Origin of the sequence: Nitrosomonas sp., assembly GCF_019752095.1 — a bacterium.
Classification (GTDB): Bacteria; Pseudomonadota; Gammaproteobacteria; order Burkholderiales; family Nitrosomonadaceae; genus Nitrosomonas.
Map to the genome: position 1 here is coordinate 1 of NZ_JAIEMO010000027.1, position 50,798 is coordinate 50,798.

At 42.8% G+C, this 50,798-nt stretch carries 53 protein-coding genes, 1 other RNA gene, 1 pseudogene and 2 riboswitches; of the genes and pseudogenes, 24 read left to right on the plus strand and 31 right to left on the minus strand.

Annotated elements, in window-relative coordinates:
* The 10 genes from ssrA to K2Q13_RS08675 form a co-directional block, all read left to right on the plus strand.
* Positions 1 to 220: a transfer-messenger RNA gene (gene ssrA / locus K2Q13_RS08630) on the plus strand; the annotation flags it as partial.
* 137 nt (positions 221 to 357) lie between these two features.
* Positions 358 to 2,046: a replication endonuclease gene (locus K2Q13_RS08635; RefSeq protein ID WP_292920658.1), complete on the plus strand. Its 1,689-nt coding sequence runs from the start codon at positions 358 to 360 to the stop codon at positions 2,044 to 2,046.
* 22 nt (positions 2,047 to 2,068) lie between these two features.
* Positions 2,069 to 2,293, plus strand: a complete 225-nt coding sequence (locus K2Q13_RS08640) for a hypothetical protein (RefSeq protein WP_292920659.1) — start codon at positions 2,069 to 2,071, stop codon at positions 2,291 to 2,293.
* Between the two features lie 80 nt (positions 2,294 to 2,373).
* Positions 2,374 to 2,793, plus strand: a complete 420-nt coding sequence (locus K2Q13_RS08645; protein ID WP_292920660.1) for a hypothetical protein — start codon at positions 2,374 to 2,376, stop codon at positions 2,791 to 2,793.
* Positions 2,790 to 2,984 (plus strand): MerR family transcriptional regulator, encoded by a 195-nt coding sequence (locus K2Q13_RS08650; RefSeq protein WP_292920661.1) that lies wholly within the window; start codon positions 2,790 to 2,792, stop codon positions 2,982 to 2,984. The genes K2Q13_RS08645 and K2Q13_RS08650 overlap by 4 nt, the downstream gene beginning before the upstream one ends.
* A complete protein-coding gene (locus tag K2Q13_RS08655; RefSeq protein ID WP_292920662.1) occupies positions 2,960 to 4,045 on the plus strand; it encodes a tyrosine-type recombinase/integrase in 1,086 nt (361 codons plus the stop codon). Before K2Q13_RS08650 ends, K2Q13_RS08655 begins: the two co-directional genes overlap by 25 nt.
* A gap of 27 nt (positions 4,046 to 4,072) precedes the next feature.
* Positions 4,073 to 4,384 (plus strand): type II toxin-antitoxin system HigB family toxin, encoded by a 312-nt coding sequence (locus K2Q13_RS08660; RefSeq protein WP_365725642.1) that lies wholly within the window; start codon positions 4,073 to 4,075, stop codon positions 4,382 to 4,384.
* Positions 4,385 to 4,402: 18 nt separating this feature from the next.
* Positions 4,403 to 4,777: a transcriptional regulator gene (locus tag K2Q13_RS08665; protein ID WP_292920664.1), complete on the plus strand. Its 375-nt coding sequence runs from the start codon at positions 4,403 to 4,405 to the stop codon at positions 4,775 to 4,777.
* A gap of 205 nt (positions 4,778 to 4,982) precedes the next feature.
* The gene (locus K2Q13_RS08670) at positions 4,983 to 5,720 is read left to right on the plus strand and encodes a hypothetical protein (RefSeq protein WP_292920665.1); all 738 of its coding nucleotides are present in this window, start codon (positions 4,983 to 4,985) and stop codon (positions 5,718 to 5,720) included.
* Between the two features lie 187 nt (positions 5,721 to 5,907).
* On the plus strand, positions 5,908 to 7,122 hold the full coding sequence (locus K2Q13_RS08675; RefSeq protein ID WP_292920666.1) for a hypothetical protein: 1,215 nt from the start codon (positions 5,908 to 5,910) through the stop codon (positions 7,120 to 7,122).
* A gap of 558 nt (positions 7,123 to 7,680) precedes the next feature.
* Here K2Q13_RS08675 and K2Q13_RS08680 read toward each other — a convergent pair.
* The 3 genes from K2Q13_RS08680 to K2Q13_RS08690 form a co-directional block, all read right to left on the minus strand.
* The gene (locus K2Q13_RS08680; protein WP_292920667.1) at positions 7,681 to 7,884 is read right to left on the minus strand and encodes a YjfB family protein; all 204 of its coding nucleotides are present in this window, start codon (positions 7,882 to 7,884) and stop codon (positions 7,681 to 7,683) included.
* A gap of 132 nt (positions 7,885 to 8,016) precedes the next feature.
* Positions 8,017 to 8,580: a hypothetical protein gene (locus tag K2Q13_RS08685; RefSeq protein WP_292920668.1), complete on the minus strand. Its 564-nt coding sequence runs from the start codon at positions 8,578 to 8,580 to the stop codon at positions 8,017 to 8,019.
* Between the two features lie 122 nt (positions 8,581 to 8,702).
* Entirely contained in the window at positions 8,703 to 9,302 is a 600-nt protein-coding gene (locus K2Q13_RS08690) for a DUF4202 domain-containing protein (RefSeq protein ID WP_292920669.1), read from the minus strand.
* A gap of 198 nt (positions 9,303 to 9,500) precedes the next feature.
* On the opposite strand from K2Q13_RS08690, the gene msrB reads away from it, so the two are divergent.
* Together msrB and K2Q13_RS08700 are read left to right on the plus strand one after the other, a co-directional pair.
* On the plus strand, positions 9,501 to 10,022 hold the full coding sequence (gene msrB / locus K2Q13_RS08695; protein WP_292920670.1) for a peptide-methionine (R)-S-oxide reductase MsrB: 522 nt from the start codon (positions 9,501 to 9,503) through the stop codon (positions 10,020 to 10,022).
* Positions 10,023 to 10,071: 49 nt separating this feature from the next.
* On the plus strand, positions 10,072 to 11,259 hold the full coding sequence (locus K2Q13_RS08700) for a hypothetical protein (RefSeq protein ID WP_292920671.1): 1,188 nt from the start codon (positions 10,072 to 10,074) through the stop codon (positions 11,257 to 11,259).
* A 134-nt stretch (positions 11,260 to 11,393) separates the two neighbouring features.
* Here the strand turns inward: K2Q13_RS08700 and rnk are convergent, their stop codons facing one another.
* The 14 genes from rnk to K2Q13_RS08770 form a co-directional block, all read right to left on the minus strand.
* Positions 11,394 to 11,804 carry a nucleoside diphosphate kinase regulator gene (gene rnk / locus K2Q13_RS08705; protein ID WP_292920672.1) on the minus strand — a complete coding sequence of 137 codons (411 nt, stop codon included), beginning with the start codon at positions 11,802 to 11,804 and terminating at the stop codon, positions 11,394 to 11,396.
* A gap of 454 nt (positions 11,805 to 12,258) precedes the next feature.
* Positions 12,259 to 13,713, minus strand: coding sequence for a ribonuclease G (gene rng / locus K2Q13_RS08710; protein ID WP_292920673.1), 1,455 nt, complete (start codon positions 13,711 to 13,713; stop codon positions 12,259 to 12,261).
* A 257-nt stretch (positions 13,714 to 13,970) separates the two neighbouring features.
* On the minus strand, positions 13,971 to 14,588 hold the full coding sequence (locus K2Q13_RS08715; protein ID WP_292920674.1) for a Maf family protein: 618 nt from the start codon (positions 14,586 to 14,588) through the stop codon (positions 13,971 to 13,973).
* A gap of 109 nt (positions 14,589 to 14,697) precedes the next feature.
* The gene (gene rlmH, locus K2Q13_RS08720) at positions 14,698 to 15,168 is read right to left on the minus strand and encodes a 23S rRNA (pseudouridine(1915)-N(3))-methyltransferase RlmH (protein WP_292920675.1); all 471 of its coding nucleotides are present in this window, start codon (positions 15,166 to 15,168) and stop codon (positions 14,698 to 14,700) included.
* Between the two features lie 33 nt (positions 15,169 to 15,201).
* Positions 15,202 to 15,528 (minus strand): ribosome silencing factor, encoded by a 327-nt coding sequence (rsfS, locus tag K2Q13_RS08725; RefSeq protein ID WP_292920676.1) that lies wholly within the window; start codon positions 15,526 to 15,528, stop codon positions 15,202 to 15,204.
* Positions 15,525 to 16,202, minus strand: a complete 678-nt coding sequence (nadD, locus tag K2Q13_RS08730; protein WP_292920677.1) for a nicotinate-nucleotide adenylyltransferase — start codon at positions 16,200 to 16,202, stop codon at positions 15,525 to 15,527. The genes rsfS and nadD overlap by 4 nt, the downstream gene beginning before the upstream one ends.
* 30 nt (positions 16,203 to 16,232) lie before the next feature.
* The gene (gene aceF, locus K2Q13_RS08735) at positions 16,233 to 17,576 is read right to left on the minus strand and encodes a dihydrolipoyllysine-residue acetyltransferase (protein WP_292920678.1); all 1,344 of its coding nucleotides are present in this window, start codon (positions 17,574 to 17,576) and stop codon (positions 16,233 to 16,235) included.
* A 91-nt stretch (positions 17,577 to 17,667) separates the two neighbouring features.
* Positions 17,668 to 20,328 (minus strand): pyruvate dehydrogenase (acetyl-transferring), homodimeric type, encoded by a 2,661-nt coding sequence (gene aceE, locus K2Q13_RS08740; RefSeq protein ID WP_292920679.1) that lies wholly within the window; start codon positions 20,326 to 20,328, stop codon positions 17,668 to 17,670.
* 37 nt (positions 20,329 to 20,365) lie between these two features.
* Complete coding sequence (gene folD / locus K2Q13_RS08745; protein ID WP_292920680.1) at positions 20,366 to 21,226, minus strand: bifunctional methylenetetrahydrofolate dehydrogenase/methenyltetrahydrofolate cyclohydrolase FolD; 861 nt, start codon at positions 21,224 to 21,226, stop codon at positions 20,366 to 20,368.
* A 93-nt stretch (positions 21,227 to 21,319) separates the two neighbouring features.
* A complete protein-coding gene (locus K2Q13_RS08750) occupies positions 21,320 to 22,009 on the minus strand; it encodes a hypothetical protein (RefSeq protein WP_292920681.1) in 690 nt (229 codons plus the stop codon).
* A 171-nt stretch (positions 22,010 to 22,180) separates the two neighbouring features.
* On the minus strand, positions 22,181 to 23,038 hold the full coding sequence (metF, locus tag K2Q13_RS08755) for a methylenetetrahydrofolate reductase [NAD(P)H] (RefSeq protein ID WP_292920682.1): 858 nt from the start codon (positions 23,036 to 23,038) through the stop codon (positions 22,181 to 22,183).
* A 130-nt stretch (positions 23,039 to 23,168) separates the two neighbouring features.
* The gene (gene ahcY, locus K2Q13_RS08760; protein ID WP_292920683.1) at positions 23,169 to 24,602 is read right to left on the minus strand and encodes an adenosylhomocysteinase; all 1,434 of its coding nucleotides are present in this window, start codon (positions 24,600 to 24,602) and stop codon (positions 23,169 to 23,171) included.
* A 16-nt stretch (positions 24,603 to 24,618) separates the two neighbouring features.
* A riboswitch (S-adenosyl-L-homocysteine riboswitch) is annotated at positions 24,619 to 24,695 on the minus strand.
* A 58-nt stretch (positions 24,696 to 24,753) separates the two neighbouring features.
* Complete coding sequence (gene metK / locus K2Q13_RS08765; RefSeq protein ID WP_292920684.1) at positions 24,754 to 25,917, minus strand: methionine adenosyltransferase; 1,164 nt, start codon at positions 25,915 to 25,917, stop codon at positions 24,754 to 24,756.
* A 273-nt stretch (positions 25,918 to 26,190) separates the two neighbouring features.
* Complete coding sequence (locus K2Q13_RS08770; RefSeq protein WP_292920685.1) at positions 26,191 to 26,904, minus strand: dienelactone hydrolase family protein; 714 nt, start codon at positions 26,902 to 26,904, stop codon at positions 26,191 to 26,193.
* Positions 26,905 to 26,995: 91 nt separating this feature from the next.
* Between K2Q13_RS08770 and K2Q13_RS08775 the strand changes: the two genes are divergently transcribed.
* Complete coding sequence (locus K2Q13_RS08775; protein WP_292920686.1) at positions 26,996 to 28,111, plus strand: transglutaminase domain-containing protein; 1,116 nt, start codon at positions 26,996 to 26,998, stop codon at positions 28,109 to 28,111.
* Between the two features lie 62 nt (positions 28,112 to 28,173).
* Here the strand turns inward: K2Q13_RS08775 and K2Q13_RS08780 are convergent, their stop codons facing one another.
* Both K2Q13_RS08780 and K2Q13_RS08785 read right to left on the minus strand, forming a co-directional pair.
* Positions 28,174 to 29,193 carry a M14 family metallopeptidase gene (locus tag K2Q13_RS08780; RefSeq protein WP_292920687.1) on the minus strand — a complete coding sequence of 340 codons (1,020 nt, stop codon included), beginning with the start codon at positions 29,191 to 29,193 and terminating at the stop codon, positions 28,174 to 28,176.
* 2 nt (positions 29,194 to 29,195) lie between these two features.
* On the minus strand, positions 29,196 to 30,620 hold the full coding sequence (locus K2Q13_RS08785) for a glutamate--cysteine ligase (protein ID WP_292920688.1): 1,425 nt from the start codon (positions 30,618 to 30,620) through the stop codon (positions 29,196 to 29,198).
* 239 nt (positions 30,621 to 30,859) lie between these two features.
* Between K2Q13_RS08785 and K2Q13_RS08790 the strand changes: the two genes are divergently transcribed.
* The 7 genes from K2Q13_RS08790 to cobO all read left to right on the plus strand — a co-directional run bounded on the left by K2Q13_RS08790 (position 30,860) and on the right by cobO (position 35,684).
* A complete protein-coding gene (locus K2Q13_RS08790; RefSeq protein WP_292920689.1) occupies positions 30,860 to 31,132 on the plus strand; it encodes a hypothetical protein in 273 nt (90 codons plus the stop codon).
* 19 nt (positions 31,133 to 31,151) lie between these two features.
* Positions 31,152 to 31,310 (plus strand): hypothetical protein, encoded by a 159-nt coding sequence (locus K2Q13_RS08795; RefSeq protein ID WP_292920690.1) that lies wholly within the window; start codon positions 31,152 to 31,154, stop codon positions 31,308 to 31,310.
* 6 nt (positions 31,311 to 31,316) lie between these two features.
* On the plus strand, positions 31,317 to 31,538 hold the full coding sequence (locus K2Q13_RS08800; protein WP_292920691.1) for a hypothetical protein: 222 nt from the start codon (positions 31,317 to 31,319) through the stop codon (positions 31,536 to 31,538).
* Between the two features lie 35 nt (positions 31,539 to 31,573).
* Positions 31,574 to 32,203, plus strand: a complete 630-nt coding sequence (locus tag K2Q13_RS08805; RefSeq protein WP_292920692.1) for a hypothetical protein — start codon at positions 31,574 to 31,576, stop codon at positions 32,201 to 32,203.
* Positions 32,204 to 32,271: 68 nt separating this feature from the next.
* Positions 32,272 to 32,491: riboswitch (cobalamin riboswitch) on the plus strand.
* A 136-nt stretch (positions 32,492 to 32,627) separates the two neighbouring features.
* The gene (gene btuB / locus K2Q13_RS08810; RefSeq protein ID WP_292920693.1) at positions 32,628 to 34,481 is read left to right on the plus strand and encodes a TonB-dependent vitamin B12 receptor; all 1,854 of its coding nucleotides are present in this window, start codon (positions 32,628 to 32,630) and stop codon (positions 34,479 to 34,481) included.
* A gap of 14 nt (positions 34,482 to 34,495) precedes the next feature.
* Positions 34,496 to 35,074 carry a hypothetical protein gene (locus tag K2Q13_RS08815; RefSeq protein WP_292920694.1) on the plus strand — a complete coding sequence of 193 codons (579 nt, stop codon included), beginning with the start codon at positions 34,496 to 34,498 and terminating at the stop codon, positions 35,072 to 35,074.
* 4 nt (positions 35,075 to 35,078) lie between these two features.
* Entirely contained in the window at positions 35,079 to 35,684 is a 606-nt protein-coding gene (cobO, locus tag K2Q13_RS08820; RefSeq protein ID WP_292920695.1) for a cob(I)yrinic acid a,c-diamide adenosyltransferase, read from the plus strand.
* Between the two features lie 51 nt (positions 35,685 to 35,735).
* Here cobO and K2Q13_RS08825 read toward each other — a convergent pair whose 3' ends face one another.
* The 10 genes from K2Q13_RS08825 to ccmA all read right to left on the minus strand — a co-directional run bounded on the left by K2Q13_RS08825 (position 35,736) and on the right by ccmA (position 43,545).
* Positions 35,736 to 36,206: a peroxiredoxin gene (locus K2Q13_RS08825; RefSeq protein WP_292920696.1), complete on the minus strand. Its 471-nt coding sequence runs from the start codon at positions 36,204 to 36,206 to the stop codon at positions 35,736 to 35,738.
* Positions 36,207 to 36,208: 2 nt separating this feature from the next.
* Positions 36,209 to 37,537, minus strand: a complete 1,329-nt coding sequence (gene ccmI, locus K2Q13_RS08830; protein WP_292920697.1) for a c-type cytochrome biogenesis protein CcmI — start codon at positions 37,535 to 37,537, stop codon at positions 36,209 to 36,211.
* On the minus strand, positions 37,534 to 38,034 hold the full coding sequence (locus K2Q13_RS08835; protein WP_292920698.1) for a cytochrome c-type biogenesis protein: 501 nt from the start codon (positions 38,032 to 38,034) through the stop codon (positions 37,534 to 37,536). Before K2Q13_RS08835 ends, ccmI begins: the two co-directional genes overlap by 4 nt.
* A gap of 34 nt (positions 38,035 to 38,068) precedes the next feature.
* Positions 38,069 to 38,599, minus strand: a complete 531-nt coding sequence (locus tag K2Q13_RS08840) for a DsbE family thiol:disulfide interchange protein (RefSeq protein WP_292920699.1) — start codon at positions 38,597 to 38,599, stop codon at positions 38,069 to 38,071.
* Entirely contained in the window at positions 38,596 to 40,650 is a 2,055-nt protein-coding gene (locus K2Q13_RS08845; RefSeq protein WP_292920700.1) for a heme lyase CcmF/NrfE family subunit, read from the minus strand. The genes K2Q13_RS08840 and K2Q13_RS08845 overlap by 4 nt, the downstream gene beginning before the upstream one ends.
* An 83-nt stretch (positions 40,651 to 40,733) precedes the next feature.
* Positions 40,734 to 41,183 (minus strand): cytochrome c maturation protein CcmE, encoded by a 450-nt coding sequence (ccmE, locus tag K2Q13_RS08850; protein ID WP_292920701.1) that lies wholly within the window; start codon positions 41,181 to 41,183, stop codon positions 40,734 to 40,736.
* On the minus strand, positions 41,167 to 41,331 hold the full coding sequence (gene ccmD, locus K2Q13_RS08855; protein WP_292920710.1) for a heme exporter protein CcmD: 165 nt from the start codon (positions 41,329 to 41,331) through the stop codon (positions 41,167 to 41,169). The genes ccmE and ccmD overlap by 17 nt, the downstream gene beginning before the upstream one ends.
* A gap of 32 nt (positions 41,332 to 41,363) precedes the next feature.
* Positions 41,364 to 42,107, minus strand: a complete 744-nt coding sequence (gene ccmC, locus K2Q13_RS08860; protein ID WP_292920702.1) for a heme ABC transporter permease CcmC — start codon at positions 42,105 to 42,107, stop codon at positions 41,364 to 41,366.
* 162 nt (positions 42,108 to 42,269) lie between these two features.
* Complete coding sequence (gene ccmB / locus K2Q13_RS08865; protein WP_292920703.1) at positions 42,270 to 42,929, minus strand: heme exporter protein CcmB; 660 nt, start codon at positions 42,927 to 42,929, stop codon at positions 42,270 to 42,272.
* Between the two features lies 1 nt (position 42,930).
* Positions 42,931 to 43,545 (minus strand): cytochrome c biogenesis heme-transporting ATPase CcmA, encoded by a 615-nt coding sequence (ccmA, locus tag K2Q13_RS08870; protein ID WP_292920704.1) that lies wholly within the window; start codon positions 43,543 to 43,545, stop codon positions 42,931 to 42,933.
* Positions 43,546 to 43,855: 310 nt separating this feature from the next.
* Here ccmA and K2Q13_RS08875 point away from each other — a divergent pair, with 310 nt between their 5' ends.
* Positions 43,856 to 44,092 (plus strand): DUF465 domain-containing protein, encoded by a 237-nt coding sequence (locus K2Q13_RS08875; RefSeq protein WP_292920705.1) that lies wholly within the window; start codon positions 43,856 to 43,858, stop codon positions 44,090 to 44,092.
* Positions 44,093 to 44,172: 80 nt separating this feature from the next.
* Positions 44,173 to 45,174 carry a zinc-binding dehydrogenase gene (locus K2Q13_RS08880; protein WP_292920706.1) on the plus strand — a complete coding sequence of 334 codons (1,002 nt, stop codon included), beginning with the start codon at positions 44,173 to 44,175 and terminating at the stop codon, positions 45,172 to 45,174.
* A 598-nt stretch (positions 45,175 to 45,772) separates the two neighbouring features.
* Here K2Q13_RS08880 and K2Q13_RS08885 read toward each other — a convergent pair.
* Positions 45,773 to 46,654 carry an alpha/beta hydrolase gene (locus K2Q13_RS08885; RefSeq protein ID WP_292920707.1) on the minus strand — a complete coding sequence of 294 codons (882 nt, stop codon included), beginning with the start codon at positions 46,652 to 46,654 and terminating at the stop codon, positions 45,773 to 45,775.
* A 74-nt stretch (positions 46,655 to 46,728) separates the two neighbouring features.
* A complete protein-coding gene (locus K2Q13_RS08890; protein ID WP_292920708.1) occupies positions 46,729 to 47,124 on the minus strand; it encodes a hypothetical protein in 396 nt (131 codons plus the stop codon).
* A 191-nt stretch (positions 47,125 to 47,315) separates the two neighbouring features.
* On the opposite strand from K2Q13_RS08890, the gene rlmKL reads away from it, so the two are divergent.
* Positions 47,316 to 49,514: a bifunctional 23S rRNA (guanine(2069)-N(7))-methyltransferase RlmK/23S rRNA (guanine(2445)-N(2))-methyltransferase RlmL gene (gene rlmKL, locus K2Q13_RS08895; protein ID WP_292920709.1), complete on the plus strand. Its 2,199-nt coding sequence runs from the start codon at positions 47,316 to 47,318 to the stop codon at positions 49,512 to 49,514.
* A 988-nt stretch (positions 49,515 to 50,502) separates the two neighbouring features.
* Positions 50,503 to 50,798, plus strand: a pseudogene (locus K2Q13_RS08900) (hypothetical protein); the annotation flags it as partial.

The following is a 50,798-nucleotide window of genomic DNA, read 5'->3' on the forward strand; positions in this document are numbered from 1 at the left end:
CCGGTGGGCCTCAACGCCGGGTCTGGCAACAGACAGCAGAGTTACTAACGAGGATCGCGTTCTATAGGGTCACTTTATAAAACGTTAAACGCAAGGTGACTCGCCTGTCATCAGCCTGCCAGTTGGCGGTTGCCAGGTTAAATCAAATAGCATGGCTAAGTATGTAGAACTGTCTGTAGAGGGCTTGCGGACGCGGGTTCGATTCCCGCCGTCTCCACCAATAAGCGGTCTAATCCAGACCACTCAAGACCAACTAAGACCCATATAAAACAGGGTCTTAGTTCCAGTCTTACAAATCTCCCCTTAGTCCCGGTTGGTCTCCATAGGCCTCGGTTGTGGCACAAAAATGACACAAATTTGCCACAAGTCATTTATGCCGACAATCTTACCGCAGCCTATGGAACAGAAAATTGCCGCCGCATCCGGCAACATATTTTCACTGAGCTTTCCCCGATTGCCGGAGATTTGGCGGCTCATTACATCAAAGCTGCTGAACGTTCCAGTTTCGAGCAAGCAAACCATGAACTGCAAGATATTTATAATCAGCTGCGCATTGAGGATCTGAATCTATGCGCTGATCATGAAGAATTGCTCAATGCCTCCAAGCGTTATGCTGAAAAATGCTACCTGGCACGCAACCGCACTAAATCCCCTTCTGACGCGTATCAGGCATGCTTGCGCATTGTCGATCACTATCAAGTCAAGCGGCCATCCATCAAAGGCGATAATCTGGAACCGGCTCTGAATCGCATGTGCTGCCATCACTGGTGGTTTCGTAGAATCCAGATTCTTCGATTGCGCAAGATTGAAACCATTGCCAGAAATATCGAGCTGGTCAACCGCCTACGTGGCACATATGCCAGCGACTACACGATTCATGTTAAGCGCAAACAAAAAGAGAGAAACCGGCTCTATCTGGCTTCTACCTTTGTAAGTAATGAAAATGGTGATCTTTTTTCCCTGCAGAACCTAGCCGATCGTTCGGTATCCAATCCAGCAATTCGCCGTGCTGAATTGATGACACGTATCCGAGGTTTTGAAATGGTTGCCGATCATCTGGGTCATGTGGGTGAGTTCTATACCGTTACCACTCCTTCGCGCATGCATGCCTGTTTGCATCATGGCGCAACCAATCCACGCTATGACGGCACCAGCGTATTACAAGCGCACGAATACCTCACCCATATTTGGTCTTTAATTCGCGCTGAATTGCATCGCCAGGGCATTCAACCTTATGGCTTCCGGGTAGTTGAACCGCACCACGACGGCACACCGCATTGGCATTTACTATTATTCATGCCGGAAAAACACCGTGAAGCGGTGAGGAAAGTCATGCGTCATTATGCACTTTTGGATAATGGCAACGAACCAGGTGCACAAGAGCGCCGTTTCAAAGTGGAAGCAATTGATCCCGCTAAAGGTTCGTCAGTGGGATACATCGCCAAGTACATCTCCAAGAATATCGACGGATTTGCGCTCGATCAAGATTTGTATGGTAATGATGCTGTAAAAGCAGCCGAGCGCATTACCGCTTGGGCAAATACCTGGGGCATTCGTCAATTTCAACAAATCGGCGGCCCGAGCGTCACTGTCTGGCGACAATTGAGAAAACTTGACAAAGCTGACGAACCGGAACTTGAAACCATCCGGAAATCTGCAACCGCCGGTGATTGGGCAGCCTTCATGCTGGCAATGGGCAATCCTGAAACTCCTCACCGTTCACATGCAATCAAACCTTTGTACGATCAAAGCAAGCACCTCAACCCAATGACCAGGGAAGCCTATTCACCGGCTACAGGACGTTATGGCGATTCTGCACCATTGCGCGTATCCGGAATACTTTGGAAAGGCTCAAGCTATAGCACACGCAAACATGTTTGGATGCTTTTCAAAGTCGACAGCGAGGACGTGACATTAAGGAGCGAGGCGCAAGCCGAGCGCACGCAATGTCATGCCGGAGCTGTTTCCCTTGGACTTGTATCAATAACTGTACCAACCCCATTTCATCCTCAAAAGGTTCACCATGAAAACCCAACTCAACACTAAAAAAATTAAAAATTTAAATATTATGAATACATTTAATCTTGAAGAAGCGGTTTCCTTAATCTACCGGCTTGCAGTTCTAAAACAGGATGCGCCTGAACCTGGCGAAAAATACAGCATCACGCAGATCGGCCACATTTGCGGGGTATTGACGCTTAACGATCAAATTGAGATTGTCATCAAATTTCATGACGAGATGCGGCAATTCACCAAAGAAGAATTTCAAAACCAGGTGACTGTTTTAGATTAATAGGACACATATACTATTTACTGTGAAAATAAATAGCGTACTATAGGAATCACTATCTACTCTCATAGTCAATATTTATTATGGAAACCAATCAAAGAAAACTATTTGATCTAAACCTCAGTGAGGAACAAGAGCAAATTATTTTAAAGAATATCAAAGAATTCAGAGGTGTTGGCACGACACTTGAAAGCGCTTTAGGCGCATTGATCATGGGGCAATACTTTGGCTGGCGTGTTCTTAAAATACTTCATAATCCCTTGACCTATCGCCGCTATGAAAAAATTCTAGGCCTTAATTTTCAGGATGTCTGCCCGGAAACAACCGGCTACAGCGAAACCAAAAGCGTAGGTTATGCCATTACGCAAAAAATCGGCAGTTTCTGGGCGGTAGTGATGGGCAAGCGCAAAGTCGAAGATAAAGGCTTAATCGAGAATCAAGGGGAAGTCGAAAAGCACGTGACCAAGCATATTACCGATAATGCTGAGGGGGAGAAAAAATGAGCTGCCTCGATCAAATTCCGGTAACTGTCAAAAAGTTTGCCCAGCATACTGGATTAACTGAGAATGCCATCCGCCAATATATTAAGAAAGGACAATGGAGATACAAAATTCATTGGTTTAAAGCGCCAAACGGCAAAATTACCATAAACGTCAAAGAAGCAATCTCATGGATGCAAGGCAAAGAGGCATAACGATCCGCGGCAATAGTGCACAGATATCGTTCACCTATCAAGGTGTACGTTGCCGCGAATCAATACCCATACCTCCAACTAAAACTGCGCAAAAAGAACTGGCGCTTAAGCTGCAATCCATCAAGTATGAAATCAAGACCGGCACTTTCGATTACAACCGGCATTTTCCGTACAGTAAGAAAGCCAAAGAATTCAGGAAAAACCGTCCTGATCTCTACACGATCAAAGAAGCCCTGATAAGCTGGCTGCAACGCAACCAGGCAAAACTGCAATTAAGCACGTTGCAAGACTATAACAGTGCCATCTATCACCATTTGATTCCCACATTCGGCAATCTCACTATTTCTGAACTGACTGCCAGCAAAGTTAAAGAATGGTTATCTGAACTCCCCTGCTCCAACAAACGCAAAAGCAACATTCTGACCCCGCTTCGTCAAATGTTTGAAGAGCTATACCATGATGAAATCATAGACAAAAACCCACTAACCAGAGTCAAGAACTTACCCAATAGAACCCGCGAGCCCGAACCATTCACGCAAGAAGAAATCACCAAAATTTTAAAAGAGCTGACAGGCCAGGAAAAAAACCTGATCCAATTTGCATTCTACTCAGGATTGAGAACTTCCGAACTCATCGCTTTACGCTGGCAAGATGTTGAGTTTGACCAAAACCGCATATTTATCAAACAAGCTCATGTACGCGGTCAACTGAAAGACACCAAAACAAAATCCGGAAAACGGGAAGTTACGCTACAACCACAAGCCAAAGAAGCCTTGCTCAATCAACAAATATTTACAAAGAAGCAGAACGAAACTGTTTTCCACAATCCACACACCAACCAACCGTGGAGAAACGATCAACCGATCCATAAAAATGTTTGGATTCCGGCACTGAAAAAAGCCAACATCAAATACCGCAATCCTTATCAAACCCGCCACACTTTCGCATCAACATTACTCTCAAGAGGCGAGAAACCGCTGTGGGTTGCCCAGCAAATGGGACACAAAGATTGGAGTATGATCATTAAAGTTTATGGCCGGTGGATTCCTCAATCAAAATAGTTACAAAAGTCCCATAATGGGACTAATATTTCTCACAAGAGAATTATAGCTCTGTCGACGTTGAAAGCATTCTGGGAAAATGATCCATCTCACACCGAGGCTATTCAACCGGCGCTTGCTTGGTACAGACATGTATTAAAGGCTAACTTGGCAACACCCGCTGAAGTGAAAGCAGACTTCAAAAATGCCAGCATCTTGAAAGATGGCAGGGTCGTTTTCAATATTGCCGGCAACAAATATCGGCTGGTGGTATGGATTAGCTATGTATACAATGTTGTATACATCCGTTTCATAGGCACTCATGCGCAATATGAACGGATCGACGTGCAAACGATTTAATATTGGAAACAATCTGACATGAATATCAAACCCATCAAAACCGATGCCGATTATCGCGGAGCGCTCAAGGAAGTTGAATCACTCATGACGGCGGTACAAAACACTCCGGAAGGTGAAAAACTGGATATTTTGGTAACCCTGATAGAAGCTTATGAGCGCAAACATTTTCCGCTTGATTTGCCTGATGCTGTAGAAGCCATCAAATTTGAAATGGAACAGAAAGGTTTAACCGTTAAAGACCTGGAGCCAATGATTGGAAAGAGTAATCGCGTATATGAAATACTCAATCATAAACGTTCTCTGACACTCAAAATGATCTGGAAACTACATCAACAACTTGGTATTCCTGCTGAATCTTTGATTAAACAATCCACGCAGACAAATAATGTTTAAAAAAACGTTTGCTAATAACAATCGACTCTGCCCCTATGATTACTCCTTTCCACTTGATAAAAAATGATAATTCTTCATTCTGGACCTGACACCGATTCGGTTAGGGATGATTGCAGTTAGCAAATTGAACTAACATCAAAATTTCTTCATTTCTTTTCCGAATGTATGGCAAATAAACAGAGCTATATAATTACTTGTTGGTAATATGAAAGGTGATACAGAAGTAGTTGTAATGATCATTCTCTTTTTTGCAGGAGCATTTTTTGCTGCTTTTGCAGAAGATGTATCTTTATTACCTTTTATAAACACTCTCATTGCACCTTTAGCCACTCTTGTAGCAGCATTCTTTGGTGCAAAATATGCATTCAAATTACAGGCACAGCAAAAACAAGAAGAAACTTACAGAACTGAAGTTGAGGCTGGAAATAAAGTAATATTTCAACTTATTCGCTTGCATAATAAATTTGGTGCTATTAGAGAGCAATTCATCGAAAAATATAGAGACAACTCGGGCAGACATTACCTTATACAGCCTATTGCTGGTTTAGATATTAAAGACCCACATATTAACTATGACTCATTAAGCTTTATATTCAACTCTGGTGAGTTAAATATACTCACCGAGCTATCTAGCTTTGAGCAAGAGATTGCCTCAGCTATAGAGGTAATAAGTAGAAGATCTGATCATCACTACAGAATTATTCAGCCAGCGGTAGAACAACTCGAAAAAGAACATGGCAAAGAAATAACTCTAGAGAAAATTGACTCAATATTAGGTAAGCGCGAAGCTCAAATTGCAAAAATGTCTACTGACAATATGATTATGTGCGTCGACAGTATCATGCATTATGATAAGTTAATAATTAAGCTTAGCAACTTAATGAAAGGACTCTATAAAGGACATACAATTATTAGCATGTCTATACATGACAGTCCAAATTAACATGGGCTGTCAGAATCTACGACGCTTCACTCCACGGATTTCACCACCCAGTTTTTGCGGTGTTATGCGGCACAATCGGGATTCTGTGAATCAGTTTTCTGTCGAATAAATACAGATATTTATTTGTTAAGGTGAGAAATTACGGAGTGCGCGCATAATGTGCGTGCTATATTTTTGGTTGCAATCAATGTTGACAATACTTTATCCAAGCCTAATGCCTACTATTCAAAAGATGCCAGGCGGCATTTTGCCCATTTGTTTAGATGATGAAGAGTGCCCAATTTTCATAGTTAAAGCGCCAAAAGAATACATCCTTGCCGCTAAAATTAATGCAAGTTTCAAAATTTACCTAGTGCCCGTAATTATTGATAATCAGCAAACGTTTGGGTTGGTTACAGCATTCTTTGATGATGAAGATGAACCTCTGATTATTAAGACTCCCTTATTTGCAGATGATTTTTCTTTAGCATTATTCGAATCGTTGAAAAATGGACGGATCAATGTTCATTTTTTTGATGAGCTGTCACGTGAGCGTTTGGTCTATCGTGCACAAGCCACGATTCCTGTTGATACACAAAAGAAAATCGACGAAGTAACTCTACTGGGCTTTTCTTTCCCAAACGCCCGTACAATAATAAATGAGATCGAAAGGTGGTTTGGGTTGCGAACCTCTTTTGATGATGCTCGGGCTATTAGTGTTTCTTTGAGCGAGTCTGTCTATGATGAAGACTTTATCATACTCGATGTGCGTCCAGAACCGCATACTTATCATGGTTCGCGTGGATTTAGCCACACCATATTGGAAAGAGAAGAACCAGGAAGCTATCAAGAAGAAGACATAGCTCAGTGTCTATTATTGGTTTTCCCTCCTGAACAAATCTACATCAACCCCAAGCGGGTATACGATAAGGAAGAGATGTGCGATATTCTGGTTATTACTGATACAAAATTACTAATCATTCAAGCGAAGGATAGCCCAAATATTGAACAGATTAGCCGGCAGAAGCTTTCAAGAAAACGCAGCAATGTGTTAAATGCGCTTGAGAAAGCTATTAATCAGATAAAAGGGGCTGTCGGATACTATCGCCGTATCGAAAGTAGATTGGAGTTTCTTATTAATGGTAAGCAATACTCCATTAACACCAAAGAGCTAGAAGTTAAGGCATTGGTAGTGGTCAAAGAGTTGTTCAATGATCAATATGGAGAATACAGTTCACTTCTGCTTGATTTTTTCAGAGACAAGGCAGTTTCATGTATAGCATTGGACTACCCAGAGCTTTACCAATTCTGCTCGCGCCTTCAGAATGAAGATGCCTTTTTCGAAGCCTACAATACCGTGATGACTCATGCTGTTAAGTATGGTGAGTATCCAAGACTCCGACTTGGCTTAGTCGAAGAATAATTAAAGGATTAAAGTCGTGCCGTATAACAATCACACACACGGACAGAAAAAAGTGACGCTCCTTCGTCGCTCTGCTTTTTGCTCCCGGTGATATGAGGCGTTACAGATATATTTATCATCTAGAAATAATCGGCCAACATGCAAACTTGCACGCTCCTCGTTTAAATAACATGGGATGCTACAAATACATAAATTTACAATCTAACAGAAAATTAATACTTTTGCTAAGAATAACCATATGATTAAATATGACATTACTCTTGATAACCTTAGCAATTGAGTTTAGACTTAATCCCATATAATATTTCTCTTTCTTAATCTCAGAAAATGTCTCTAAATGACACAAAATCAGCAGAGGTAATCAACAAATGATTGATATATCAGAAATAGACCAAGGTTCGATTCCCGCCACAGCGGTCTAAGTTACTCTGCTATATAGCCACTTACGATTGAGTTATTTTGTATTCATGATCATGACAACTTGACCATGAGATATTGTTCTTGCGTAATAACCTGAGTTATTTGCAAGTTGTTAGTGATGAACTAATGAATGTGAAATTAGGCGGTCGTATTAATATTTTGCCCAAGATTTGCGGGTAAATTTGAAGCGGTTTGAGTATTATCAGGAATGGCCTCAATTAAAGCGAGAGCACCTGCAGCGTTAATGTCCATGGCCTTTTTAAGGACTGCCATGCCAACCGCTTGTTGGGTATTGAAATTCGCCATTTCTGTTGCAACACTTGCGATACCGGTTACGTCCATAAAATCTCTCCCAATTATTATAATGCTCATTACGGCAGGTATTACCCTATCTTTTAGAGGCAACAAGGTTTTTTCTTATCTGGATTAAAATTGTTTTTGCTCAGTAGTGATACGAGTCATTTCTTGTGGCCATTAATCTTTTCTCAGGAATGTTGAAAAAAGTTTTTTAAATTGATCTTTCCAATCGAGTCCAACTTTTAATGGGACTTTCACTTGAACATTTGCATTTTCAGCATTCTTTCCTTCCAAATACAAAATATATTGTCCGGGTTCATTCAATTTTAAGGCTTGGGTGATGACACCTGATGGATGAGATTGCGCGGCGATGGATAGTATTTCGTATTCTTTATCTTTATTATCAATAGCTTCTACTTTAACTAGGCGTTGCGCTAACAGAAAATTCCGCGCTGATTCTGGATACAGCAAGTCAATCGAGATATTTACCGCTGCCGGTTCGGGTACTTTGCCGCATTGAACAGGAACATGAGGTGACCGCATGGAATTCTCAGGCAATTCATAGCCTGCCGGGAGGTAATATCCTGAATAACCAATAATTAGGTTTTCAGTTTCTATGGTACAGGCACCACCACGAAAACCTTTTGGATAAGTTTCTGCCGCGTCACCTTGCGAACTCACACCATACAGCATGCCGAATGCAAGGAAGGAAAATATGACCCCAGTCAAAATTACGAGCATAAATTTATAGGATGAAAATTTTGAATTGGTGAGCATAGTATCTTTACTGATTAAATGTAATAACGAAAAATTATATTAACCAGTGATTAAGGATAGTAATACAACTGGCTTGTCGCAATAGATTATATTACAGCCTTCCTGATCAACGCAGCGAAAAAATCCGGCAATTTGATGTGTCCATCAAGGGTGAATTGATGGGCTTGAACGGACATCTTTCTCCATATTTTATCCATGATATTAATCCACTTCTCATCATCGTATTCAGGATGTTTGCTTGCAAATTCGAGCAAGTAGTGTTCGAGAAAAACCAATCCGGCGACATCTTCCAATAACTGGGTATTCGGATTGGTCTTCAGCGTTTTTTTGCCGACGGCCTGGGTTACCCGTGCAATGAGTATGTTTTCATACCCAGCCTTTGCGAGCAAATCAGCCACGGTGTCCGCATGAAATTTGGTCAATCCAGTACGCCATTGATGATAGCCCCTGCGATTCATCGGATAATCGCTACGTGGCGATTTCCAGCGCTGGATGTGCTGCGCCCTCACTGCCAGCTTCATCGCATCATCAGCGTCGGGTGCATAGCGCTCGAGCATGTCAGACATGCGATGCGAATAAAGCAGCTCTTTCGGCCAATTTTTACCCTCACTGATTTCCTGGTTCGGGTCTTCGCCATTAGCCGCATCAATCAGTGCTTTTGCTTTGTCAAAACATTGTTGGGTCATATCGAAAGTTGGTTGGTCTAATGATTGACGCTAAAGCGCCTTTGATACCATTATAATTAAAACTTAGGATTCGTTACCATAACGAGCAATTTATATTTGCAGGGTATATGATGGATTTCATTTGTTTAACAAGGTTCAAGCTGATAAGGAACACATAAGTCAGCACACGATCACCTTGGCTGAATTGGAGAGGGTTTTATGAAACGACGCACTTTTATATTACAAACGCTTGCAGCAGCAATCGTGCTTCCGCTAATTCCGGCATGCTCGCGTACTCCTGTGGTTGGTGAAGCAGCTAGCCCTGTTTCGCCCATCAACAAGCCCCATAAGGAATGGCGCGAATTGGTCTCACCCAGGGCCTATGAAATCCTGTTTGAAGAAGCAACTGAGCGCCCGGAATCCAGCAATCTGGTTTATGAAGATCGGGAAGGTATCTTTATTTGCGCCGCCTGTTATCTACCATTGTTTGAAAGCGCACATAAATATGAGAGCTGGACGGGCTGGCCCAGTTTTACCCAGCCAATTGCCGGGCATATTGCCACTAAAATCGACTTCAAAATGATCTGGCCACGCACAGAATACCATTGCGTTCGCTGTGGAGGCCATCAAGGTCATGTGTTTAAAGATGGTCCACCTCCTCGCGGAGAACGCTGGTGTAATAACGGCATTGCGCTTAACTTCGTGCCCAAAGAAGAACCATTGCCGGTACTCAGAGGCTGATTAGCTGTTTGTGTTATGCAAGGACCACTTCACTTTATGAGAAATAATCATGGCTAAAACATATCAAGATTATTTTGATGCATTGGGTTTCAAAGAATCATCCAGTGTTTCCGGTGGTGCCCAGAACTACGGCACTGAAAATCCGTTTGGTTATATCGGCAAGTACCAATTTGGAGAGGCGGCTCTTTTTGACCTCGGATACTATGGCATTGATAACAGTGATGGCAATTTATTCAGGAATGATTGGATTGGCAACTGGTCAGGAAAAAATGGAATCAACAGTAAACAGGATTACTTTAATAACGGTGCCATACAAGAAATAATCATTCGCGACTGGAATGACATTTTATGGGGAAGAATTAAATTTCTGGAACTTGATAAATACGAAGGACAAATCCTTAATGACAATCCAATAACAATCTCCGGAATGCTGGCAGCGGCACATCTCATTGGCGCTGGAAGTACGTCATCCGATACGGCTGGATTGAAAGGTTATTTGTTGTCGGGAGCGGTCTTTAGCAAAGCTGATGGAAATGGAACCACTGCTAATACTTTCATGAATTTTTTTGAAGGCTTTCAGACCCCATTCGCAGCCAATCATGACAAAGCCGAATTGATTGCGGGTGGAACAGGAAAAGATGTACTGACCGGGTTTGCAGGTAATGATACGTTAATCGGAAATGAAAATACTGACACAGTCATTTACCGTGGCCACCTTGCTGATTACGACATTAATCATAATGTTGATGGAAGCTGGACGATTACCCACAGAAACAATGGACCGGACGGCACAGACACACTCAATCAAATTGAGCGTATTCAATACGCTGATATTTCATTAGCGCTTGATCTTGATGATAAAGCAGGCATCACGGCCAAAACATTGGGCGCTGTTTTCGGCCAAGAATCGCTGTCCAACGAGGTTTATTCCGGCATCGGCTTGAGTTTGCTCGATAACGGCATGAGTTACGAAGCGCTGATGCAATTTGCAATCAATGCCGCGCTTGGCGACAACGCAACAAATCATACGGCTGTTGTAAATCTACTATATAAGAATGTGGTAGGCTTTGCACCCTCTGCAGCAGATGAAGCCTACTACGTAGGTTTGCTGAATTCAGGCGCTCATAGCGTTACTTCAATTGGAGTAATGGCTGCGGATACTGTTCTCAATGGGGAAAACATCAATCTTGTGGGATTATCCCAAGTTGGACTGGAATACTTATTGACTTCTGTTTAACAAACCATTGAAAAGCTCTACTGCATTGCCGCTGCGGTATTAAAAACAAGCTCAAAATGCATATTTATTATGCATAACTGCACTTTCCCACCTGTTCTTTCATAGCATCAGCGGATCTATCCGAAATGCCAATCTCAACGGTGGTACTCACCCATTGCTTCTGGCTGTCGAATGACCTCCAACACTCGCAGGCTCAACTCTCGCCCTCCAGGTACTTGCCACATGATTGATTGGCCTACAGACAATCCGAGCAAGGCGCTTCCGACGGGCGCTGCGATAGAAATCGTTTCAGGTGCGCCAGCTTCATCAGGATAAACAAGTGTAAGCTTATATTCCGAGCTATTCGTATCATCAATAAAACGAATAGTCGAGTTCATGGTAATAACATCAGGCGGAACTTCGGTAGGTTCGACGACTGTAGCGCGATCAATCTCATCCATGAGAGTATCGATTCCCGCAAGTTGATTATAATTCTTTGAACTAAACAAGCGTTCAAGGCGTACTTGATCCAGGCTGGTTATGGTAATCGATGGCAAGTTTTTCACGATCTTATCCTTTTAAATTGCAAATGATAGAATTATACAAGGAAGGGCAGCTGCCCAGCTTGAGGGTGTCGTTCATCTGGCAGAACATTGAAGAATTATCTGTAGCTTGCCGCTGCTAGGTTAAAAACGGAATAATCTTTTTACCAGACACGAAAAAAACTTAACGCTAGGAATCCCTTTACTTATTCGGGTTCAAAATAAATCAAAATCTCACGAAACCCTCTGTCAAAACCTAACTCCCGACGGATGCTAACTAGTATAGTCGATAATATCGTCCACGCTGCAAAACCCTTTAACTTCTTCATCTTCAAAATTAACACCAAAAAACATTTTCTGTATCAAATAAAAGCTGGGGAGTATCACGTCGTCAGCAGGGTTAAAGAAAAACAGCATACTCTGCCGAAATTTCGATTCATTTAGTATCTGATCGAACCGAGAACTCCGCAGAAAACTACTACATTAATATCACATCATATTGTTCTTGTGTATAGGATTCCTCAATTTGCAAGCTTATGGGCTTGGCTATGAAGTCGCCCAACTGAGCCAAACTCTGAGATTCTTCGTCAAGAAACAAATCAATGACTTGCTGTGATGCCAGGATTCGAAATTCATTCGCATCAAACTGCCTCGATTCCCTAAGTAATTCACGCAGAATCTCGTAGCAGATGGTTTGTGCCGTCCTAACTTCGCCTCGTCCTTGGCAAGTTGGGCAAGTTTCACAAAGTACTTGCGTCAAACTTTCACGGGTACGCTTACGCGTCATTTCAACCAAACCCAGCGAACTGAATCCGCTAACAGTTATGCGCGTACGATCTTTTATCAATGCTTTGTTGAATTCAGACAGGACCGCATTTCTATGATCCTCAGATTCCATATCGATGAAGTCAATGATGATAATTCCGCCCAGATTACGCATACGCAATTGCCTAGCAATGACCTGCGCCGCCTCAAGATTAGTTTTAAACACAGTGTCATCGAAATTACGCACACCAATAAAGCCACCGGTATTGACATCCATGGTAGTGAGCGCTTCAGTTTGGTCAATGATTAAATATCCACCAGATTTTAAATTAACTCGGTTCGCCAGAGATCTTTCAATTTCGTCTTCAACCGCGCACAAATCAAATAATGGACGATCACCGGTATATAAAGTTATCCGCTCCGCAATACATGTCATGTAGCTTTGCGCAAACTTAACCAATCTTTGATAATTTTCACGTGAATCCACCAGAATACGGACTGTATCTTCATCAATAAAATCACGTAATACACGATGACTGAGATCCAAATCCTGATAAAGCAATACAGGTGCCAAGATAGTCACAGATTTTTGTTGAATGTCGCGCCATAACCGATGCAAATATTCCAAGTCTGCACGGAGATCGTTCTCATCCGCAGTTTCTGCCATAGTTCGGATGATGTAGCCCCCTTTTTCATCCTCTGGTAGAATTTGCTGCAACTTCTCACGCAATAATTCACGTTCACTATCATCTTCAATACGCTGTGAAATACCAATATGGGATTCTTGCGGTAGATAAACCAATAAACGCCCAGCCAGACTTATTTGAGTAGAAAGACGTGCGCCTTTCGTGCTTATCGCATCCTTGATCACCTGAACCAAGATGCTATTACCTTCGTGAAGAAGCTTCTCGATCGGTCTTAAAGCATCATCTTCCGACCTAGAATCGCGAATATCCGCGACATGCAAAAAAGCCGCTCGGTCAAGACCAATATCTACAAATGCCGATTGCATGCCGGGTAATACACGGCTCACACGACCGTTATAAATATTTCCTACGATGCCACGTCCACTAGTCCGCTCAATATGAAGCTCTTGCGTTACGCCTTGTTCGAGTATGGCTACCCTGGTTTCTTGTGGCGTAATATTGACTAGAATTTCGTTACTCATATCCGATACGTATTATTATTTTTGAAACTAGGCAATTGAGTTTTAAAACCAAAAATTAATACGGCATCCTTCACATAACATCCTAAGATAAATCTTTATCGAGACATTTAACAAGCCATTAGAAAATGTTTTCGAAGCAGTTGAAGCAAGACAAAAAACAGGTGTGAAAGCGCAGTTTCTGCATAATAAAAGCATTTGAGCTGTTTTTAACACCGCAGCAGCAATGCAAATAGGTTCGTTCTCAACGGCTTGTTAAACTAAACAACTTGTACACCCACTTCTCCAAGCAATTGTATAGTTTCGTACAGTGGAAGACCCATAATACCACTATAGCTGCCTGATATCTCAGCAATAAATGCAGCTGCCACGCCCTGAATTGCATAAGCGCCTGCTTTGTCTAAAATATTATTATTTTCCAGATATCGACGTATTTCCTGCTCGCCAATTTCACGAAAACGCACAGTTGAAGTCGATAGTTTAACTTGAGTATTATCCTTGACTCCAACACCAATGGCTGTTAATACCTGATGTGATCGCCCGGATAAAGTTTTTAACATATCCTCCGCGTGCAATTTATCTCTGGGTTTCCCTAATATACAGCCGTCAATCGTGACAATGGTATCCGCGACCAATACAGGCAATACAGGCAATCGTCGTTGCAACAGCCTTTTCCAGCCTTCGGTAGCTTTAAATTGTGTAATCCGATAAATATAGTCAGTAGCCGCTTCATTTTCTAGCGACTGTTCATCGACATCAATAGTACGACCTAAGGTTTCACGCATCATCAGAAGGTTAAATCGCACGCCAACCTGTCTTAATAATTCACGTCTTCTAGGGCTTCTTGAGGCAAGATATATTTGGTTTTCAGGAAACATTTCAATCAATATGGTAATAATTAATAAACGCGGGATTCCGATATTATTAGCGGTCTATCTATGGTATCTGAAACGCGACAGAAAAGTGAATTTAGTGCATCCCTGCTTTTCAATCTCTGTGGTAAGGATGGTTCTTGAGAATGGATATCGCCCGATAGAGCTGCTCTGCCAATACTACCCGAACAAGTCCATGAGGTAAGGTAAACTCCGATACAGCGATCAATTCGTTAGTGGTATGTTTGATATCATTATGTAATCCATCGGCTCCCCCAATAACGAAGGCAATCGCATCGCCATTATTCATCCATCCTTGCATTTCATTAGCAAATCGTTTTGTTGACCATTGTTGCCCGCCTTCATCCAAAACTTTGACTCGGCATTGGTGCGGCAAAACAGAACGGATCCTCTGATACTCTGCCCAAAGAAGTTGTTCAGTTGGTTTTCCAACAGCACGCTTTTCCGGCTTTATTTCAATCAAATTTACCGAAATTTCCCGCGGTATGCGCTTGATATACTCAAGATAACCCGTATTGACCCAATCGGGCATCTTGTGTCCGACCGCGAGTATAAAACATTTCATAATTTAAAGAAATTGTGCATGATCGGGTAGAAACTAGCTCCTTTCGGACCATAATGCTTTCAAATTGTAATATTCACGCACGGCCGGCAACATAATGTGCACGATCACATCACCCAAATCAACCAGCAGCCATTCGCCTGTCTGCTCCCCTTCCACACTGAAGACATTTCCTCCAGCAGCTTTAACCTTTTCTTGCACATTATTCGCCAATGATTTTGTCTGGCGCGTCGAGTCTGCACTGGCAATAATGATGTGTTCAAACATCGAAGTTATTTCTGCAACGTTGATTACATCAATATCATGCGCTTTAATTTCCTCCAGTGCATCGGTAATGACCGCAATAAGCTTTTCAGAATTCATAAATCTCCGGTGTATAACCGATTGGATTGAATATAATCAGCAACATTCTCTGGTAACAAATAGCGTATGCTTTTATTATTCTTTATCAATAATCGTATCTGCGATGCTGAAATTTCCAGCAAAGATGTCTGAGCGGTATAAATAAAACCATTGGGTTGTAATTCAAGATTACCGGCATACATTACAGAACGAGATAAAAATTCTTTCCTTATCTCCGCCGATAATGCTTTATCATCGCTAATAGAAGCATAGCCTGGGCGGGCAACTAAAATGATGTGGCACAGCGCAAATAATTCCTGCCATTCCGCCCATTGATCTATCTTAACAAATGCGTCAATCCCCAAAATAAAACAAAGTGCCGCATTATCACCGAGCTCACACCTGAATTCACGCAGCGACTGAATTGTTGTACTCACACCGGGGCGGTTAACTTCGCGTTCGTCAAGAGAAAACTTAGTGTTATCTTGAATTGCCAAACGCGCCATGGCTGAACGGTGACCTCTCGATGCGGCAGGGGCAACTCGCAACCTAGGAACACCGGAGGGAACAAAAAGAATGCGCTTCAAACCAGTATTATTGAGTAATTCTTCGGCGATACGCAGGTGACCATAATGTATGGGATCAAATGTACCGCCATAGATCCCGATTAAAGGAAATTTATCTATAATTTCCACCCGTCTCAGTCTTTTAAAATTCAGTATATATCATAGTAAAGCAAGCCGCATATCTGTCAACACTTCTGACAAATGCGTGGTGAAACGCGCTGCAGTAGCACCATCAATGACGCGATGATCGTAGGAAAGTGACAAAGGAAGTATTAGACGTGGAACAAACTGGTGGTCTCGATAAACCGGTTTAGTGTCAGCTCTTGAAATTCCTAAAATAGCGACTTCAGGAGCATTGATAATCGGTGTGAATGCTGTCCCACCAATCCCACCTAAACTCGATATAGTAAAACTGGCGCCCTGCATATCAGCGGGTTTTAATTTGCCCTCACGCGCCAATGAAGATAGCTTGGTTAACTCTTCGGCAATTGCGATAATACCTTTTTGATCGACATCTTTAATCACAGGCACAACTAAACCATTACTGGTATCCACTGCAAAGCCGACATGATAGTAATGTTTGATAACTAAGCTGACCTCACCACCTGAATTATTATCGAGTGATGCGTTAAATTCCGGGAATTTCTTTAGCGGTGCGATCAATGCTTTCATCAAAAATGCCAATAGAGTTAATTTTACTTTACTGCCATTCTGATTTGCGTTGGATTTTTTCCGCAACGCTTCCAAATCAGTAATATCCGCCTCATCAAACTGGGTTACATGCGGGATCATTACCCAATTCCGGTGCAAATTGGCACCAGAAATTTGTTTGATTCGTGTCAGGCTCTTTAACTCGATGGACCCATATTTAGAAAAATTTACTTCGGGCCATGGTAGCAAATCAAGCACCGCACCAGAACTCCCATTTCCAGGCTTTGATAATTCTTCCTTTACATAAGCTTGCACATCTTCTTTCAGGATGCGATGCTTAGGGCCACTTCCTGTGATTAACTCCAGATTAACACCAAGTTCCCGGGCAAAGCGGCGAATTGATGGGCTGGCATGCGCCTTAGAAGAAACATTGTCTGTAGTCGATGTCTGTTGTGGCGCGTTTTCTTGCTTTCGCTGAACCTCCTCCGGTTTGACCTCAACTTCAGACACAACTTTCTCGATATCCTGATGGGTGTTTTCTTTCGCTGCAGCTTGGAGCGGAGTTTCTGTTTCTTTTTCTGTTTCTTTTTCTGTTTCTGTTTCTGTTTCGCCAGAATCTTCGATGGTTAAAATTGCTGTACCTTCCGATACCTTGTCTCCGGGTTTGACAAAAATTTCCTTGATCAAACCGGCAAAGGGTGATGGAATCTCGATGGTGGCCTTGTCGGATTCAAGTGTAATCAGCGAATCCTCTGCTTTAACAGCATCACCCGCTTTAGTTAGGATTTCAATAACAGGAACGTCTTTGAAATCTCCGATATCAGGAATAAAAACTTTTTTTAGTTCAGCCACATGCTTTCCTCAAATTGCACCGCTAAAAAGAGATAATAATGCAAGAATTTGACTTGGACGATTAATGTTATTTCACGCTTTCGCTTTAAACTCAGCTTATCGCGGGATTCGGTTTCTCAGGGTCAATGCCATATTTCTTTATGGCGTCCGCAACCTGCTTATTTGAAATTTTCTCTTCTTCCGACAAGGCTTTGAGTGCTGCAACGGTAATATAAAAACGATCCACTTCAAAAAAATGCCGTAATTTTTCACGTGTATCAGAGCGCCCAAAACCATCTGTTCCTAGAACACAATATCGTCCAGGAACAAATTCGCGAATTTGATCAGCATAAATTTTCATATAATCGGTTGCCGCAACTACAGGCCCTTTATGCCCTTTAAGGCAATTTCCCACATGGGACAGTTTAGCCGGTTGCGTAGGGTGCAGCATATTCCAACGCATAACACCCAGCGCCTCACGCCTTAGTTCATTGAAACTGGTGACGCCCCAGATATCGGCATCAACATTATATTCCTGCTTGAGTATTTCGGCGGCTGCGATCACTTCGCGCAGTATAGCTCCCGCCCCTAATAACTGAACACGTAGCCTTTTGCTGCTTTTATTTCCTAGTTTAAACAGATACATACCCCGAAGAATATTTTTCTCAGCACCAACAGGCATTTCAGGATGCGAATAGTTTTCATTCATTACTGTAATATAGTAATAAACATCCTCTTGCTCTTGATACATCCGGCGCAATCCATCCTGGATAATGACAGCCAGCTCATAGGCAAATGCCGGATCATACGATACACAATTAGGAATCGTTGACGCAACGATATGACTATGTCCATCTTCATGCTGCAACCCTTCACCATTCAATGTCGTACGACCTGCTGTCCCGCCCAGTAAAAAGCCGCGACAACGCATATCTCCGGCTGCCCAAGCTAAGTCACCAACACGCTGAAAGCCAAACATGGAATAAAAAATAAAAAATGGAATCATCTGAATTCCATGTGTACTATAAGACGTCGCAGCGGCGATCCAGGATGACATTGCGCCCGCTTCACAAATGCCTTCTTGCAGGATCTGTCCATGCTTGTCTTCTTTATAATACATCAGTTGATCGGCATCTTGCGGCGTATACAATTGTCCCACCGATGACCAGATCCCCAGTTGTCGGAACATACCTTCCATACCAAAGGTGCGCGACTCATCGGCAACAATCGGGACGACATGCTTACCGATTTTTTTATCTTTGACCAGAATATTCAGAATACGCACATAAGCCATGGTCGTTGACGACTCATGTCCTTTTGCACTGGCTTTCAGCAATGATTCAAAAGCGGATAATGGCGGCACTTGTAATGATTCCGACTTAGTTTTACGGCGATGAAAAGCACCTCCCAACGCTTTACGTCGCTCTTCCATGTAAGTGAATTCTGGAGAATCTTTAGCAAACGTGAGATAAGGTACTTCGTCTATCTTGTCATCCGGAATATCCAAACCAAAACGATTACGGAAAGCTTTGAGTGACGTGGTTCCCATCTTTTTCTGCTGATGCGTAATGTTTTGCGCTTCCCCGGCTTCACCCATACCATACCCTTTAATAGTTTTAGCGAGTATTACGGTAGGTTGACCGGTATGTTTGACCGCCGCTGCATAAGCTGCATATACCTTATAGGGATCATGCCCACCCCGGTTTAACCGCCAAATATCATCATCCGACATATTGGCAACCATTTCCAATAATTCAGGGTATTTTCCAAAAAAGTACTTACGCACGTATGCGCCATCGCGCGACTTAAAGTTCTGATATTCTCCGTCCACGCATTCCATCATGCGTTTCTGCAATAAACCTTTAGTATCCTTAGCTAACAAAGGATCCCAATAGGATCCCCAAATCACTTTGATCACATTCCAACCAGCACCCCGAAACGCACCCTCCAACTCCTGGATAATTTTGCCATTTCCTCGCACTGGTCCATCTAGACGCTGAAGATTACAGTTAACTACAAAAATGAGATTATCCAAATTCTCACGGGATGCCAATGAAATTGCACCGAGCGATTCGGGCTCGTCCATTTCACCATCACCCATGAATGCCCAGATTTTCCGTCCTTCGGTGTTAACCATTTCCCGGCTACCAAGGTATTTCATGAATCGTGCTTGATAAATCGCCATTATCGGGCCCAATCCCATTGAAACAGTTGGGAATTGCCAGAAAGTGGGCATTAACCAAGGATGCGGATAAGAAGACAAACCATTTCCGCCGGCTTCTTGACGAAAATTATCCAGCTGATCCTGACTTAATTCTCCAGATAGAAATGCATACGCATAAACGCCTGGGGAGGAGTGCCCCTGCACATAAACTAAATCTCCACCGTGAGTCTCACACGGCGCACGCCAGAAGTGATTGTAACCGACATCGTAGAGCGTTGCTGCTGATGCAAAACTCGCTATATGCCCACCAACATTGGTTTCTTTATTGGCACGCAGCACCATCGCCATGGCATTCCAGCGAACATACGAGCGAACTCTGTGTTCGATCGCGTTATTTCCCGGTGAATGCGCTTCTTTGCCAGTCGGAATCGTGTTGATATAAGCAGTTCTAGCGCTATAAGGCAAATAAGCACCCGAGCGGCGTGCTTTTTCAATCAGCATTTCCAGCAGAAAGTGAGCGCGCTCCCCGCCAGCACTAACAATAACTGAATCCAGCGCATCCAGCCACTCCTGTGTTTCTTGCGGATCAATATCGGGTTGTAATTCCATTTCCAAAGACACTCATTAAAGGTTAATTGGCTTAAAATTACTTAATACTGGCCTGAGCACGTTCCGCAGCCAAGATGGTGTTACACAGCAGCATGGTAATTGTCATCGGCCCTACCCCACCTGGAACTGGTGTAATGTAACTGGCAATCTCTTTGACAGATTCAAAATCGACATCGCCGCAGAGCTTACCATCCGGCAATCGATTAATGCCTACATCCACAACTACAGCCCCTAGTTTTACCATTTTAGCAGTAATCATGCTCGGTTTTCCTGTTGCGACTACCAAAATATCAGCATTTTTAGTAAATTGCGACAAATCACGTGTTTTCGAAGTGCAGATAGTAACTGTAGCGCCTTGCTCTAATAGCATCAGTGCCATCGGTTTTCCAACAATATTGCTGCGTCCAACCACTACTGCGTGCTGACCTTCTATTGGAATATGGTTCTTTTCCAGCATTACCATCACCCCATAGGGAGTACAAGGTGAGAATGCGGTGTTTCCAGTAACTAATGCGCCAACGTTATAGAGATGGAAACCATCCACATCTTTCTCAGTGGCAATAGAGGTTATGACGCGATTATTCTCAAAATGCGCTGGGAGCGGCAATTGGACTAGAATACCGTGGATATGTGGATTCTCATTGAGCGATTGAATACACGCCAATACCTCATCCTGTGTTGCATTCTCTGGAAAGCTATGCACTTCAGAATAAATGCCAATATCGCCACATGCTTTGATTTTATTCCTAACATAAATTGCGGATGCCGCATTATTGCCAACGATAATCACGGCCAACCCAGGCTTTACGCCTGACTGAACGAGTTTGTCAGCACGAACTTTCCACTCAGCGCGCACCAATTCTGCTACTTTCTTGCCATCAAGAATATGAGTACCCATTTATTTGTCAGCAGCCAGTTGATCCATTACGATGAGTTTAATGCTATACATAGGAAAACATGAAGCATATTTATTGACAGCCATGCTCCAAAGTTAATTGACTTGTTTTGCTTTTTTAATTTTTGCGCGATACATAAAGATGCCGATCAAGAATACCGGTATAACAAAAAGCGCTGCCGCAATAAGTCCTGCCGCAAGAATTGCAATCGTGCTATTTCCTGGCATAAACAAAGTTACAAACCAAATTACCAGAAAGGCTATCAACAAACCACCATAAAGCATTATTTTCCGACCGCGGTCATACAATCGCCAGAAGGTACCAGAGACTTGCGTATCGTCAACATAATGATCAAATACTTCAGCCAAGCTATTGTCGCCCATCTCAGACTCATAACCAATGGCTACCGCCAAGGCATTGTGATCATCTTCCAGCTTGGACATTTTTCTCAGAAAATCGATACGCTTGACCGCTTTTTGTTGAGGCAATCTGTCTTGGATTAGCATCGCTTGTAATGCTGCAAAAGCTAACTCACGTGCATCCTCGGCGTTCCCTAAGTTTTCTGCAAATTTCCACATTGCACCGAACAAGTACAGTTGAATTGTCATTTCGTAAAATTCTGGCGCAAAATCATAATTCTTGCTTGCTAACAGCTCAAGCTGTGTAGCCTTAACTTCTTTAGCATGTGCGATACATGCATCCACTGTCGAAACATCTGAAGTGATAATCTCTGATACTGGTGTTTCCACAACCGGCTTATCGGCAGTGGTATTCTTCTCATTCATTTCATGACCTCGTACTTTTTTATTTTAATCAGAACATTGATGCATATTATATACTGGCTTACCCAAACAGGAAAAAGATCATTCCGAATGCATCACCGATGCACAATTTGAACCTAATTCTCTGAAGATCACATTAATTCTTGATTAGATTAAAGAAATGGATACAAATTACTAAGCATATTCTTGAAGATTCAATCGCTGCCAAATAATCGAGGTTAGATTGGCTGAATTTAATGTATAAAAATGTAACCCGGGCGCGCCTGCTTTTAATAAGCGCTCGCAGAGATTCGTCACAACATCCAAACCGAATGCTTGGATTGACGCGCTATCATCGCTATACCCTTCTAGCTTCTTGCGAATCCACCGGGGAATCTCAGCGCCACAAGTATCTGAAAATCTGACAAGCTGAGAAAATTTATTAATCGGCATAATTCCAGGCACTATCGGAATATCTAACCCCGCTACCTCACAAGAATCAACGAAATTAAAATAGGCATCAGCGCTATAAAAATACTGAGTAATCGCCGAATTTGCACCTGTTTCAATTTTGCGCTTAAAATTCTCGAAATCCGTTTGCGCAGATCGAGCTTGCGGGTGGTATTCCGGGTACGCGGCTACCTCAATATGAAATGACGAGCCAAATTCTTTCCGAATAAAGGCGACCAGCTCGCTGGCATAACGAAATTCTCCAGCTTGCGCCATTCCCGACGGCAGATCACCACGTAGGGCAACAATGTGGCGGATGCCAATCTCAGAATATTTTTCTAGAATAGTTCGAATATTTTGCTGCGTTGAACCGATGCAAGATAGATGTGGCGCAACCACATGTCCTTCCGATTGAATTTCGAGTACTGTTTCAAACGTCCGCTCGCGCGTTGATCCACCTGCACCAAAGGTTACCGAAAAGAATTTGGGATTAAATTGTGCCAACTGCTGACGTGTAAGCCGTAATTTCTCGATACCTTGTGGAGTTTGTGGTGGAAAAAGCTCAAAACTGAAAGTTGGAGAAAATTTTTTTTGTGAGTCCATCAATGCAAGCCTATGAATTGTACGATTAACACTATTGACACTGATACTTATCACCCTGGTTTTGGGAGACCTTTATCAGCGAGAGGAACAATCAAACCAGAAAAAATCAATTGCCCCTCTGTTCAAATGATTAATATCGGTACATTTCAGGCTTATAAGGGCCATTCTTATCTAGGCCCAAATATTTTGCTTGTTCATCCGTCAGTTCTGTAAGTTTCACTCCAAGCTTACCTATATGCAATCGCGCAACTTTTTCATCCAGTCGTTTCGGCAATATATAGACACTCTTTTGGTAATTCGCCCCATTCTGCCACAACTCCATTTGCGCCAATACCTGATTAGTAAATGAACTGGACATAACAAAAGAGGGATGTCCCGTGCCGCATCCCAGATTGACCAATCTACCCTGCGCCAACACAATAATACGCCGCCCCGTTGGGAAAATAACATGATCAACTTGCGGTTTGATATTCTCCCATTCATATTTCTGAATAGAAGCAATATCGATTTCCGAATCAAAATGGCCAATATTGCAGATTATCGCCTGATCCTTCATTTTCAACATATGATCATGCGTGATTACGCGCAAATTACCCGTTGCAGTCACAAAAATATCCGCCTGATCACAAGCATCGTTCATCGTAACAACGCGATAGCCTTCCATTGCTGCTTGTAACGCGCAAATAGGATCAATCTCGGTAATCCATACCGTTGCCCCCAAACCTCGTAACGACTGTGCGCAACCTTTACCGACATCTCCATAACCGCAAACCACAGCAATTTTTCCAGCAATCATTACATCTGTTGCCCGCTTGATGCCATCAACCAACGATTCTCTACAACCATAAAGATTATCAAACTTTGACTTGGTGACAGAATCGTTTACATTAAATGCTGGAAACGGCAGCGTTCCGTTTTTATGCATTTCGTATAATCGGTGCACCCCAGTCGTGGTTTCTTCTGTTACACCTCGTATCCTAGCAAGATTCGTTGAATACCAGTTTGGCCGTGAAGCCAACTTGTTTTTAATCGAAGCAAACAAAGCAGTTTCTTCTTCGTTGCCCGGATTTGCAATCACCGTAGGATCTCTCTCAGCTTTAGCGCCCAGAATGAGCAATAGTGTGGCATCGCCACCATCATCCAAGATCATATTGGCGCCATGTGATAGCCCATCAACCGACCACTCAAAGATCTGATGAGCATATTCCCAATAATCACTTAAAGATTCACCCTTATAGGCAAAAACTGGAATATTTTGGGCGGCAATAGCTGCAGCTGCATGATCCTGAGTGGAAAAAATATTACAGGACGCCCAACGTACTTCTGCACCTAACGCCACTAATGTTTCAATTAATACAGCAGTTTGGATTGTCATATGCAAAGAACCTGCAATACATGCACCTGCCAGTGGTTTCTGATTTGCATACTCATTGCGCAATGCCATTAAACCTGGCATTTCCGTCTCGGCGATCGCAATTTCTTTACGTCCCCACTCTGCCAATGAGATCTCAGCAATCTTATAGTCAGTAAAGAAGCTACCGTCGGGATTAAGCACAGCGTTCATAATTATCTCCTCAAAGTATGAACGAGCGCCGTTGTAACTGTACCCGCCATGATGAGCCTCACGGAACAAGCCGTTGCAGCGCTCCTCACCACAGGGGAAGAATTGATTAAGCCTTATTAATAAAAACGAAAAATGAGAATATAACTAAAATTTATAACCCAGCATCGATACGCAATTGCGCAGCCTTATCCGTGGCCTCCCAAGTAAACTCGGGGAGTTCACGCCCAAAATGCCCATACGCCGCAGTCTTCGCGTAGATTGGGCGCAGTAGATGAAGCGCATGAATTATAGCCCGAGGACGCAAATCAAAATGCTTTTCTATCAATTGTCCAATCTTTTCATCAGCTATCCTGCCAGTACCAAATGTATTGACCATTAGCGAAACGGGCCGTGCAACACCGATAGCATAGGCAACTTGCACTTCACATTTACTGGCAATTCCAGCAGCCACAATATTCTTTGCGACATAACGCCCAGCATAAGTTGCTGATCGATCAACTTTGGATGGATCTTTTCCAGAAAAAGCACCGCCACCGTGATGTGCCGAACCACCATAACTATCAACAATGATTTTTCGCCCGGTTAATCCACAATCACCCATCGGGCCACCAACAACAAAACGCCCGGTTGGATTGACCAAATACTTAGTGTGATTACTGATCAATTCAGACGGCAATGCAGGTTTAATAATTTCTTCAATCACCGCTTCAGTCAATGTTTGGTGCGAAATATCCGGATCATGCTGAGTTGAAATTACGACAGTTTCAATACTCTTTGGTTTATCGTTTTGGTATCGTACTGACACTTGCGATTTGGCATCCGGACGCAACCAAGCCAATTGTCCCTTCTTTCTTAGCTCAGCTTGACGTTCAACTAAGCGATGCGCATAAAAAATAGGCATCGGCATTAACTGCGGCGTTTCGTTGCAAGCAAATCCAAACATCAAACCCTGATCACCTGCACCTTGCTCCATTTCTTCTTCTTCTGATCGATTGACGCCTTGAGCAATATCCGGAGATTGTTTGTTAAAAGCAGTCAGAACCGCGCAAGTACTTGAATCAAATCCTATATTAGAACTGGTGTAACCAATATTTTTGACCGTCTCACGTGCAATAATATTATAATCCACAGAAGCGTGCGTTGTTATCTCACCCGATAATACAATTAAGCCAGTACTACATAGCGTTTCACATGCGACTCGCGCATTAGCGTCTTGACTCAGAATCGCATCCAATACAGCATCTGAAATTTGATCAGCAACCTTATCAGGGTGTCCTTCAGAAACAGATTCAGACGTAAAAAGATATTCACTCATAGTTTATGATAATTAAAATTTTGAAAAGTGGTGCAACGTTGAAGGAAGGTAGTTGAGAAACTTTCTACATCGCCGTACAGCATAAAAAATATGCGGGCACAAAACGCAGCATATTTATCAAATATGAGCAGCGCTTCTTATACCCACTCTTACTTTGTATCGATTTCTTTGAGAACGTTTTCCAACAGCTTGTTAAGTATACCTGATTGCATTTTGGGATTCAGCCAATCACAGCGATAATATTATGATCTATGTTCGGTTTTACGGATGCATTCAAACTTGGCTTTGATCTGCATCCTGATAACCATCATTCATGACGCGCTGTAACCAATTACTGATATCGACAACTTCCTCCCCACACACGGAGTGTGCCATTGGATACTCATGCCACTCGATTCGATAATTAGCGGCGCATAACTTTTCTTTCGAAGCAATCGCATTTGCGATAGGGATTACCCTATCAGAATTACCATGCGCCATGAATATGGGTATCGCAGCATTCATTACACTGGCCTCTGCCGCAAAAGTTTCAGCAAGCGGCAAGTAGCATGATAATGCGACAACCCCACCCAATGGTAAAGGATGACGTAACCCGACATGCAATGCCAGGGCTCCTCCTTGAGAAAATCCTGCCAGAAAAATATTTTTTGCTAATATACCGCGCTGCATTTCCCTTTCAATCAAGGCAGTTATTGCAACTTGTGAACCACGGATACCCAGCTCATCTTGATGATAACTAAAATCAGAAGAAAAAATATCATACCAAGCGCGCAAAATATATCCATTATTGATACTAACTGGACGTTCCGGTGCATGTGGAAAAACAAATCGAATCGGCTTCTCGGTTAATAACTCCAGCTCATTGACAATGGGCACGAAGTCATTCCCATCGGCACCCAGTCCATGTAACCAAATAATGGCATAAATGGGGCTCGGATTTGTTTCAATCTCAACGGCAGGTAAAAAATTAGTTGTATTTGCTATCATGTAAAACAATAACTCTTATCAGATTGACATAATAAATTGATAGGATAGAATCTGCTCAACTTAATTTTAAGTGTTAGGCACAAAGGAAGCTATGAGACGCAGAGACTTTATAAAACTATTCGGAACCAGTGCACTGTCGCTTTCTGTTTCACCTTCCATCGCGACGCAATTACTCTCTTCCGATTACAGCAAATGGACCAGTTATCGTATATCCTACCAAATTGTGCTTCCAGCTAGCGGCAAATCTGCTCACTTATGGCTTCCATTACCCGACAGCAACGACTCAGACACTGTTTTTCAATTTACTCAAGGTAACAACTGGTATGGCAATGCGACTAAAGCTTCATTTTCTACGTTAGGCGCAGATCCATTTCCGATATTTAATGCGGTGTGGCATGGTAAGCAACAAAGCGATCAGCGGCATGTCACTGTCAACTGCATCGTCAAAACGGTTCACCATGCTATTGATCCAACACTTTACCCAGAAAATAAAAGCCCGACACTACCGAATAGTATCAGGAATTATATTAATCCAACCCAATTGAAGCAAACTAATGGCATTGTGCGTGAAACTGCACACTCAATTATCAAGGAGAAAAACGCCGCGACTCCATTAGAGCAAGTCAGAGCTATTTATGACTGGATAATCGATAATACACAATATAATGAAAACACTCGTGGACGCGGGCAAGGCAATGTTACATACATGCTCGAAAAGAGTGAACTCAATGGAAAATGCGTTGATCTCAATTCGTTGTTTGTCGCACTTGTAAAAGCAGCTAATATTCCAGCACGAAACCAGTATGGAATCCGCATCAACGATTCGGATTTACATGACAGTATCGGGCAATATGGTGATATCAGTCAATCTCAGCATTGCCGTGCGGAATTTTTTCTGGCAGGACGTGGTTGGATACCAGTCAATCCGTCCGATGTCCTGCAAGTATCAAAACTAGGTGGTCTGGCACTGGATGATCCCAAAATCGTTCAACTCAGAGAACAATTCTTCGGTGCCTGGGAAATGAATTGGCTGGCATTTAATCATGCCGAAGATCTAGCGCTTAGTCCTAATAGTTCTGGAAAACTTCCTTTCTTCATGTACCCACATGCAGAAATTGATGGAAACTCGTTAGATAATCTGGATCATGAGAATTTTTCGTACAAAATCACTTCTGCGGAGCTTGTTGGAACGGGCGTTAAGTTTTAAACACTCTGACATTATTGCCAACGCTTCGTCCTGAGCAACTAGACCCTGCTACAAAAATCATATCAGGTTTCAATGGGAAGCGTTCCCAAGCGTTCCATCAAATAGCATAAGCAATCTTGGCGAATAATCCTGGTATCTCGCGTAAGCATAGCCGGCATGACAGGACGTCGAGTTATTAACTCTCCCGCTTTGATTTCAAAATAATAGTCACTGATATCATGATCCGTTGCGTTGCGGGTACAAAGTGGTATTAGACTTTCATTTGTCACGCGCCCCAACCGTGTGCCCGTCTTTAATTCGCGAAAGTTGTATTGATCAATACGTTCTTCCAAACACAAATCGGATGCGCCAGCGCCAATGCTTAAGCTGACAGTTTCCGGTACAGTAACCACAGCGACACTATGAAACAAGTCAAGATCGTGTTTGGCAACTGGATGCTTTGGGAAATCAGAAAGATGTAATGCGCCCTCGACAAAAACTGCGGCATGATCCACGCCACTTTTTCCTCCAGGTTTCCCGCATTCCAAGGTCACTGCCGGACAAAGGCAAGCAAAGGCTTCAGATTGAACTCCCTTAGGAGAAGTAAAATATACAACGATGCGTGAAAACATGGTTGCCAAGTGCAAAAAGGCATTATCCAAACGATTAATACACGCGTAGTGGGGATTTAATCCACTGTTATTATGGATATCAATGCTTGCAAATACGCCACGCTGCGCCATTATTTCGGTCACCTTTTGCGTCATGCGATGTTCTGGAGCTGTATCGTCTCTTCCTGCTGGCCAGATTCGGTTATAGTCCAATTGTTTTTCCAAACGCCGCACACCTTGTCGCGCAGCATCGACATTGCCAACAAAAAGTGAAAGTGCACGCGGCAAAAAAGCATTTTGATATTTCCTTAATACTTCCTGTATCGCTTTCAACCCGCTATCTTCATTGCCATGGAGCAAAATGGATACAAATAATGGTGCATCCCGACGTCCAGGAAGGTGAATCAAGGTTGGGCCGGGTAAAATGGCATGCAGCTCTGTAGCTTCAACTTGCAGAAAACCCTCCGGCAAACTATTCAACTCAGTCAACATGCTTATATTCCCCACTCATGCACAGGCGCACCACTGCGCTGTCTCTCAAGATAAGCAGCAACAAGTTGCAGATTGTCTGCCTGATATTTCTGACGATAAGCTCGCTGCCAAACAGCACCGGTTTGGCCAGACTGTGTCCGCTTTTCGATAATGCCCAGATAATAATCAATATCGGTTGTGTCAACTTTCAAACTCCTTAGACCTTGTCGCGCCATGGGTAAAATTTCCTCCAGCAACAGTGTTTTTGCATCAGTGGCGCTCTCATTCCACCATCCCATCTGTGCACGCAATCCTTCACGTGCCGCGGCATAAAAATTAGTGCGCGCTTGCTTAAAACTGAGCCGAAACTCTGGTGCATCGCTCATGCTTGCGAGGAAACGAGCTAATCCAAAATATAAGGCCGCATTTGCCATCATGTCGACAATGGTCGGACCGGCCGGTAATACGCGCTGCTCAATGCGTAAATGCGGAGTACCATCGGGATCAAAACCAATCAAAGGCCTAATCCAACGCCAGATGGTCCCATTGTGCAGTCTCAGGTGTTCAAACTGTCGAGGCGGGGTATCCATTAACATAGGAAGCAAAACCGGGTGCGTTGCAATATTATGTGCAAAACACTCAAACAAAGATTCTCGCGCGTAATCTTGCCCAAAACTGACGCGATGATTTTCAAAATTTGCTTCGTCAACGATTTCGACCGATTGTTCAAATAATGGTACACGCGTTTCATCCCATAAGTCGGTGCCAAACAAGAAGGGGGAGTTTCCCGCCGCAGCCAGCAAAGGCCCGGCCGCTATGATGGATGCATTGAAATAACGAACTGCATCGCGTTGAGCGCATTGCAAGTGAAGCTGAAACGATGTGGCAGCAGCTTCCATCATCACATCGGGATGATGGATATCCAGATTTTCACGCCCCTTAATCCGAATACGAAGTGGCCGGCCAACCCGCTGCATCACCACCTGTTCATTTAACGCGCGATAACGTTTAAGATCAGACATATTCGCAAGTCTCAGATCTTTTTGCCGCACAGTGGGCAAGATCCCAACCATCATTAACATGCTATCCATTCCATGTGCAACTTCCTGACATTGCTGCCAATTTTGATTGAGCTCCTTGAACATTGTCGATAGCACATCCCCACTTAACGGCAGAGGAATCCCATTGAGTTCCGCATTGAAACAAGAAAGCTCTGGCACCACCAAAGGATTGTTAAGGCGGGTCAGAAAAGCTTGATTAATTGGGGACGGAAAATAATTGTGGTCAATCAACCAAAATTCCAGCTCATACCCGCAAATCTCGCCAACATTCGAGAAATATCCTTGAGCTAATTGAGTTTGCAGTAATTCCGCTTCATTCTGTAAACGATGATTATATTCTTTAAAGGTTTGTTCATTAAAATGCGTCTGGGAAATCTCTTGGCCCATCTGTAAAATCCATAGTAAAGGTGTGAATCCATCGAATACAAGTAAGATGACAATTTCATCACCTTAAAGCAATGTAGCAAAGATTGGTAATCAGGTCAAAAACGATCACTCACCCATGATTTCGCTTGATGACAACTGCCTGCATAGTTCAAATCAATGATGTTGATAATAACATCAGGATAAAATTTTCTTTTATAGTAAAACCACTGTATTCACCCTAACTTATGGTTATTCGAGAAATGGTTAGCTTAAAAAACTATAAACTGAATTCCATCTACGGGGGGCTTAAAAATGAAATTTCAACATCTAATATTCACTTTATTATTATTGTTGGGCATCGCAACCAGCGGACCGGCAATCAATTAACTCTAAACACTGCTAAAGCTTCAGTAAATTCTGTCGGAGAACGTTTAGATAATCCAATCCCAGAACCAATTCCGAAAGGTTCTATTCGCTTACGGCTGAAGCAAAATTGGGACCGGCCTGACTGCACCCAATTGAGCGGTTTCTGACCCATGTGATTCTGAGCGCTTGTACATAAATGATCAAACAAGAAAATTGTGGCGTATCGATTTGACAAGTGGCGATAAGTTTTTTATGGATTTCTCCGGCTTGCTAGATCCATTGGGAATTTCTGGTAATGATTCATTTGACGAACGCGGTTTTCTCGGCTTTGCTTTTCATCCTTAGTATGCCGTGAATGAAATTTTGTATACTTATACTTCAGAATCCGCCGGGGAAACCAGTGATTTCTCCACCATACCAACTGGTGCCAGCCCCAATCATCGCTCGGTCATCCGAGAATGGAAATTCAATTTCTCCAATATTGACCCGGATCTCGCAGTACAAGAGACTCGTGCATTATTGACCATTGATCAACCTCAATTCAATCACAATGGCGGCGCGCTGTATTTGTAACCGACGGCACCGTAGCAGGGAACTTCATCGACCCGGTGATTCAATATGATCATGACGAAGGCATCGCCATCATTGGCGGATTTGTCTATCGCGGCAATGCCATCCCTGCCCTGCAAGGAAAATATGTATTTGGCGATACCGCCAGAACCGGCAATAGCGATGGTCGGATTTTTTATTCTGATGGTAGTAAAATTCTGGAATTAGACTTGACCGATCGCGATCAACCCGGTTTTTGGGTGCTTGGTTTCGGACAAGATGGCGATGGCGAACTCTATGTGCTAGGCAATACCACAGGCACGCCTTTTGGAACCACGGGCGCGGTGTACAAACTGATTCCCAACGCCAGCTTTAAAGGTAATTTACTCGAAATACCTGCAATCAACGTCTTTCTGGCGGATGGCGGAAGCACTATTTATCGCGCTCGCTTGCAGCATGTTCCAGGGAGCGATCCGATGCGCTTTGAGCTAATGGATGCTGAGATATTAGCCGATCGCTTTCGTGACGATAGCGCCACCTTCGATCAGTCCTCTGGTAAGCTCAATCTTACCTTTGTCAATATTACCGATGCCAACGGTCAAATATTCACCTATTTTGTTAAGCTACAGCAAGTACCTGAGCAGTCAAACCTGACATTCGAACTCAAACAATTTGAACTGCTTAATTGAAAACAGGTTGCTGCGATGTATGAATAATCCACCAATTTCCTTGACACATCTGCTACAGGTCAGGTAAGTTCCGTCCTCACATTTTAGGTGCCTGCAAGTGCTTTTCTTAAAGGTTAAACGGGAAGCTGGTGCGCTCTGAATAACTTCGAGCAATGCCAGCACTGCCCCCGCAACGGTAAATGAGTAAACCATCTGCTTTATGCCACTGTGCCACAACACGGGAAGGCGCAGATGTGGAATTTATTCCGCTCATGAGTCCGGAGACCGGCCTAAAGTAAACATACTACGGTGTTGCGGAGGGCAATCAGTGGCATTACGATTAGCTTCCCTACAAGCTGTTCTGTTTGTCCATTTTCCGATTCTTCTCTGCATTCCTTTATTTTTAAATTTGACAACGCGCGGGTGTGCGCGAAGGAATCAGATCATGCAAAAATATCGCTTTCCGGCACTGATCGCGCTATGGTTGGGTATCACCACATCAATATTCGCAGCCAATGCGGATCACCAGGAGAAGCCAGTTATTGTCACGGCAACACGCACAGCGCAGACTGCCGATGCTGCGCTAGCTTCGGTAACGGTAATTACCCGCAAGGACATTGAGCGTCAACAAGCACGCTCAATTCAGGACTTATTTCGTGGTGTGCCAGGTGTTAACGTAGTCAATCAGGGCGGGGCCGGTAAAGCAACCTTTGTTCAAATGCGGGGTACCGAGTCGGATCATGTTCTAGTGATGATCGACAACATCAAGGTTGGATCCGCCACGTCTGGCACGACTGCGTTTGAAAACATTCCGATTGAACAGATTGATCGCATTGAAATTGTACGCGGCCCGCGCTCCAGTCTTTATGGTTCAGAGGCAATCGGTGGTGTCATTCATATTTTTACACGCAAAGGTGATGGTACCGGATTGAAGCAAAATTTTGGTTTTGGCGGCGGCAGCTTCGGCACACTGGAAGGCTCCACAGGTTTGTCGTATGGCGGCAAACAAGGCTGGTTTAATATGACTGCCAGCGGTATTGGAACCCAAGGATTTAATGCCTGTAACGGTTCTAGCAGTGCTGGCTGCTTTATTAATGAACCTCAACCCGATCGGGATGGCTATCGCAATGTCGCCGGTTCTGCGCGCGCTGGGTATCGTTTTCAGAATGGACTAGAAATCGATGGCAGTTTTATGCAATCTGCCGGAAATTCGCAATTTGATGGCAGTTTCGCCAACAAAGCCGTATTAATGCAGCAGGTTCTGGGTGGTACAGCACGATACTCCCCGTTAGATTTCTGGCGCATTAATCTGATTGGTGGCCGTAGCAGGGAGGATTCGGACAATTTTCTTAATACTGCTGCGCTTGGCACGACATTTCAAAACCGATTTAATACCATACGCGATACCATTTCAGTGCTAAATGACTTCACCGTGAATCCCAATCACTTGCTGACTATCGGCATGGATTATCAGAAAGACCATGTCAAAAGCACCGAAGCGTTTACCGTACATTCGCGTAACAACTGGGGTGTTTTTGCACAACATCAAGCCACTATTGCTAAACATGATTTCCAGCTGTCATTGCGGCATGATGATAATCAGCAATTTGGCAGTCGAGTGACAGGCGGAGCTGGCTGGGGCTACCCGCTTACGGAAAACACCCGTTTACTCTTCAATTTCGGCAGCGCCTTTAAAGCTCCAACGTTTAACGAGTTGTATTATCCCTTCTCTAGCAACCCTAATCTGCGCCCGGAGGATTCGCGCAGCTATGAATTTGGCATTCGTGGCAAAACTGATTGGGGCAATTGGTCGTTAAATCTGTTTGAAACCCATATTAAACATCTGATCGCATTTGATGCCGAAACTTTTGCACCGGTTAATATTGACAAAGCGCGTATCCGCGGATTTGAAGGTATATTCAGCACACAGATCAAAGGCTGGCAATTCAATACTAACCTGACACTCCTGAATCCAGAAGATCGTTCGTCCGGGCTAAATCGCGGTAATATATTACCACGGCGCGCCGAACAATCATTCCGAGTCGATGCAGATCGCCAGTTCGGTCAGTACGCAATGGGTGCGATGCTATTGGTCGAAGGTCAGCGCTATGATAATCTCGCCAATACCCGCAAATTGGACAGCTATGTTAAATTTGATCTTCGCGCTGAATATATCTTTAATAGACATTGGCGTTTGCAGGGGCGTATTGAAAACTTATTTAATGAACGCTATGAAACAGCAGCATTCTATAATCAGCCCGGGCGGAATTTCTTTGCCATGGTACGTTATCAACCTTAATTAAGGAGTCAATTATGTTGACTATATCTACTCGCAGTCAAATAGCAATTGGATTATTGCTGGTATCTTTGATGATACTTACCCGTAGCCATCATTTTGCCTCCACACATAATCTGGCGGATGCTTCCTGGGCCATTTTCTTTCTTGCGGGCGTGTATCTGCCTTCCACATGGCCATTATTAGGCTTCTTTGCGCTAAGTTGGTGGCTTGACTTTGCTGCGACTAACTGGGGAGGTGTGAGTGATTATTGTTTGACTCCGGCCTATGTATTTCTGTTACCCGCGTACGCTTCCTTATGGTTGGCTGGTCGCTGGTACACCCAACGATATCAGTTCGCATCAAGCACTCTAATGCCACTTTCTATCAGTGTCATCGTCGGTTTAATCTTATGCGGACTATTCTCTAGTGGTGGTTTTTATTTCTTTTCCGGCCACATTACAGAAACAAATCTCAATGAATTCGGCAACCAACTGATCAAATACTTACCTCTCTATATCGAGACATTCGTGTTTTACCTGGGTATCGCTGTCTTAATTCACACGCTATTTACGTTGATCTCTCAGCAATTCAATCCAAACAAAACCACAGGGTAACAACATGGTCGAATCTGACCACACAAAGCGTTATCGTACACGTATGCAACGTAAAAAAGAAGTTATTGATGAGGCAATAGCACGCGCGAATCGTGAACAAGGCTTACTACTGATTCTAACAGGAAACGGCAAAGGCAAATCCAGTTCGGCCTTTGGCATGCTCGCACGAGCACTCGGACATGGTATGCGGGTAGGCGTTGCGCAATTTATCAAAGGCCGTTCGGATACAGGCGAAGAAGCATTCTTCAGCAAACAAGATAATGTCATCTGGCATGTATTGGGTGAGGGCTTCACTTGGGACACGCAGAACCTTGAGAGAGACACCGAAACTGCGCAACGCGGCTGGGTAATCGTGCAGAAAATGCTGTGCGATTCGTCAATAAAATTGATCGTACTTGACGAATTGACCTATCCGCTTAAATTTGGCTGGCTGGATATAGCCGCCGTGCTAAACGATCTGAGAAATCGCCCGAGCATGCAGCATGTTGTCATTACCGGACGGGCTGCGCCTGACGCGTTATGTGAAATGGCAGATACGGTCACTGAAATGGCCGATGTTAAACATGCTTTTCGTGCCGGTATCCAGGCACAGAAAGGTATCGATCTATAAAAACGTGCTCTCTTGCACCACTAACCCTATAGGAAGTCTCTAGTGAATGAGTTATTGCTGACTAAGTGTATTAACAAAGTCTAAAACTTCTTGTACATGCCCAGGTACTTTAACTCCACGCCATTCTTTTCTCAAAATACCTTGTGTGTCAATTACAAAAGTACTTCGCTCTATGCCGCGAACTTGTTTGCCATACATATTCTTCATTTTCATTACACCAAACAAATCACACACTTTCTCGTCTGCATCACTTAGTAATTCAAATGGAAACTGCATTTTAGCTTTAAAGCCTTCATGCGACCTGATACTATCGCGAGATACACCAACGATAATGCAATTCATTTCTGTAAATAGGTTCCAATTATCGCGAAAATTTTGACCCTCGAGTGTACATCCCGGCGTATCATCTTTTGGATAAAAATAGATAATTATATTTTTACCCATACAATTGGCCAGCGAAAATTCTTTATCGCCAGTCGAAGGTAATATGAAATCCTCTACTGTAAGATCAATTTCCGGCATTTTTATGGTACTTGTTTATCAATTACTATTTCAACATCATTGCTGCCAAGCTTAATTGGTTTGCTAAACCCTTGTAGATCGCCATTCGAAGGAACAGCTTGTCCAGATTTAGAAATTCTTGCTTCAATAACAATTTCTGGAAAACTGGACATTTTCATTGTAGGCATCATTGCCATATCGTCTGTCAATGTAAAGGCTGCTGGAAGATCACTTGCTTTCAAGCGCAGTATCGCCAAAGGCATCTTAGGTCCCGTACTCGCTCGCGCATAAATAAATAGAGTATCGTTAGGTGCCGCTTTTGTAGCCAATTCAGGTTTAATGTTTACCTGTCCAGAAACTGAAAGCGAAATTGTTTCTGTTGTATCAACCGCAGCATTATTAACTGGCTTAATATCTGTTTGCGTCGCTGATTCATTCACTACAATTGACTGTTCTGAAGCACCCTCTTTCCCGCCTGAAGACAATAGTTTGGCTTCAGCAATACTATCCTTGACAGATTTTGCCAGCGGAGAATCAGGAGGTATAGTCTCCAGCAGTTTTTCCCAATGTGCCGAGGCTTCATTGTATTTTTCTTGTTCAAATTCCGCATGACCTGCAAGTGCTAAAGCTGGCGGAAATTCTGGATCAATCCTAAGCGCCTCATAAAGCAATTCGGTCGGTTTTCCAGCCAGAGTTCCTTGATTCTTAAGTCCCAACACACGGGCATAGTCACTCAAAATTTGTGGATTACTAGGCACCAATTCCGCCAGTTTTGCGTACGTATTACTAGCTTCAGTATAGCGTTCCATTGCTGTGTAGGTACGACCCAGCATTACCCAACCTTCGATATCCTCTGGATTATTACTCAGCCGAGCAATTAGAGTTTCCAGCGCAGCCGAGAAATCATGACCTGCAAGATCTTCGCCACCGCCGCCGCCACGATTCATTTGTGTTGCACTGGCAAGCTGTTCCTGCGGCAACAATCCGCGCGTATCACCGATGTTTAAATACAGAAAAACTGCGCCTAGTGGTAACATCAGCGCAATCACCGTTGAAAGCGCAATATTATAAATTTTTTTATTTTTCTGAATAACTACTTCTTCATGTTTAGTAACATCCTGCAACATACGTTGCTGCAGCTCCTGCTTGCTCTTGTCATATTGTTCTTGACTTAAGATATCGTTTTCCAAGTCTTTATCGAGCTCAACGAGCTGATCACGATAAACCGTAATGTTAACCGCATCGTTCTCTAAGTTTTTAAGCTGAGTGTCTTTATTCCGTAATAGCGTTGGAATAATAAATAATAGTGCTGTAACAATGAAAATTCCAGAAATAATCCAAAAAGCCGTCATACGTTCTTACCTTTTTTATCCTCATTCAGTAATGCTTCCGCTTCTTTAAGCTGCTCTTGCGAAAGCGATACATCTTCTATTTGTAAACGTCGACGCTTCAAATAAACAATCAACGAACCTAATCCGATCGAAAACAAAATAGCCGGGCCAAACCATAATAGGACTGTTGTCGGCTTCATAGGGGGATTATAAAGAACAAAATCCCCATATCGATCGACTAAAAACTGCACAATCTCTTTATCCGTTTTGTTGTCCTTTATTTGCTCGCGAATTTCACGACGAATGTCATTTGAAAATTCCGCTCTGGAGTCTGCAATGGACTCATTCTGACAAACCAAGCAGCGTAAGTCTACGGTCAATGCCAGCATTCTTTTTTCAATCTCTGGATCTTCAGCGACAGGTATAGCTTCTTTTGCCCATGTGCTAAGTGGGAAAATTGAGAACAGTACAAAAACAAAAATAGTAACTTTCACTACATCACTGAATTGACGCATCATGAAGAATAAACCCTTACATTTAACTTACAAGCTTTTATGCCTGATTTTGTAATTCTTTAATTAGAGGAAGAATTGTTTTTTCTAGTGAGTCTACCGTAACCGGCCCAATTTGCTTATGCCTGATAATTCCTTCCTTATCGATTACATAAGTTTCCGGAACACCATAAACACCATAATTAATTCCAACTTTTCCATCAGTATCTACAATACTTATAGCATAAGGGTCGCCATAACGTTTTAACCATTGCAATGCTGTATTACGTTCATCCTTGTAATTGAGACCGTAAATTGGAATAATTCCCGAATTTGCTAATTGCACCAACAAAGGATGCTCGTCTCGACATGCAACACACCAAGACGCCCACACATTAAGCATCCAAACCTTGCCGAGATTATCCTCTGAAGACATTATTTTATCTGGCTCATGCAGTTGGTTGAGCTGAAATTTTGGTGCCGGTTTATCTATCAGCGGTGAAGGTACCTGCCGAGGATTTAATGTCAAACCAATTAGCAAAAAAACTGCTAACACCATGAAAATAGCTAAGGGCATCAAATACCGCATCATACTTTAGTTGTCTCCGTAGCCAACTCAACTTTAGTTGTTGCAGATGCAACTGCTGCAGGAGTACCTTCCGCTTGCTTTTCTGGTTCAGCAACGCGCGCAGCTGTAGATTCCTTTTTGATAATCTTCAGACGATAACGACGATCGGTGATTGAAGTAATACCACCCATTGCCATCAATATACACCCAAACCATATCCAATCGACAAACGGCTTATGATAAGCACGAACCACCCAGGCACCATTAGATAGAGGCTCACCTAGAGCAACATAAAGATCACGAAAAAAACCTGTGTCGATCGCCGCCTCAGTCATTGCCATACCCGAAGCATTATAGGTGCGCTTTTCTGGATATAAATTGCGAACAAATTGGTCATCTTTGAGAACAGAGATTTCACCTCTGACTGCTTTATAGTTTGGGCCGACAACATCACTGGTACCATTAAACTGAAAAACATAACCGCCAACGGTCACTTTACTACCAATTTCCATACGCACATCTTTCTCAGTTTCATAACTGTTTACTAACGTTACGCCAATAATAAATATCGCCACTCCAATATGTGCGCAATGCATTCCGTAATAACTTCTTGACTGTTTAGATAGCTTAGTCAATAAATTACCCTCACCAGAGTTATTCAGACGATGTTTTACATTAACAAATGCGCAAACAATAATCCAGAATGCTAACAATAAGCCAAAACTCACCATTGGCTTCCATTCGCCCATAAAAAATGGTGTAATCAGAGCAGAAACCACACTAATCCCAAACGCCCAGCGTAACCGAATAGCTAACGCAGGCAAACTCATCTGCTTCCAACGTGAAATAGGCCCAATACCAATCAAGAAAATTGCTGGTGTCATGATAGGCACAAAAACCGCTTCAAAGAATGGAGGGCCTACCGATAGCTTACCCAAGCCAAGAGCATCGATAATCAATGGGTAAAGCGTTCCTAGCAACACGCTTGCCGCTGCAACTAGCAACAATATATTGTTGGCCAACAGCATTGATTCGCGCGAGAGTAAATCAAATTTACCTCCTAAGCCTACCTTTGGCGCACGCCATGCAAACAATAACAAAGCACAACTAATCACAATCACAAGAAAAGCGAGAATAAATACACCACGCGCAGGATCGGTTGCAAATGCGTGAACAGAAGTTAAAACTCCTGAGCGCACTAAAAATGTTCCTAGCAAGCTCAGCGCAAATGTACTAATTGCCAATAAGACTGTCCAACTTTTGAAACTACCCCGTTTTTCAGTAGCCGCCAGCGAATGGACTAAAGCCGTACCGACCAGCCACGGTAGAAACGATGCGTTCTCCACTGGATCCCAAAACCACCAACCACCCCAACCTAATTCATAATACGCCCACCAGCTACCGAGCATAATCCCAATCGTTAGAAATACCCAAGCAATAATCGTCCACGGTCGTGACCAACGCGCCCACGTCGCATCCAGCTTTCCACTCAATAATGCAGCAATAGCAAAAGCAAAAGCAACAGAAAACCCAACATATCCCATATAGAGCATAGGTGGATGCACTACCATACCAAAATCTTGCAACAGAGGATTCAAATCACTTCCTTCCGCTGCAGCGGGTAATAGACGATCAAAAGGATTTGAGGTAAATAACATGAATACCAAAAAACCAATACTAACAAGACCTAAAACTCCAATGACTCTTGCAACGACATCATCCGGTAACTGCTTGCTAAAAACACTGACCGCAACAGACCAACTAGCAAGCATCAAAACCCATAATAATAAGGAGCCTTCATGAGATCCCCACGTTGCTGCTAATCGAAAATGAAATGGCAATTCGGTATTCGAATTATTGGCTACGTTCAGAACAGAAAAATCACTACTGATAAAGGAATATGCCAAACAAAAGAATGCAATCAGTACAAATACAAATTGCCCTTGAACGACTGGTTTTGCCAATGCTATCCAAGAAGGAATACCACGTGCCGCACCTATAATAGGTAACGTTCCTTGTAAAGTGGCTAAGAGGAGAGCAAGTATTAAAGAAAAATTACCAATTTCTGGAATCATGATTTTATTTATTTAAAAAATTAAAAATTATTCAGGATTAAAAATTGAACCTCCCAGAGAAGATTAACTTCTCTGAGAAAACTTTATTGCGCTAGAGATGCTCTTTGTGCTTTAGCAGCCCTCTCTAGGGCTTCGGCAGCTTCAGGCGGCATATAATTTTCATCGTGCTTGGCAAGAACTTCATCAGCCAAAAAAATACCTGCATCGGATATTTTTCCTTGTGCGACAACACCCTTACCTTCTCGAAATAAGTCAGGCAAAATGCCTGTATATACGACAGGTATTGTTTCTGCTGTATCTGTCACAGCAAAATGCACTGTAGTCGACCCATCATCACGTTTAACACTACCTTCTGCGACCAATCCACCAATGCGAAAACTTTTACCAATTGGCGCTTCATTCGCAATAACTTGAGACGGACTGAAGAAAAACACCAAATTACTTTGAAAAGCATTCAATACCAAAATTGCTGCAACTCCTAATGCAGTAACTCCAGAGGCTATCATTACAAGCTTCTTATGACGTGGTTTCATTTTTTGTCTCATTATTATCTAAGTCTTCGATGTGACTATATTGTTTTTCTAAAGTTCGTCGACGATTTGAAATTAACAGGATTTCACCTGCTATACACATGAAAGTCACAACATATGATCCCCAAACATAGAGTCCATATCCTCCCATTGAGAAAAACTCTGACCAACTTGACCAAATCACTATATAGCTCCTTTCTTATGCAGTTCCGCTACCCAGGCTGTATGGCTTTCTCGCTCAAGAATGATAACGCGTGCACGCTTTAATATTACTGCGATGGAGTACATCCAGCTAGCTAACACCATAATTAGCATACCGGTCAACATAGTCGTCGCCATCGCAGGTGCTTGATTAAGGCTTACCGATGCACCTTGATGTAAGGTATTCCACCACTGCACTGAAAAATAAATAATCGGTATATTAATAACACCGACCAAAGCAATGATTGCGCCCGCTTTATCAGCACGTCGCGGATCGTCAATTGCTGCTTGTAAGGACATAAAACCAATATAAAGAAAAAACAAGATTAACTCAGAAGTCAATCGCGCATCCCATACCCACCACGTTCCCCACATAGGCTTGCCCCATAACGCACCAGTCCATAGCGCAATAAAAGTAAACATGGCTCCTGTTGGCGCAATTGCAGTTGCAAACATAGAGGACAATCTTGTATTAAAAGCCAATCCGATACCCGCCCAAAATGCCATCACGACATATAGAAACATTGACATCCATGCCGCAGGTACGTGTATGAAAATAATCCGATAAGCTTCACCTTGCTGAAAATCGGTTGGCGCAACAAAAAAACCGACATAAAGCCCTACTATCAACAACATTACCGAAATAAAAACAAATACCGGAACCATTTTTCCCGCCAACAAATAAAAGCTAGCAGGAGAAGAGTACTTGAACCAATTAATCGCCATATTTAATATTAAAATTCTTCATGTTAATTTTCATCCCTCAACTATCCCCAATTTGGGGGGTCAGTAATTTTATACCAAAAAATCAGAAATTATATAAAAGGTGTAATAAATTACCCTCAATTAATCTCGAGATATTGAAACAAACTCAAAAAAATATCTCAGTTATTCTAAAGAAACTCGCAAGGACGAAGCAGCAGCCCAAGGCGCAAATACAATCGATACTAATAGAAATGCGCCAATCAATGATAAATGCGCATCAAACGCGACCCCTGCCATATTGGCCTCAACCGCGCCAGCACCAAAAATCAGCACAGGAATATAAAGCGGTAACACCAACAGCGAAACGAGCACCCCCCCTCCTCGTAATCCTAAAGTCAATGCCGCACCGATTGCTCCAATCAAGCTTAAAACCGGCGTCCCTAATAATAAAGCCGCTGTTAAAACAAGTAATGCATCAGTTGGCAAATCGTACTGAATACCCAATACTGGTGCCATTAAAACCAATGGCACTCCAGTTACCAACCAATGTGCAAACGCCTTACCAAGTACTAACAGCGATAGTGACTGAGGTGATAACAGCATCTGTTCCAATGTGCCATCAACATAATCATTTGAAAACATTCTTCCCAGCGATAACATCGAAGCCAATAAAGCTGCGACCCAAACTACACCGGGTGCCATCGTACGCAACATATTCATTTCGGGTCCAACACTTAGAGGAAACAGGCTCACTACGATGATGAAAAAAAACAATGTAGTCAACACATCTGATTGACGCCTCATTGCCAATAATAAATCGCGTTTAATTATCCACATAAACATATTAAGCCAAATGCAACTGCGTTATTGATGTTGCCGTCACCTCAATTTCCTGATGTGTTGTCATCACGATCACGCCACCTCTTTGCAAATGCTGCTCCAGTAATTTTTGAATCAATTTAACAGCCATAACATCTAGCGCAACTAATGGCTCATCGAGGATCCACAATGTGGTACTACAGACCAGTAATCGCGCTAAAGCAACGCGACGACGCTGTCCTTGCGATAAAACCTTAACGGGCAAAGCTTCCCTCCCTCTCAGCCCCATATGCTTCAGCGCATCACTGGCCTGACTAATACTAATTTCTGAACCTGCCAACGCACTTGAAATGCGCAAATTCTCAATAACCGTTAAATCATCTTTGGTGCCGCTCAAATGACCAATATAGGTGACTGCAGCAAAATAATCTCCATTTAGCGATTGGATAGAAGTACCACGCCAGAGAATTTCACCAGCAGCAGGATTTGACAACCCACATAGCATACGCAATAAGCTGGTCTTGCCACTGCCATTAGGACCACGAACTTGCAGCAAACTACCGGCTTCGAGAGAAAAATTGATATCTTTGAATAGTTCGCGATCACCGCGAACACAGGCAAGATTAATCCCCTGCAACATTGCTTGAACCTTTCGGTAACATAAACATAAAATTATAGCGCATCGAAGTTGAGTCCGCTTACTCAAAAGAATCTATGTAACTTCGAATATTCTTGGTTTTAGCAGAACTGTAGCTTAATTCGATGCTTTCAATTCAAAATTTATTTATTAAAAGATAGCTTGCAAAGTCTAATTGCATATCAGTAAACTTTAAATCACGTGTATAAAATGTGAATGATTCGAAAAAAGTACAGCAATTCACTAAATATTTATAATCTCCGCAGTCAAAAACTTATAATTTTACGTCCATATATCTAATAAGGAATCAGCCATGATAGAAAAACATGATTTACATCATGAGTTCCCTGAGTATTACGATCGCATTCATGAATTAAAAACCAATGATAGTCACTTCGCCCGACTGTTTGACGAATATCATGATATCAATCGCGAAATTCTCAGAATCGAAGAAGGTGTCAAAAACACCACTGACGAGTATCTGGAAGAATTGAAAAAGAAGCGCCTATTACATAAAGATAAACTCTACGGCATGATTACCAATAATTAATGTTAATACTCGGCATTAATTTTTAAGAACCATAGTTTTTTATAGGCCTCTAGCAATCAACCATACTGTCGGAGCAAAAGATGAAAGCAGTTTATTTTGACACAGGTGGTTCAGCGGATATTCTGTGTTTTGGAGATATTGCACTGTCCAGTCATTGCGATGAAAATCAAGTTCTAGTTCGCATCAAAGCAATCGGCATCAATCCAATCGACTGCAAAATTCGGGCAGCCCCTGAACAATTTTCGGTCACTTTTCCAGTAATACCAGGATGCGACGGAGCTGGTATTGTAGAAGCAGTAGGAATGCGAGTGAATGAATTCAGACCTGGCGATGAAGTTTATTTTTCACAACCCGGCTTTAACAATCGCCAAGGCACTTATGCCGAATACGTGCATGTCGACGCCAATTTACTTGCATTAAAACCGTGTTCGCTTACCTTCGAGCAGGCTGCTGCTGCACCATTGGTTTTTATTACCGCGTGGGAAGCATTGCATGATCGTGCACGCATCACTCAGAATCAAACTGTATTAATTCATGCCGGTGCTGGTGGCGTTGGTCATGCCGCTATTCAATTGGCCAAACTAGCCGGAGCCCGCGTCATCACCACAGTAAGCACTGAAGAAAAAGTAAATTTCGCAAAACGCCTAGGTGCAGATCTGATCATCAATTACCGCACACAGGACGTAGTTGCAGAGGTATTGCACTGGACAAACAATAATGGCGTGGATATTGTGCTCGATACCGTAGGACCGAAAATTCTACAAAGCTGTTTTCGTTGCGTCAAGCCCTACGGTGACGTTGTAACCATTCTACAATCCGCACCGGATACTGACTGGGGAGAGGCTCGTGCGCGCAATGTCCGCTTCAGTCTTGAACTAATGTTGACACCAGTTTTGCTCGAACTGGAAGACGCGAAGCGCCATCAAGGCGAAATACTGCGACAATGCGCGACATTGTTTGATGCCCATAAATTACAGGTGGAAATTGCGCGTACTTTTGCGCTGGCAGATGCTGCTGCAGCACAGCGCTTTCTTGAACAAAACCAATTCATTGGGAAACTCATACTTACAGTTAATTCATAGAATAAATGAAGTTTCTCTAGAAATGTGGACAAGCACTTAAACGTAAAATCATGAAAAAGTGGGGCAATGGGATACGCAAAGAATGACAGTAACTCTCACAGGTAATACCCAGTCCACCATTAACCGCTCTGGTTTTCGAATTCCGCCCACCACTGGAGATCTTTGCCCTTCTCAATGAGCTTTTGTCCGCGCAAAGATCTCAGTATAATTTGCAGTTCTCTTTTCTCGAGTTATTGCTTTATTTGCCATAAAGTTTCATCAATTACCCACAATTTCTGTGGATAACTTTGTGAACAACTCTCTGTTTGGCTGGCTAACTCGAATATTTCTAAGGGTTTTTCTTGGATTGATTAATAATTTAACACTATTATTATGTAACATTTATCATATGGTTACGAGATATTCTTCAGCTTGACATCAAGTTACTTCTAGTACTTATTATATCTTGCTAGAATTGTGGACGATTTTTAATGTCAAGAAATATTTGCATATGCTAAAGCACATATCCCGAGTAAAAACTGACAAAACAACCACCGCCTAAAACCGGTGGCTTTAACTTTATGATGAACAATAAGCTAATCTTTCTCCTCGGCTACAATTACAATCCAGACTGTGCATGATGCGCGTCTTTATCCAAAAATTCCTGCAAGTAAGGTAATACCAGTGATGGCTCTTCTTCTTGAACAGCATGGCCAACACCGCTAAGGACAACCAGTTTTGAGTTGGACAGATTCTCATGTAGACGCTCGCCAATTGCCAATGGAACAATTTCGTCATCCCTGCTCCATATGATTAATGTAGGGAGAGTCAAACTGGCATAGTTTTCTGAAAATTGTTGTAAATCTGCTGGCAGCATCTGCCGCACACTGGTGAGCGTTGCGTACTTTGCATTGGGCTTACTGAGATTTTTGGCATAGTGGTCGATGGCACTTTGCGGAATCAAAGCATCGTTAAAATACACTTTCTTCAGCAGGCTTTTCACCTGGATGGAATTTGGAATAGCATAAATCACTAGCGGCCCCAATACCGGAGTAGCCAATATTTTCACGAACCCTGGTAATTCTTGTGGGTAGGCAATGCTGTCTATCAACACCAGGCTACGCTGTAGATTCGGATGCGATGAAACCAAATATAACGATGTGGCCAGCGCTACTCCGCCACCATAAGAATGACCGATAATATGAAAATTCTTCAGATCGTTTTCGAGGATAAAATTCCTTACCAATCTTGCCTGCTCATAAACAGAGTATGCGCCATCACGCGGTTTGGGTGATTCGCCAAAACCTTTCAGATCAATAGTGATTACACGGTATTTCTGCGCCAAAGGTTCAATAACGTGTCGCCAGCTATAACTACTGGCGCCGAAACCGTGAATTAGAAGCACCGGATCGCCTTTGCCGTAGCTTTTAGACGCCAGTTGCAGTTCACTAATTGCCCCTGAATTACGATATTGTGGCCAACCCGGAATATCTTTGTCCATGACTGCACAGCCGCTAAGACTAAAATTCACAGACAGAAAGGCAAAAACGAAAACTCTAATTAGAGGATTCCTCATCAATTAAAAGACCGAATAAGAATGACCAGATCAAATATACCGCCAGCAGCAAAAGAAATTGCTCCGAAAATAGGAAGCACCGCAATAACCCGACAGGCTATTTTTAAATGCTCAGCTTCTGCAGTATTTTCAATCTTCATGTGGCGCGGAATTGATAAGATTACATAACTAATCAAACCAAGAAAGATGATATTTCCAATGGTAAGGGGCAGAAGATTGGTAAAATAGATTTCTATCGGCCCCAATGTTTTCTCGGCACAGTATCCGCACTCATCAATCAACTCAAATATCAAATCACGCCGCGCATTAATGGTTTGAAAAAAACTCAGTGTCGTGTTTACAGCTCCCCATAAAGCTGCCAGCAAAACAATTGGAAGTCCCAGTCTATCCATCATTGCTCCTTTTCAACCAAGAGGCTCAGGAAGTTTCAGTGGATCTAAAAGCAACTATACATAAAGATTATCACGGCGATGTTTAAAAAGAAATTCAATTTCTTTCAAATACAGGTCAGAGATTAAGCAAAAAACTGCGCGACGACCAAACATTCGAGTATCCTACGCGGTTACTCCATAATCAGTTACAAATTATGACGCAATACCAACTCTTCGCCACCACGCCAAAAGCGATGGAAGGCATTCTCGCTAACGAAATCAGCGCCCTCGGTGGGCAAGATATACACCAGAAATTGGCTGGTGTGTCTTTTCAGGGTGATTTGACTCTGGCCTACCAAGCCTGCTTATGGTTGCGTACTGCCAACCGCGTTTTATTATTGCTCAGTAGTTTCGAGGTTAAATCCCAGCAAGATCTTTATGATGGCGTCCAACGCATCGACTGGTCCGAGCATTTGGGCACTAATGACAGCTTAGCGGTATCATTCAGCAGCAAAAATAATCCGACAATCGATAACACACACTTTGGTGCGCTTAGAGTAAAAGATGCTATCGTCGATCAAATTCGTGCCAAGTTTGGTAGTCGACCTAATGTCGATACCGAATATCCCAGCATTCGTGTCAATGTCTATCTGCATAACGAAATTGCACAATTGAGTTTGGATTTATCCGGCGAAAGCTCTCATAAACGTGGATATCGTGACATTAATATTGCAGCGCCACTCAAGGAAAATCTTGCAGCTGCGATTTTGCTACGAGCAGGTTGGCCGGAAATCGCCCGGCAAGGCCATTCACTACTCGATCCAATGTGCGGTTCTGGTACGCTGTTGATAGAAGGTGCGCTGATAGCAGGTGATATCGCACCGGGTTTGCAACGCGATTATTACGGTTTCCTAGGTTGGAAGCAGCACGATGCTGCGCTGTGGCAAAACATTTTGAAAGAAGCGCAGCAGCGCCGTGCGGTGGGCCTAGTCAGATTGCCGGTGATCGTTGGTTTTGATCAGGATCGCGATAGCGTCAATGCCGCATTGCAGCATATTGAAAACGCAGGATTGTCAGGCAAGATTCACATCGAGAAGCGTGATATCGCGGATGCATCTGCGGCGATAAGTTGGCCAAAAGGATTGATTGCCTGCAATCCGCCGTATGGCGAACGTCTCGGCGATGAAGAACAAACCGGAATGTTATACCGCGAATTTGGAGAGGTATTGAAGCAACATTTTACCAGCTGGCAAGCAGCAATCATTATCGGCAATCCAGAGCTTGGTTTCAGATTGGGAATACGCTCGCACAAACCGATAACGCTATTCAATGGTGCGCTGGAGTGCAAATTGTTGCGATTCACCATTGAGGAAAAATCTTTTTTTGAACCTAAAACCAAATCTCAGCAGGAACGCATTGAATTTATCAACCGCCGTGCCCAGGCCGAGCAACTCGACAGCCAGGCGGAAATGTTCGCAAACCGCCTGCGCAAGAATATAAAAAAACTGACCAAATGGATCAAGCAGAATCAAGTACATTGCTACCGACTGTACGATGCCGATCTACCAGAATACGCGGTGGCCGTGGATGTTTATCAAGGCGAACTAACCTGGGTCAACGTCCAGGAATATGAGTCTCCCAAATCGATTGACCCCATCAAGGCTAATCAGCGACTGGCCGGAATAATGGCAGAAATACCCAAGGCACTGAAAATTCCTCCCGAGCAAGTGTTTTTAAAAATACGCCGAAAACAGAAAAACACAGATCAATATGAAAAGCAGGGCGATTCCCGTCGCTTTCATGTCGTGCAAGAAGGCGGTTGCAAATTCTGGGTGAATTTTGAGGACTATCTAGATACCGGACTGTTTCTCGATCATCGTCCAATGCGTTTGCTGATTCAACAACAAGCCAAGGGTAAACGTTTCTTAAACTTATTCGCATATACCGGTAGCGCCACAGTGCATGCAGCGATCGGCGGTGCGGAATCGAGCATCACGGTGGATATGTCTAACACTTATTTGGATTGGGCCAAGCGAAATTTTCAACTCAATGGCATCAGCAACGACAAACACCAGCTGATTCGGGCTAATTGCACGGACTGGTTGACACAACAGGCTCAAGCAAAGCACAAACTGCTATTTGATTTTATCTTTCTCGATCCTCCCACTTTTTCCAATTCCAAGAAAATGGATGAAATCTTCGACCTCCAGAAAAACCACGTCGTGCTGATCCGCAACTCCATCGCCTTACTGGCACCAGGCGGAACATTGTATTTCTCGACCAACTTCCGTCGTTTTAAATTAGACAAAGAGAGATTAAGCGATTTGATCATTGAAGATATCAGCGCAGCGATGATCCCCGAGGATTTTTCGCGCGATGCCAAGATACATTATTGCTGGAGAATCTCTCGCTAAACATTCAACATGCATGTGAAATCAGTTGAATTTCCTCAGAACGAAGTACTACCGCATGAAAGCCAAGAGCTGATTAGGGAATCTCTAGGTAACTGCTTATTTCAAGCATGACGAAGAATCTATGCTATTGACTCCATGAGATTCCTCATTTCACTTGGAATGACAAATACGAATATTGGAAAGTATTTTCAGCATTACCTTGTAGCTTTGCAATATCCTGTATCTCTTTATCTTTTCTTAGCTCACAGCATACGCCGGTGCGAAATTTATAAATATTCCATTAGCTTCCGGTATTTCTGCTGCCAATAAAGCACTCCGCCGCAAGCAGCGGAGTATTAACTTCGCTCTTCAATCTGCTGGTTTTCAACCAGCATTCGCCCCAAAGGGCGGGGAATTAAATCCGGAAGAGATTAATTTTATAAATGGATGCATCTACAATTAATCGAGCAAACATAATTTCCTTACGTGCAAACTTGCTCGCAAGATATGATGTGAGTAAAAATAGATTAAAAAAAACTATTATGGGGTATTGGCCGTCCAAAGAGTTCTTATACATTAACTCTCGAATCCAGAGACACTACTAACTAAATTTAAAACTACAAGACTATGATTTTTTCATGTTAATCAGTGTTAAGCAGCATACAATTTATATAATCGCAGTTATGAATGTCGAATGTTTACAATGAATACTACTAGCAGTGATTAGGATTCCAACATTTTATAATATACAATTTAATAATATTCCAACAGGAAGCTAAGAAATTTTTAGAGTTGTCAAACAATCAATCAATAAGACAGCATTCACACTAACCCTTAGTAAATAAGATCTGGCATCTTAGATAATCGCTCAAATTTGACGACAAGAAGCGTATTAATAATCTAAAGTTAGCTAAAAATCTTAAGCGTTATCACTCATCATCAAGCAAATGCAATTATCCAGAAATAACGCATATTACTATTTACTATTTTTAACTAGAGGTACTAGAGAATGAAAATTAGTTTTTTTCAGCGTAAAGTAACATTTTTTACATTTTTCATCTTGCTTTGCGTCATTAACAATAACATTCATGCCCATAATCCACACGACATGGTATATGGATTAGGCATTTCGCCTAATTTTGCCAATGATAATACGGTCTTCTTGGCCACCGATGGAGAATTGACCTCAGATCAATATACCAACATTCTGCGATCCACCGATGGCGGTACGACTTGGACCAGACTCCCAAATGGGTTGGACAATGTTTACTCAGAGATTGGTGTTCGTGTTTCACCAAACTATAG

Excerpts from the sequence above, each read along its gene's own strand:
- K2Q13_RS08640 (WP_292920659.1), top strand. The coding sequence starts at position 2,069 with ATGAATACATTTAATCTTGAAGAAGCGGTTTCCTTAATCTACCGGCTT.
- K2Q13_RS08645 (WP_292920660.1), top strand. The coding sequence starts at position 2,374 with ATGGAAACCAATCAAAGAAAACTATTTGATCTAAACCTCAGTGAGGAA.
- K2Q13_RS08650 (WP_292920661.1), top strand. The coding sequence starts at position 2,790 with ATGAGCTGCCTCGATCAAATTCCGGTAACTGTCAAAAAGTTTGCCCAG.
- K2Q13_RS08655 (WP_292920662.1), top strand. The coding sequence starts at position 2,960 with ATGGATGCAAGGCAAAGAGGCATAACGATCCGCGGCAATAGTGCACAG.
- K2Q13_RS08665 (WP_292920664.1), top strand. The coding sequence starts at position 4,403 with ATGAATATCAAACCCATCAAAACCGATGCCGATTATCGCGGAGCGCTC.
- K2Q13_RS08670 (WP_292920665.1), top strand. The coding sequence starts at position 4,983 with ATGAAAGGTGATACAGAAGTAGTTGTAATGATCATTCTCTTTTTTGCA.
- K2Q13_RS08675 (WP_292920666.1), top strand. The coding sequence starts at position 5,908 with ATGTTGACAATACTTTATCCAAGCCTAATGCCTACTATTCAAAAGATG.
- K2Q13_RS08680 (WP_292920667.1), bottom strand. The coding sequence starts at position 7,884 with ATGGACGTAACCGGTATCGCAAGTGTTGCAACAGAAATGGCGAATTTC.
- K2Q13_RS08685 (WP_292920668.1), bottom strand. The coding sequence starts at position 8,580 with ATGCTCGTAATTTTGACTGGGGTCATATTTTCCTTCCTTGCATTCGGC.
- K2Q13_RS08690 (WP_292920669.1), bottom strand. The coding sequence starts at position 9,302 with ATGACCCAACAATGTTTTGACAAAGCAAAAGCACTGATTGATGCGGCT.
- msrB (WP_292920670.1), top strand. The coding sequence starts at position 9,501 with ATGAAACGACGCACTTTTATATTACAAACGCTTGCAGCAGCAATCGTG.
- K2Q13_RS08700 (WP_292920671.1), top strand. The coding sequence starts at position 10,072 with ATGGCTAAAACATATCAAGATTATTTTGATGCATTGGGTTTCAAAGAA.
- rng (WP_292920673.1), bottom strand. The coding sequence starts at position 13,713 with ATGAGTAACGAAATTCTAGTCAATATTACGCCACAAGAAACCAGGGTA.
- K2Q13_RS08715 (WP_292920674.1), bottom strand. The coding sequence starts at position 14,588 with ATGTTTCCTGAAAACCAAATATATCTTGCCTCAAGAAGCCCTAGAAGA.
- rlmH (WP_292920675.1), bottom strand. The coding sequence starts at position 15,168 with ATGAAATGTTTTATACTCGCGGTCGGACACAAGATGCCCGATTGGGTC.
- rsfS (WP_292920676.1), bottom strand. The coding sequence starts at position 15,528 with ATGAATTCTGAAAAGCTTATTGCGGTCATTACCGATGCACTGGAGGAA.
- aceE (WP_292920679.1), bottom strand. The coding sequence starts at position 20,328 with ATGGAATTACAACCCGATATTGATCCGCAAGAAACACAGGAGTGGCTG.
- folD (WP_292920680.1), bottom strand. The coding sequence starts at position 21,226 with ATGGGTACTCATATTCTTGATGGCAAGAAAGTAGCAGAATTGGTGCGC.
- K2Q13_RS08750 (WP_292920681.1), bottom strand. The coding sequence starts at position 22,009 with ATGAATGAGAAGAATACCACTGCCGATAAGCCGGTTGTGGAAACACCA.
- metF (WP_292920682.1), bottom strand. The coding sequence starts at position 23,038 with ATGGACTCACAAAAAAAATTTTCTCCAACTTTCAGTTTTGAGCTTTTT.
- ahcY (WP_292920683.1), bottom strand. The coding sequence starts at position 24,602 with ATGAACGCTGTGCTTAATCCCGACGGTAGCTTCTTTACTGACTATAAG.
- metK (WP_292920684.1), bottom strand. The coding sequence starts at position 25,917 with ATGAGTGAATATCTTTTTACGTCTGAATCTGTTTCTGAAGGACACCCT.
- K2Q13_RS08770 (WP_292920685.1), bottom strand. The coding sequence starts at position 26,904 with ATGATAGCAAATACAACTAATTTTTTACCTGCCGTTGAGATTGAAACA.
- K2Q13_RS08775 (WP_292920686.1), top strand. The coding sequence starts at position 26,996 with ATGAGACGCAGAGACTTTATAAAACTATTCGGAACCAGTGCACTGTCG.
- K2Q13_RS08780 (WP_292920687.1), bottom strand. The coding sequence starts at position 29,193 with ATGTTGACTGAGTTGAATAGTTTGCCGGAGGGTTTTCTGCAAGTTGAA.
- K2Q13_RS08785 (WP_292920688.1), bottom strand. The coding sequence starts at position 30,620 with ATGGGCCAAGAGATTTCCCAGACGCATTTTAATGAACAAACCTTTAAA.
- K2Q13_RS08790 (WP_292920689.1), top strand. The coding sequence starts at position 30,860 with ATGGTTAGCTTAAAAAACTATAAACTGAATTCCATCTACGGGGGGCTT.
- btuB (WP_292920693.1), top strand. The coding sequence starts at position 32,628 with ATGCAAAAATATCGCTTTCCGGCACTGATCGCGCTATGGTTGGGTATC.
- K2Q13_RS08815 (WP_292920694.1), top strand. The coding sequence starts at position 34,496 with ATGTTGACTATATCTACTCGCAGTCAAATAGCAATTGGATTATTGCTG.
- cobO (WP_292920695.1), top strand. The coding sequence starts at position 35,079 with ATGGTCGAATCTGACCACACAAAGCGTTATCGTACACGTATGCAACGT.
- K2Q13_RS08825 (WP_292920696.1), bottom strand. The coding sequence starts at position 36,206 with ATGCCGGAAATTGATCTTACAGTAGAGGATTTCATATTACCTTCGACT.
- ccmI (WP_292920697.1), bottom strand. The coding sequence starts at position 37,537 with ATGACGGCTTTTTGGATTATTTCTGGAATTTTCATTGTTACAGCACTA.
- K2Q13_RS08835 (WP_292920698.1), bottom strand. The coding sequence starts at position 38,034 with ATGATGCGTCAATTCAGTGATGTAGTGAAAGTTACTATTTTTGTTTTT.
- K2Q13_RS08840 (WP_292920699.1), bottom strand. The coding sequence starts at position 38,599 with ATGATGCGGTATTTGATGCCCTTAGCTATTTTCATGGTGTTAGCAGTT.
- K2Q13_RS08845 (WP_292920700.1), bottom strand. The coding sequence starts at position 40,650 with ATGATTCCAGAAATTGGTAATTTTTCTTTAATACTTGCTCTCCTCTTA.
- ccmE (WP_292920701.1), bottom strand. The coding sequence starts at position 41,183 with ATGAAACCACGTCATAAGAAGCTTGTAATGATAGCCTCTGGAGTTACT.
- ccmD (WP_292920710.1), bottom strand. The coding sequence starts at position 41,331 with ATGGGAGGATATGGACTCTATGTTTGGGGATCATATGTTGTGACTTTC.
- ccmC (WP_292920702.1), bottom strand. The coding sequence starts at position 42,107 with ATGGCGATTAATTGGTTCAAGTACTCTTCTCCTGCTAGCTTTTATTTG.
- ccmB (WP_292920703.1), bottom strand. The coding sequence starts at position 42,929 with ATGTTTATGTGGATAATTAAACGCGATTTATTATTGGCAATGAGGCGT.
- ccmA (WP_292920704.1), bottom strand. The coding sequence starts at position 43,545 with ATGTTGCAGGGGATTAATCTTGCCTGTGTTCGCGGTGATCGCGAACTA.
- K2Q13_RS08875 (WP_292920705.1), top strand. The coding sequence starts at position 43,856 with ATGATAGAAAAACATGATTTACATCATGAGTTCCCTGAGTATTACGAT.
- K2Q13_RS08880 (WP_292920706.1), top strand. The coding sequence starts at position 44,173 with ATGAAAGCAGTTTATTTTGACACAGGTGGTTCAGCGGATATTCTGTGT.
- K2Q13_RS08885 (WP_292920707.1), bottom strand. The coding sequence starts at position 46,654 with ATGGACAAAGATATTCCGGGTTGGCCACAATATCGTAATTCAGGGGCA.
- K2Q13_RS08890 (WP_292920708.1), bottom strand. The coding sequence starts at position 47,124 with ATGATGGATAGACTGGGACTTCCAATTGTTTTGCTGGCAGCTTTATGG.
- rlmKL (WP_292920709.1), top strand. The coding sequence starts at position 47,316 with ATGACGCAATACCAACTCTTCGCCACCACGCCAAAAGCGATGGAAGGC.